Consider the following 57671-nt stretch of genomic DNA (forward strand, 5'->3'; position numbering starts at 1 on the left):
GCTGTTGGTCGATGTCGCGTGGTCGTGGCTCGTCGACGCGCTTCGCGCCCGCGGCGCGGAATTCGATGCGGCATCCGGAACCGCCACCAAGACGCTCTCGAAGGGGTTCGGCACGCTCGCGGCGGAGGGTGACGGCGCGCAGATCGAACTCCGCGCATCGTGGTCACCCGCGGGCGACCTGACGGCGCACGTGGATGCGTGGGCCGAACTCGTCTGCATGCTGGCCGGACTCCCCCCGGGGTCCGAGGACATCGCTCTCTTCGCCGCGCGGAAGCCCGCCGGCACGCACAGGAACACACGTGGCTGAATACACCGTCATCTCCGATCAGGCGGGGCTGGGCGACGCCGCCGCGCTGCTCTCCGCCGGGACAGGTCCCGCGGCGGTCGACGTCGAACGCGCGTCGGGCTTCCGCTACTCGCAGCGCGCCTACCTCATCCAGGTCTTCCGTCGGGGCGCGGGGGTCTTCCTCTTCGACCCGCCCGCGATCGGCGACATGTCCCCGCTGCAGGAGGCGATCGGCGGCGTGGAGTGGATTCTGCACGCCGCAAGCCAGGACCTCCCTTCGCTGCGGGAAGCGCATCTCGATCCCCCGTCGATCTTCGACACCGAACTGGCGGCCCGTCTGCTGGGTCATGACCGCGTCGGCCTCGGGGCCGTCGTCGAAGACACGCTCGGCATCACCCTCGCCAAGGCGCACTCCGCGGCTGATTGGTCCACACGTCCGCTTCCCCAGTCGTGGCTCGAATATGCCGCGCTCGATGTCCTCCACCTCGTCGACGTCTACGACGTACTGCTGGAGGAGCTGCATGAGCAAGACAAACTCGAGATCGCCGATCAGGAGTTCGAGACCGTCCGCACGCGCCCGCTCAAGCCGCCACGGGAAGACCCGTGGCGGCGCCTCAGCGGATTGCACACCGTGCGCGGCCGCCGCGCGCTCGCCGTGGCGCGGGCCCTGTGGACCGCGCGCGAGGAGTTCGCGCGCGAAGAGGATGTGTCTCCTGGACGGCTCGTCCCCGACCGGGCACTCGTTGCGGCAATAGCGGCAGATCCGGCATCCAAGGGAGACCTTGCGCGCCTGAAGGAGTTCAACGGCCGCGCCAGCCGCACCCAGCTCGACCGGTGGTGGGCGGCGATCGAGGCGGGCCGTGCCGACCCGGTTCTGCCCCCCGAACGCGTTCCCGGCGACGGGATGCCGCCACCCCGTGCCTGGATCGATCGCAATCCCGCGGCGGACGCGCGCCTGAAAGCCGCGCGCCCGCGCGTCGAGGCGATCGCGGAAGAACTCCACATGCCGACGGAGAACCTCCTCACCCCCGACACACTTCGTCGCATCGCGTGGACCCCGCCCGAGACGGTGGATGCGGCATCCATCGCCGACGCCCTGGCCGCGCACGGCGCCCGTCCCTGGCAGATCACCCACACGGCGGCCGAGATCGCTGCGGCGTTTGTCGAATCCGTGCAGGCCCCCGCGGAGGACACCGCACCCATGTCGTAGAGACTCCCCAACCGACTCCGCGGGACTCAGTCCCACGGTAGGCTGGACTCAATCCCAAACTTTGGAGGCAGTGTGGCCGAGATGTCGGACGTCTGGTTCGTCGATGGAGTGCGTACCCCCTTCGGGCGCGCCGGCGAAAAGGGCATGTACTGGAACACCCGTGCCGATGACCTCGCCGTGAAGGCGACCATCGGTCTCATGGAACGCAACGGCGGTCTTCCCGCCGACCGCGTCGACGACGTCGCGATCGCCGCGACCAGCCAGACCGGCGAACAGGGCCTGACCCTGGGCCGATCCGTGGCGATCCTTGCGGGCCTCCCCCAGACGGTGCCCGGCTTCGCGATCGACCGCATGTGCGCGGGCGCGATGACGAGTGTCGCCATGATGGGCGGCGCAATCGGCTCCGGTATGTACGACGTCGCCCTCGCCGGCGGCGTCGAGCACATGGGTCACTACCCCATTGGCGGCAATGCCGACCCCAACCCTCGCTTCGTCGCGGAGAAGATGGTCGACCCGGGCGCCCTCAACATGGGTGTGACCGCCGAGCGCATCTTCGACCGCTTTCCGCAGTTGACGAAGGAGCGCAGCGACCGATTCGGCATGCTGAGCCAGCACAAGGCGCAGGCCGCCTACGACGCAGGCAAGTTCCAACCTGACCTCGTCTCGGTGGCCATCAAGGGCGCTGACGGCGCCTGGGGCCTGGCGACCGAAGACGAAGGGCGTCGCCCGCAGACCACGATGGACGACCTCGCGGCGTTGAAGACCCCGTTCCGTCCGCACGGCCGGGTCACGGCCGGTACCTCATCCCCCCTCACCGATGGCGCGACGATGTCGCTGCTGGCCGGCGGCGGCGCGGTGAAGGAACTGGGCCTGAAGCCCAAGATGCGAATGGTCTCGTTCGCGTTCGCCGGGGTCCAGCCCGAAATCATGGGCATCGGGCCGATCCCGTCGACCGAGAAGGCGTTGCGGAAGGCCGGCCTGTCGATTTCCGACATCGGCCTATTCGAGCTCAACGAGGCGTTCGCGGTGCAGGTCATCTCGCTGCTCGATCATTTCGGCATCGCCGATGACGACCCCCGCGTCAACCAGTGGGGCGGTGCCATCGCGCTCGGCCATCCGCTCGCCGCCAGTGGTGTGCGCCTCATGATCCAGCTCGCAGCGCAGTTCGCCGAACGGCCCGATGTCCGGTACGGCCTCACGGCGATGTGCGTCGGCCTGGGCCAGGGTGGCTCGGTCATCTGGGAGAACCCGCACTACAACGGAAAGAAGCGGTGACCGCGATGACGAACTACGACGACATCGACTTCGCGCCCATTCAGGCACTCACCGAGGGAGAGGTGATCACGCACTCGCTCGTGCGCGACATCACCCTGCCCAGCGGCAAGGTTCTCGCGCTCATCACCCTCGACAACGGCCGGGACCACACCCGTCCGAACACCCTGGGCCCGGCGACCCTCACCGAGCTCGGTGAGACGCTCGCGACGCTGCGGGCGCGCGCCGCCGCCGGCGAGATCCACGCCGTCGCGATCACCGGCAAGCAGTACATCATGGCCGCCGGCGCCGACCTCTCCGACATCACCAAGGTCGGGTCCCGGGACAACGCCAAGCTCATCGCCCAACTCGGACACAAGGTCCTCGGCACACTCGGCGAGCTCGGCGTGCCCTCCTTCGCGTTCGTCAACGGGCTCGCCCTCGGCGGCGGGCTCGAAATCGCGCTGAACTCGACCTATCGCACCGTGGATGCGTCCGCAGCGGCGATCGCGCTCCCCGAGGTCTTCCTCGGCATCATCCCCGGCTGGGGCGGCGCGTACCTGCTGCCGAACCTCATCGGCATCGAGAATGCCCTCGAGGTCGTCATCTCCAACCCGCTCAAGCAGAACCGGATGCTGAAGCCCCAGCAGGCGTTCGACTACGGCATCTTCGACGCCATCTTCCCCACCGCGACCTACCTGGAAAGCTCCCTCGCGTGGGCTGATCGCGTCCTCACCGGAGCGGTCAAGGTCGACCGGAAGAACGAGCCCGGCAAGATCGAACGCGCCGTCAAGTGGCCCGTCGCGATCAAGATGGCGCGCGGCATGCTCGAATCCAAGATCGGAACTGTCCCCCGCTCGCCTTATGTCGCCCTCGACCTGCTCGAGAAGGCAAAGAGCGGCACCAAAGCGGAAGGCTTCGCCCGCGAAGACGACGCGCTTGCGGATCTCGTCACGGGTGACCAGTTCGCGGCATCCATGTACGCGTTCGACCTCGTGCAGAGGCGCGCGAAGCGACCCGTCGGCGCACCGGACAAGGCCCTGGCCAAGAAGGTCACCAAGGTCGGCATCATCGGCGCCGGCCTGATGGCGAGCCAGTTCGCACTGCTGTTCGTGCGGAAGCTTCAGGTGCCCGTCCTGATCACCGACCTCGACCAGGCACGCGTCGACAAGGGTGTCGCCTACATCCACGACGAGATCGGGAAGCTCGAGGCCAAGGGCCGGCTCGACGGCGACGCCGCGAACCGCCTGCGCGCGCTCGTGACCGGAACGACCGACAAGAGCCTGTTCGCCGACTGCGATTTCGTCATCGAAGCCGTCTTCGAAGAGGTCGGCGTGAAGCAGGCCGTGTTCGGCGAGATCGAGAAGATCGTCGCCGAGGACGCCGTGCTCGCCACCAACACCTCGTCGCTGTCGGTCGAGGAGATCGGGGCCAAGCTCGCGCACCCCGAGCGCCTTGTCGGCTTCCACTTCTTCAACCCGGTGGCGGTCATGCCCTTGATCGAGATCGTGAAGACACCGCAGACGACGGATGCGGCACTCTCGACGGCGTTCGTCGTTGCTCGCGGGCTCGGCAAGAACGCCGTGCTCACCGCCGATGCGCCCGGCTTCGTCGTCAACCGTCTGCTGGCCAAGGTCATGGGCGAGGCCGCGCGTGCCGTGTACGAGGGCACCCCGGTCGCCGAGGTCGAGAAGGCCTTCGGCCCGCTCGGCCTGCCGATGGGACCGTTCCAGTTGATCGACCTCGTGGGCTGGAAGGTCGCCGCGCACGTGCAGGACACCATGGTGCGCGCGTTCCCGGATCGTTTCTACGCGAACGAGAATTTCCACGTGTTGGCCGAACTTCCCGAGGTCGTCGAAAAGGACAAGGGTGGGCGCGTCACCGGCTTCACCAAAGCCGCGCAGAAGGCTCTCGCCGGCGTCGGATCATCACCGGCGTCCGCCGAGACGATTCTGCGTCGCGTGCAGGACGGTCTCGCGCACGAGATCAAGCTCATGCTCGACGAGGGGGTCGTCCCCGAGGTCGAAGACATCGACCTGTGCCTGATCCTCGGCGCCGGCTGGCCGTTCATCGACGGTGGGGCGTCGCCCTACCTCGACCGCGAGGGAGCGTCCGAACGCACCTTCGGCGCAACGTTCCACACCCCGCCGATCCGCGGCATCCACTAACCCGAAGAACGGTTCGCAGAAACGGATCGGGACACCAGAATCGGATGCCGCGGCTCGCCGGCATCCGATTCTGCGTACGGGAGACGAATCCGCTCCCCGTGGGCGAACACTCGATGACGACTCGGGGAAGGATCGGTGCGCCGGGCCGGATGTGTACGGATGAGGGCGGCGCGCGCGGCATCCTGGCTCTGTGATCGAAACCATCACCTCTGTGTTCGGTACCGGCAGCATGAACTCGCTGATCAAGACCGGTGGGGCGGTGCTGACGGTGCTACTCGTCGTGCCGGCCCTGTTCAAGCTGCTGATCGTGACGATCGACGAGGGCGAAGCCGCCATCCGCACGCGCAACGGACGCCCGATCGTTCGCAAACGCGCCCGTGCGGGTCATGCCGCCGGTGAAGTGGTGGTGCTGCGCCCGGGGTCCCACGCGGTCTTTCCCATCCTCGCGTGGTACCGCCGAGTCGACACGCGCGTGCGCTCCACCGATCTGCCCGCTCGCCAGCTCACCGGCAGCGCCGGGCAACAACACCTGGTCCACGCCTCCTTCGATTGGCGTCCGTTCGTCACCGGTACCGATCTGCGCGTGTTCGAACTCGAGGTCGTCCATGTGACCGAACGCACGGGAAACATCGTCGGCGCCGCCCTGCGCGATCTCGTCCGCAGTGATGGGCGCCTTGAATTGCCGATGAACGCCGAGCTATCCGCGTCGCTCGTGGAGGCATGCGCGACGAAGGTGCGCGCGGCCTGCGGTATCGAGCTGTTGTCCGTTGTGATCACGGGCGACGCCCTGACCGACGGCTACCTCCTCTCGACCGCCCTGTCGGCCGCACCCGCCGCTGACGATCTCAGCGCCGCACGCGCCGCCGCCGTCCTGTCGGCGCACCTCACGCGCACCGCGTGACCCCGCGCTAGCGTGGACGCATGATTTCGCCCGCGCCCGCCGCGCCACGGATGGGCGTGCACCTCGCTGCCTTCACCGCGTTCGGCGCCGTCGTGGGAGCCGCGACGACCGCCGCGGTCCAGGTCCTCTTGAGCGGCATGAATCCGTTCGACGGCCCCCTACTACTGGCCACACTCGTCAACGCCGTGGCATCCGCCGCTGCCGTCGCCCTGGGGTCGCGCAGCACCGCGCGACGTGCTCTCGGGCTCGGACCCGCGCGCACACACGATCCCGACGCGGTCGCCGAAGACGCGAACGTGCGCTCGGCGAGCCGACACGCGAGCGATCACCCCGCGGACTGAGCCGACCGCACGCGGAGCGCGCGGACGAGCCCGTCGCGCTGCTCGATGACCAAGCGGCGCAGCGACGCGGGCGCGTCGGCGTTCGCCGCGAGCCAGGCGTCCACATCCACAAGCGAATCGGATGCCGGGAACAAGCCGACGACGAGCCTCCGCGCGATCTCGATACTCCGCTCCGACCACACCGGACGGATCCGCGCGAAATAGTCAGGGTCATGAGCGGCGATGAGATCGCGACGACCGCCCGCACGCACACCGGCGATCGTCGCATCGAGGTGATCGTTCGAGAGCGACTCATCGGTCCATGCTGCCTGCCACGCAGCGGCGCGGATGCCGGCATCCGGCCGCGCCGCGAGCACGGTGCGGTGGCGAGAGTGCCCACTGGCCGACGGATCACGGGCGAGCTCGGCGTCGGCTTCGACGGGACCGGCATGTCCTGTTGCGGCCAGGGCGATGAGCCAACTCCACCGCAGGTCGGGGTCCAGGGCCAGGCCGGCAGGCCCCGCGGTCTCGCCCCGCATGATGGCACCGATGTCCGCGGCACGCTCGCCCGTCATGCTCGCCGCTGCGCCGACGCCGCGCGCCCACGCGAGTTGCGCATCGCTTCCTGGCGCGGCCGCGTGGAGAGCACTCCAGGCGACCTCGAGCCAGCCGCGGGCGAGACCCGCGCGATCGTCCTCCCGCGCGTAGCGCGAGATCGCGAAGCCGGTGTGCACGATCGCGTCTGCGAGGAGGGCGACATTCGGCTCCGACCGCGCGTGCCGGCTCACGATCTCGACGTAGCGGCGCACCGGAAGCTCGCCATCACGAACCGCGTTCCACAGCGCCGCCCAGATGACGGCGCGGGTGACGGCGTCATCAATCGACGACAGACCGCGGGCCACGGCATCCGTCGACCGCTCGTCGAGTCGCACCTTCGCGTAGGTGCGGTCATCGTCGTTCGGGACGATCAGATCCGCGTCCGGCAGCACCGGCGCCGACAGCGGCGTGCGGGGCGCATCGATGTCGAGCTCGACCCGCGCGCGGCGGAGGAGACGGTCGCCCTCGAAGGCGTAGAGACCGACCGTCAGCCGGTGCGGACGCGGAGCGGTCTGCACGAGTGTCCGTGTGTCGCCGCGTTCGACACGGATCTCCGACATCCCTGTCGTCTGCAACCACGCGTCGCTCCACGCGGTCAAGTCGCGGCCGGATGACGCCTCCAGCGCGGTGAGAAGGTCGGCGAGGGTCGTATTGCCGAACGCGTGATCGGCGAAGTACCGCTGGGCGCCCCGGAAGAACGCCTCTTCGCCGACGAACGCGACCAGCTGTTTCAGCACCGACGCTCCCTTCGCGTACGTGATGCCGTCGAAGTTCAGCTTCGCCGCTTCGAGGTCGGTGATGTCCGCGACGATCGGATGCGTCGTCGGCAGCTGATCCTGCTCATACGCCCAGCCTTTGCGCCGGCTCGCGAAGCTGACCCAGGCATCCGGAAACGCTCCGGTCGCGACATTCGCGTGCGCACCCATGAAGTCGGCGAACGACTCCTTGAGCCAGAGGTCGTCCCACCAGCGCATCGTGACGAGATCGCCGAACCACATGTGCGCCATCTCGTGCAAAATCGTGTTCGCGCGGGCCTCGCGTTGCGCGGCGGTTGCCTTACCGCGGAAGACGTAGCTCTCGGTGAAGGTCACGAGACCCGGATTCTCCATGGCGCCGAGGTTGTACTCGGGGACGAAGATCTGGTCATACTTCCCCCACGGATACGCGTAGGCGAACGCGGTGCCGTAGTAGTCCAAGCCCCGTCGCGTGACGTCGAGGATCTCCTGGGCATCGAGGTGTGGTGCGAGCGATGCACGGCAGAGCACGCCGAGCGCGACCGAGTGTCCGGCGCCCTCCCACGCCCCGTCGACGCGGTGATACGGTCCCGCGGCGACAGCGGTGATGTAGCTCGACAGCGGCAGCGTCTCGGCGAAGGCGACGCGCACTCCCCCGTCGACCGGGGTGCGCGCCGATTCCGGCCCGTTCGAGAGCACCTCCCACCCTTCCGGCGCGGTGACGGTGAAGCGCCACCGTGCCTTCAGGTCCGGCTGCTCCATGCACGGGTATACGCGGCGACAGTCCGCGGGCTCGTACTGCGTGTAGAGGTAGACCTCATCGTCGACGGGGTCGCGGAACCTGTGCAGGCCCTCTCCCGAGGAGCTGTAGCGGCCGCGGCCGCGGACGATCACCGTGTTGTGTGCCGCAAGCCCGGAGATCCGGACCCGGGCCCCGTCCCAGTCGACCGCCTGCGGCACCCCATTGATCACGACGTCATCGACTGACGCGCCGATGAAGTCGATCCAGGTCTCGGCGACGGTCGCCGCGAAGACGAGGGTGGATGCTGCAGGGAAGGTCGCGGCATCCGTCTTCGGCGCATCGCGCAGATCGAGGTCGACGTCGACGGTCTCGAGGTGGATGCCGGCGGCACGCGCCGCGGTCTCCTCGCGGGTCAGATTGGCGGAGCTCATCCTTCCATGCTGTCACGCAGAGCCCGCGCTACCGACGACACGGCAGATCCCCGCCGAGGCGCCCCGCGTCGCGTCGCGTCTCAACGGGGAACTCGCGTCTCACGGGGTGACAGCGCGTCAGCGCTCCTGCGGCTCGGTCACCGTCCATACCGCGCCGGTGTCGGCGGACGGGCGAGCGACGGGGATGCGGGTGCCGAGTACCTGAGCGACGACGTCCTGCGCGATCTTCGCTGCGGAAAGCCCGGCATCCGCGAGAATCTGCTCCCGCGTGGCGTGGTCGATGAACTCGTCCGGCAGTCCGAGTTCGTCGACCGCGGTGTCGACGCCCGCTTCACGCAGCACCTGGCGCACGCGAGTGCCCACACCGCCGACGCGGATGCCGTCCTCAATCGTGATCACGAGCCGATGAGAGCGCGCGAGCTCGACGATCGACGGTTGTACCGGAATCGCCCAGCGCGGATCGACGACCGTCGCGCCGATTCCCTGTGCGCGCAGCCGAGACGCGACATCCATCGCGAGGTGGGCCATCGGCCCGATCCCCACCAGGAGCACGTCCTCGCCCCCGTCCCGGTAAAGCACATCGGTCCCGTCAGCGCGGCGCTCGATCGCCGGCAGCTCCGCGCCCACCGTGCCCTTCGGGAACCGCACGACCGTGGGCCCGTCCGACACCTCGATTGCCTCGTCGAACTCTTCGCGCAGACGCACGGCATCTCTCGGCACGGCGATGCGGATGCCGGGAACCAGTTGCAGCATCGCGAGATCCCAGATGCCGTGGTGACTGGGCCCATCGGGACCCGTCACGCCAGCCCGGTCGAGCACGAACGTGACGCCGGCCTTGTGCAGCGCGACATCCATCATGACCTGATCGAACGCGCGGTTCATGAAGGTCGCGTAGATCGCCACGACCGGGTGCAGTCCGCCGAACGCCATGCCCGCGGCGGAGGCGGCAGCGTGCTGCTCAGCGATCCCGACATCGTAGACACGCTCCGGGAACTGCTGGGCGAAGGGCTGCAGTCCGGTGGGCCGGAGCATGGCCGCGGTGATCGCGATGACATCCTCACGGCGCTCCCCGGCATCCACAAGCGCGTCGGAGAAGACATCCGTCCACGCGACCGAGGAGGACCCGCCGAGCGGCGCACCCGTGCGCGGATCGATCTTGCCGACCGCGTGGAACTGGTCGGCTTCGTCGTTGCGGGCGGGCTCGTAGCCGCGCCCCTTCTCGGTGATGACGTGCACGATCACCGGCGCCCCGTGCTCTTTTGCGAGCGTGAGCGTTTCGGTCAACGCCTCGAGATCGTGCCCGTCGATCGGGCCGAGGTACTTGATGTCGAGATTGGAATACAGGGCTTCGTTGTTCGTGAAGCGGGAGAGGAATCCGTGCGTGCCGCCGCGCACACCGCGGTAGACGGCACGCCCGGCTGGTCCGAGGCGGCGGAAGAACGTGGCCGATCCGCGGCGGAGGCTCTCATACCCGTCGGTCGTGCGGACGCGGTTGAGATAGCGCGCCATGCCGCCGATCGTCGGTGCGTACGAACGGCCGTTGTCGTTGACGACGATGACGAGGTTGCGCTCGTTGTCGTCGGAGATGTTGTTGAGCGCCTCCCACGTCATTCCGCCCGTGAGAGCGCCGTCGCCGACGACGGCCACGACGTGGCGGTCTTTGCGGCCCGTGCGGGTGAAGGCGCGCGAGATGCCGTCCGCCCAGCTCAGCGAACTCGAGGCGTGCGAGGACTCGACGACGTCGTGTCCGCTTTCGGAACGCTGCGGGTAGCCGGCAAGGCCGCCGCGGGAACGGAGATCGGTGAAGTCCTGTCGCCCCGTGAGGAGCTTGTGCACGTAAGACTGGTGACCCGTGTCGAACACGATCGGGTCGTTCGGCGAATCGAAGACGCGGTGCAGGGCGATCGTCAGTTCGACCACGCCGAGGTTCGGACCGAGGTGTCCCCCCGTGCGTGACACGTTCTCGACGAGGAAGTCCCGGACCTCCTGTGCGAGCTGGCCCAACTGCTCAGAGGAGAGGCCGTCGAGGTCGCGGGGACCGGTGATCGATGCGAGCACACTCATTCTCCGATTGTATGTGGCGGGTATGCGAAACGCCCCGGCATCCACACCCCCTTGCGGGAGCGGGTACCGGGGCGTTATGCGCGTCAGACGAGCGAGCGCAGCACGTACTGCAGGATGCCGCCGTTGCGGTAGTAGTCGGCTTCACCGGGCGTGTCGATGCGGACCTTCGCGTCGAACACGACGGTCTCCTTCCCCTCGGCCGAGAACTCGCTCGGCGCCGCGGTGACGGTCACGGTCTTCGGCGTGACACCGTCGTTGAGCTGCTCGAGACCCTCGATCGAGACGATCTCGGTGCCGTCGAGGCCCAGCGACTTCCACGACTGACCGTCGGGGAACTGCAGCGGGACCACGCCCATACCGATCAGGTTGGAACGGTGGATGCGCTCGAAGCTCTCGGTGATGACCGCCTTGACCCCGAGGAGGGACGTGCCCTTGGCCGCCCAGTCACGCGACGATCCCGAACCGTACTCCTTACCACCGAAGACGACGAGCGGAGTGCCCTGCGCCTGGTAGTTCTCGCACGCGTCGTAGATGTACGCCTGCGGCCCGTCGGGCTGCGTGAAGTCGCGGGTGTAGCCCCCCTCGACGATCTGCCCGTCGTTGACCGCCGCGACCAGCTCGTTCTTCAGGCGGATGTTCGCGAACGTGCCGCGGATCATGATCTCGTGGTTGCCACGGCGCGAGCCGTACGAGTTGAAGTCCTTCTGGCGAACACCGTGCTCTTCGAGATACTTCGCGGCCGGCGTGCCGATCTTGATGTTGCCGGCCGGCGAGATGTGGTCGGTGGTGACCGAGTCGCCAAGCGTCGCCATGACGCGGGCACCGGAGATGTCCGTGACCGGAGTCAAGTCCATCGACATGCCGTCGAAGTACGGCGCCTTGCGCACGTAGGTCGAGTCGGCATCCCATTCGAAGACGGGGCCGGTGGGCGTCGGCAGACTCGTCCACCGCTCGTCACCGTCGAAGACCGTGGCGTACTGCTTGATGAACTGCTCACGGGAGATCGACGAGTCGATGACCTCCTGCACCTCATCCGGCGTCGGCCAGATGTCCCGGAGAAACACATCGTTGCCGTCGTGGTCCTTGCCCAGCGCATCGGTCTCGAAGTCGAAGTGCATCGACCCGGCGAGGGCGTAGGCGACCACGAGCGGCGGCGACGCCAGGTAGTTCATCTTGACGTCGGGGCTGATGCGACCCTCGAAGTTGCGGTTTCCGGAGAGCACCGCGGTCACGGCGAGGTCGTTCTGGTTGATCGCCGCCGAGACCTCTTCGATGAGCGGTCCGGAGTTTCCGATGCAGATCGTGCAGCCATACCCGACCGTGAAGAAGCCGAGGTCCTCGAGAGACTTGTCCAGGCCCGACTTCTCGTAGTAGTCGGTGACGACCTTCGAACCCGGGCCGAGCGTGGTCTTGACCCAGGGCTTCTGCTTCAGACCCTTGTCGACGGCTTTCTTCGCGAGCAGACCCGCGGCCAACATCACCGACGGGTTCGACGTGTTCGTGCACGACGTGATCGCCGCGAGGGTGACCGCGCCGTTGTCGAGGAGGTACGTGGTGCCGTCGGGTGTCGTCACATTCACCGGGTTGGATGCCGCGGCCGGCGACCCGCTGGAGATGTGCACCTCGCGCGTCTCGGGCTCTTCGTCGCCGGGCGCGGAGCCGGGGTCGGAAGCCGGGAACGAGTGCTTCGACTCGAGGTCGACGATGTCGTTCGAGACCGACGCACTCGCGTAGTTGAGGATGTCCTTCTCGAACTGGGCCTTCGACTCCGAGAGCAGAATGCGGTCCTGCGGGCGCTTCGGGCCGGCGATGGAGGGAACGACGGTGGAGAGGTCGAGCTCCATGTACTCGCTGAACGTCGGCTCGAGCGACGGATCGTGCCAGAGCTTCTGCTCCTTGGCGTAGGCCTCGACGAGGGCGACGGCCTGCTCATCGCGACCGGTCAGACGCAGGTAGTCGAGCGTGACATCGTCGATCGGGAACATCGCGGCCGTCGAGCCGAACTCGGGGCTCATGTTGCCGATCGTCGCGCGGTTCGCAAGGGGCACGGAGCCGACCCCGGCGCCGTAGAACTCGACGAACTTACCCACCACGCCGTGCTCTCGCAGCATGTCGGTGATCGTCAGGACGACGTCGGTCGCGGTGACCCCGGCGGGGATCTCCCCCGTCAACTTGAAGCCGACGACGCGCGGAATCAGCATGGAAACGGGCTGGCCGAGCATCGCCGCCTCGGCCTCGATGCCTCCCACGCCCCACCCGAGCACGCCGAGGCCGTTGACCATAGTGGTGTGCGAGTCGGTGCCGACGCACGTGTCGGGGTAGGCGCGCAGCACGCCGTCACGGCCCGTGCGGTCGTAGATAACCTTCGCCAGGTGCTCGATGTTGACCTGGTGGACGATGCCGGTGCCCGGCGGAACCACCTTGAAGTCGTCGAATGCCGTCTGACCCCAGCGGAGGAACTGGTAACGCTCGCCGTTGCGCTCGTACTCGATCTCGACGTTGCGCTCGAGCGCGTTCTCGGAGCCGAACAGGTCGGCGATGACCGAGTGGTCGATGACCATCTCGGCGGGCGAGAGCGGGTTGATCTTGTTCGGGTCGCCGCCGAGGGCTGTGACGGCCTCGCGCATCGTGGCGAGGTCGACGATGCAGGGGACGCCGGTGAAGTCCTGCATCACGACGCGCGCGGGCGTGAACTGGATCTCGGTGTCGGGTTCCGCGTCGGCGTCCCAGCTGCCCAGCGCTTCGATCTGCGCCTTCGTGACGTTGGCGCCGTCTTCTGTGCGCAACAGGTTTTCGAGCAGGACCTTGAGGCTGAACGGAAGCCGCTCGTATCCGGCGACGGTGTCGACCCGATAGATCTCGTAGTCGGTCCCCCCGACGGTGAGGGTGCTCTTGGCTCCGAAGCTGTCAACAGTGGACACGTCTGTTCTCCTTCGTCGGCGGATGCAGCAGCGCGCGGCCCTGCTCTCCCATCTTCCCCGCCCTCGTCAGGATGGGCTAGTGAGGCGTGCCTAACCGCGTCGGGAAGGAAGATTTATCTTGATGTCAAGATAAAACTATCACTCCGCGGTCGGTTTGTAGAGCGCACGCGCGGTGAGCCACGTCACCGCGAGAAGCGGTGCGAACAGGGGCAGCCCCATCACCAGCTTCAGCGTGCCGAGGGTCGCGACATCGCCGGCGAAGTAGAGCGGCAATTGCACAGCGAGTCGGAGGAAGAACAGTGCGGCCCACGCGATGCCCAACCAGAAGAAGACGCGGCGCTTGCGCGCGTCGGCGCGCCAGGCGGTGCCCTCGTTCATGAGGAATCCGACGGCGAGCCCGATCAGCGACCACCCGATGAGCGCCGAGACGAGCAATCCCGTGCCGTACAGCGCGTTGGTGATCAGGCCCGGGACGAAGTTGTCCTCCCCGCGACCGGTGAAGAGGGCGAGCGCGGCCGCGAGCCCCGTCGCGATCAGACCGCCCAGAGCCGCACTCACGGGCGAGCGCTGCGCCAGTCGCACGACGGTGAACACGGCGGCGATGCCGACCGAGACGGCCAGCGCGAGCGGAAGCTCCGACGTCGTCGTGTAGAGGAGCAGGAACGCGAGGCTCGGGAGGACCGACTCGGCCACGCCGCGCCAGCCTCCCATCGCATGCCAGACCACGTGGCCGGTGGATGCTTCTTTCGCCGGGTCGAGGCCCGCTTTGCGCGCCGCCGACCCGAGGGCCTGCCCGATGAGCTCAGAGGCCGTCGGTTGTGCCGCGTCTCCCGGGTCGGGGGGCGTCAGACCGGGAGAGGTCATGCCGTTCCGGGGGCTGCGGGCATCTTCAGCGGGATGAGGTCGCGCGGGGGCATCGGAGACCCGCCGCGGACCACGACGATCGAACGGAAAAGGTCCTCGACGGCGGCCGCGGCATCCACATCACTCGTGGCCGCACCACCCATGACGCCGCGCAAGAACCAGCGGGGGCCGTCGACACCGACGAAACGCGCGAGGCGCTTGCCCGCGGCTCCGTCGGCACCCGCGACGGGAACCTCGGCGAGGAGCTCGGGGCCCAGCGGCCCTTCCCGCTCTTCGACCCGACCGCCCTGCCCGCGGATCTGCTCGCGGATCTGCTGGCGCGTCTCGTCCCAGAGGCCGCTCGTGCGCGGAGCGGCGAACGGCTGCACCTGGAGGGTCGAGTCGGCGAAGTCCAGACCGACGGCGACGATGCGCTTGGTCTGCTCTTCCACCTCGAGTCGGAGATTCAAGCCTTCGCGCGGCAGCACTTTGATCCCGCCGAGATCGATGTACGGCCGGACGGGGTTCGCTTCGGACTCGTCGAACGGCCCTGTCGTCGCGCGATCGGTCCGCGCGGCGGAACTCTCGAGTGCGTCACTCATGAGGTGGCTCCTGTCTGATAACCGGTGGATCCGAATCCGGCCTCGCCGCGCGTGCTGTCGGGCAGCTCATCCACCGGGATGAAGCGGACGCGCGGAACCGGCATGATGATCACCTGTGCGATTCGGTCGCCTACCGCGACATCGTAGGCCTCTGAGATGTCCGTATTCAGAAGGGCGACCTTGATCTCGCCCCGATAGCCCGCATCGATCGTGCCCGGGGCGTTGACGATCGTGATGCCGTGCCTGGCGGCGAGACCGCTGCGCGGCACGACGAAGGCCACGTAGCCGTCCGGAAGCGCGAGCCGCACGCCCGTTCCGACGAGTGCGCGGTGCCCGGGCTCGAGGCGCACCGCTTCCGCTGCGACGAGATCGGCTCCCGCGTCTCCCGGGTGGGCGTAGACGGGGACATGCGAAGCGATAATGGGTACGTCCACGGAATCGATCACTCCACGAGGGTAATGCACAACTCGACTGCCACCGCCGCCCGTTCGCACGCCCCGTCCGGCACCTACCGCGAGCGGTTGAGCCCATCGCTGTGGGCACTGCTCAGCGCCGCCGTGGCCGCGCCGATGATCGCCCTGGTCTTCGTGCCGTTGGATGCCACAGTCGCCCTGCTGAGCGGTCTCGGCGTCGCCGCGGCGTTGACGTTCACGCTCGTCGCCTCGGCCCCGGTGGTGAGCGTCCGCAACGGCGAACTCCGGGTCGGACGCGCACACATCCCGGTCGCGCTCCTCGGAGACCCGATCGCACTGACCGGCGACGACGCTCGAACCGCGCGCGGACCCGGGCTGCATCGTGACGCCTGGCACCTTCTGCGGCCGGGAATCGACGGCATCGTGCGCGTCGACATCCGCGACGACCGAGATCCGGCATCCGAGTGGGTCTTCTCCACGCGGACGCCGGACCGGGTCGTGGCGGCCATTCGTCGGGCTCAGCGAGCCTGACGCGGTCAGTCGCCGATCAGGCCGCGCACTCGATGCAGACGGCGCCGTGCGCTGAGTCGTGATCGATCTGCGTGCGGTGCTTCACGAGGAAGCACTCGCTGCAGGTGAATTCGTCCTCCTGGGGCGGAAGGACGACGACATCCAGCTCGAGGTCAGACAAGTCTGCCCCGGGCAGTTCGAATCCCGAGGGGTTGTCGGCGTCTTCATCGCCAACCGTGCCGGAGAGCTTGTCCGGCACGCGCTCCTTCAGGGCCTCGATCGACTCGCTGTCGTCGTCGGTCTTGCGGGGGGCGTCGTAATCGGTAGCCATGCTCGAAACGTCTCAACTTCCAGAAAGGTGCCTGTTGCCGGTCCACTGAGTCCAGACTCGATGAGAGTTCTCGACCCAGTCGGGCGGCGATAGTTTGCACGACCTCCCGGTATTTCGCAAATGCCGGGTGGTGACCGCCACATTCCGGCGGGTGCGACGGGAGGAACTCGCGGCGCGCCCGCGATATTCCCGGATGCGGCGGAGCGCTGTGACACCATGGGCCCACACGCACGGAACTGGAGGTGTGTTTCGCATGGAGCAGCTCAAACTCATCGGAACCGAAGAGGGCGTCCTCGTTCTCGCGACCGAGTCGGGCGAACGGTTCTCGTTGCCTGCCGACGAGACGCTACGCGCGCACTTGCGCCGTCTGCAGCGTGACTCGGAGCCGCGCGCTGCCCGCGCGAACCCCCGCGAGATCCAAGCTCACATCCGCTCGGGACTGTCGGCCGAAGAGGTCGCCGAACTTCTCGGCGCACGTCTGGACGACGTCCAGCGCTACGAGCGTCCGGTGCTGGCCGAGCGCGAGCACATCATCGGTCAGGCGCTCGCGGTCCCCGTGCTGATCGGGGGCGAACTCGACCCCGATGCGCAGCCCACGTTCGGAGCGGCCGTGCGCGCCAAACTGGCCGAAGCCGGCGCGGTCGGTGAACGGTGGACGAGCTGGCGCGAGGAGACGGGCTGGATCGTCAAACTCGAGTTCACCTCCAACGAGGTCGGCCACGATGCCCGCTGGAGCTTTGATCCCCGCCGCAGCGCGCTCGCTCCGTTGAACGCCGATGCGACGCAGCTGTCACGCCAAGGGTCGCTGCCGGAGGGCTTGATTCCGCGTTTGCGCGCACTCGATTCATCGCCTCTGAAAGATGCCTCCCGCTTCGACAGCGGGGCATTCGGCCCCCGGCGCATCGAGCCGGAGGCCGACATCACGTCGCCCGACGTGCGAGTGCCCGTGGCCGCGGCCGTTCAGGAAGCGGCGATCAAGCGCGCCCCCGACGGCGCCGTGACCTCCGCCGAGACCGCCGATCTCCTCGAGGCTCTGCGCCGACGTCGCGGTCAGCGCGAGTCGATGCCCGGCGATCAGCCGGACGCACGGCCGACGCAGCAGAGCCCCGTCGCACTGTTCGATGCTCTCGAGCCCGGCTACGACCAGGCGACGCCCGGCACCGACGACAGCGCCGCAACAGACATCGATGACACGGTCATCAGCGACAGCTCGCGCCGCAAGGGCCGCACCTCGATGCCCTCGTGGGATGAGATCGTCTTCGGTGCGCGCACGGAAGACGGATCCTGACACGTCGCCCGTCGTCGTCGCTGAGGTCCCTCAGCGCGCGAACGCACCGAGGCGGATGAGCGGCGCGATGCGCTCCTGATCCGTCAGGGATCCGTGTTGACCGATCATCCGTTGCGCCTTCTTGTCCGTCAGCCGGTCGTCGTAGTAGGCGATTCCGGCACGAGCGGCGACCAGGACGTCACCGATCCTCGATGCAACCTCCGGGTGCACACCCGGACCGAACAGCCCCGCCTCGATGGCCTCACCGCGAGAGAGCACCCAGGAGCGCTCCCCCTCCGCCGCACGCCATCGCTCGAGCACCGCAGGAGCGTCGCCGTCGGCATACAGGTGAAGCATGCGCGGTTCTCCCGCCATGACCGAGACATCGGCCAGCAACGGATCACCCGCACCGAGGCGGACCTGACGGTGAGCCGGCACATCGACCATGCCGTGGTCGGCGGTGAGCACGGCGCCCACTCCGGGGTCCAGAACTTCCTCGAAGCGCTGGACATCGGCATCCACCGTCTCGAGCCGCGACAGCCAACGGTCACTTTCCCACCCGTGTGCGTGGCCGGTGGCATCCAACTCGGACAGATACACGTAGATCAGCGCACCCGGATGTCGGGCGGCCAACCGCGCGGCCTCGGTGAGGCGATCGGCCGCCGCCGCGACACCGACGAAAGTCGCCCCCCGCTGGATCGCGCGCGTGAATCCGGTTGCCGCGTACGCGGGTTTGGAGACGACGAAGCACGGCCGGCCGGCGGCAGCTTCCCGTGCCAAGAGGGGCTCACTGCGTTGCCACCGCTCGGGGTCGAGACCGTCGGTCTCCCATCCCTGCAGTTGGTTGACGGCGCGCCCGGTCTCCGGCACACGCACGCTATATCCGACGATCCCATGGATGCCGGGGCTCTCCCCGGTCAGCAGACTCGTCAGCGCCGCTGCCGTGGTCGACGGGAAGACGGTACGCGCGGCATCCTTCTTCGCCATGCGCGCGGTGAGGAATCGTGCGTGACCGGCGCGCGCCGTCAGGTTTCCCCGACCCAGGCCGTCGACCATGACGACGATCGCCGACCGCGCCGGGGGAAACCAGTCGGGCGTACCGGTGAGCGAGCCCAGCAACTGCGGCAGGACACCGGTGAGGCTCCGGGCTGACGGCGGGTCCGCGGGTAGGCTGAGAGACATCGGGGCCAGTCTCGCACACGGCGGATGGCCCCCTTCCCGTCACCGGAGGACCCCGAAGATCCATGGCAGCGTCGCGCACCCCACCGATCCCCGCAGACCACGGCCGCATCGAGGATGTCGACGTCTCCGCGGAGATGGAAGCGTCGTTCCTCGAGTACGCGTATTCGGTGATCTACTCGCGGGCCCTCCCTGACGCGCGTGACGGCCTCAAACCCGTCCAACGCCGAATTCTTTACCAGATGGCCGATATGGGCCTCCGGCCCGATCGAGGGCACGTCAAAAGCGCCCGCGTCGTCGGTGAGGTGATGGGAAAGCTGCATCCGCACGGCGACACCGCCATCTACGACACCCTCGTCCGGCTTGCGCAAGACTTCGCACTGCGGGTTCCCCTCGTCGACGGCCACGGCAACTTCGGCTCGCTCGACGACGGGCCTGCGGCGGCGCGCTACACCGAAGCACGGCTGGCGCCCGCGGCAATGGCGCTCACCGAGAATCTCGATGAAGACGTCGTCGACTTCGTTCCGAACTACGACGGCCAGTTCCAGCAGCCCGACGTGCTGCCGGCGGCGTTTCCCAATCTCCTCGTCAACGGCGCAACCGGCATCGCCGTCGGCATGGCGACCAACATGGCGCCGCACAACCTGATCGAGGTCGTCGCCGCCGCCATCCACCTGCTCGAACACCCGGGTGCGACGCTCCCCGAATTGATGGAGTTCGTCCCCGGTCCCGATCTTCCCGGCGGCGGCGTGATCGTGGGGCTCGACGGGATCAAGGATGCCTACGCATCGGGACGCGGCACGTTCCGCACCCGCGGGAAGGTCTCGATCGAGTCGCTCGGACCGCGACGCACCGGACTCGTGGTCACCGAATTGCCGTACATGGTCGGCCCCGAGCGCGTGATCGAGAAGATCAAGGATGCCGTCACCGCGAAGAAGCTGACCGGCATCGCCGACGTCGTCGACCTGACAGACCGCAATCACGGCCTCCGACTCGTCATCGGCATCAAAACCGGATTCGATCCGAACGCTGTGCTCGAGCAGCTGTACCGATTGACGCCCCTCGAGGACTCCTTCGGCATCAACAACGTCGCCCTCGTCGACGGACAACCCCAGACGCTCGGCCTGAAGGACATGCTGCGCGTCTACCTCGACCACCGCCTGCAGGTCGTGACGCGCCGCAGCCGATATCGGCTGGCGCGGCGCCAGGAGCGGCTCCACCTCGTCGAAGGTCTCCTGATCGCGATCCTCGACATCGACGAGGTCATCCAGGTCATCCGCGGCTCGGACGATGGGGAGCAGGCCCGGACGCGCCTGATCGATGTGTTCGAGCTGACCCAGCTCCAGGCCGAGTACATCCTCGAACTCCGTCTGCGGCGTCTGACGAAGTTCTCCCGGATCGAGCTCGAGAGCGAACGCGCCACCCTCCTCGCCGAGATCGCCCAGTTGGAAGAGCTGCTCGGCAGCGACTCGCTGCTGCGCGCCCAGGTGGCCCGTGAGCTGGATGCCGCCGCTGAGGCGTACGGCACACCTCGTCGCACGCTGTTGCTCAACGGCGGTCCCGTCGCCCCCCGCTCCCGCGCGGCGGCACCCGCCGACCTCCAGATCGCCGACGCACCCTGCCGCGTCTTCCTGTCCGCGACCGGACGGATGGTCCGGGCCGAGACCGCGGTCGACATTCTGGGTGGCGGCATCGTGCCGCCGGCGCGTCGCTCGAAGCATGATGCGATCCGCGCCGCGGTCGACTCGACCACGCGCGGTTCCCTCGGCGCCGTGACGAGCGCCGGGCGCCTCGTCCGATTCTCCCCCGTCGATCTGCCGTCGGTGCCGGGCAACTCGGTTCAGGTGGCCGCCGGTACAAAGGCCGATCACTACCTCAGCCTGAGTGGGTCCGAGCATGTCGTGACGATCGTGGCTCTCGACGCACCGACTCCCATCGCGCTGGGGACGCTCCAGGGGGTCGTCAAGCGCGTGTCGACCACTGAGCTGCCCCCCGGCAAGGCGGAGGTCGAGATCATCGCTCTCAAGCCCGGAGACCGTGTGGTCGGGGCCGCGCCCGCCGGCGATGCAGCGGAGCTGGTGTTCGTCTCCAGCGACGCCCAACTCCTCCGCTTCGCGGCCGATGCGGTACGCCCTCAGGGCAAGTCCGCGGGCGGCATGGCCGGAATCAGGCTGACACCCGGCGAGCGGGTCGTCTCGTTCAGCGTCGTCGACGACCCCGCCGACGCCGTTGTCATCACGATCGCCGGCGCGACCGGCGCTCTGGCCGGAACCGACGCGGGAAGCGGCAAAGTGTCGACGTTCGATGAGTTTCCGGCGAAGGGCCGCGCGACCGGCGGCGTGCGCGCGCAACGCTTCCTGAAGGGCGAGGACACGCTGACCCTCGCCTGGGTGGGCACCACTGCGCGCGCCGTGGGAACTGATGGAGTCGTGCGTCAGCTGCCCGATGCCGGCGCGAAGCGCGACGCCTCCGGCACACCGTTGGAGGCCGTTGTCGGCGCGATCGGGTCCGCGATCTCCTGACGACGCGCAGTCGCGCTCAGGTGAGGGTGACCAGCCGCAGCTGGGCCGCCCGGATGAGGACCTGGATGCGGTCGCGCACGCCCCATTTGGTCGTGATGCGGCCGAGGTGAGACTTCACCGTCGCCTCCGAGACGAAGAGCTCTTGGGCGATCTCGGCGTTGGACATGCCTTTCGCGAGCAGCGCGACGACCTCGAGTTCACGATCCGTGAGCGCCTCATCCCGGCCGAGTTGACGAGGTGCCGGTGGTTCGTTCGCCTGGATCGAGTTCACGAGATTCTCCGCGACGCGCGGCGAGAGCACGTATCCCCCGTCGAACGCCAGGCGTGCGGCATCCAGGATCCGCTCCGGCGACGTGTCCTTCACGAGAAACCCCGACGCACCGGCGCTCAACATGGGGACGACGACACGTTCGGTGGAGAACGTCGTGAGGGCCACGATCTTGATTCCGGGGAATTCGCGCGTCAGGCGGCGGGTGGCTTCGATACCGTCCATTGTCGGCATCTGCACGTCCATCAGCACGACGTCCGGTTGCACGGCACGCACGAGCGAAATCGCATCGGCGCCGTTGGCCGCCTCACCGGCGACCTCGAAGCCGTCGGCGGACTCGAGGAAAACGCGGAGTGCAGCGCGCACCAGGGACTCGTCGTCCACGACAATCACTCGAATCACATCAGTCACGTGGCCATCCTACGAAAGCTTCGAGCCGACGCTGACGAGCGGAACTACGACGAAAGTCGCAACGGATCTAGCCATTGGTCGGTCGTACCCGAGGACGTCTGTTTGAAGAATCGATTCGAGACATTGCAGGAGGTGAATCTCATGGGTATCTTCTACGTTTTTGGAAAGATGATCGGCATTTTCCGCTGATCCCGCGACACGGGATAATCGGAGGGTGACCGCTCTCCGATCAACACGATGGATGCGCCGACGCGCTCCATTTTGGACCTTTCAGCCCCTCCGCGCAGGCGCGCGCCGGGTGTTGCTGGTCGTCATCGCCGTCGTTTTGATCGTTGACTCCCTCATCCGGGCCACGAGCACATCGCCGGCAACGCTTCTCGGCGCGATCGTAGGAACCGCGCTGGTCATCCTGATCGCGCTGTTCGCTTGGCGTCCTCCGATCGCGACGGCAGCTCTCATCGCCGTCATGATCATCGCCGCCGTCTTCGGTGTCTCCACGGAGTACCTGATCGGTATGGCACTGGTCGTCGGACTCGTTTCGGCCACGTGCAGTCCCGCTCTGACGGCGCTCTATTCCTCAGCGGTCGCCGCGTGGGCGATCGCGGAAGCAGTCCGTCCGACACGAGTTTTCGAGCCGGCCGGCGTCTTCATCATCGTGTTGCTCGGTGTGGTGAGTTTCTTCATCGGGTTATCCATCCGTCAGCAGTACAGCCGGTGGCTCCGACTGTCCCAACAGGTTGAAGAGAACGAGCGTGAACTCGCCGAACAACTCCGCCGCGAGCGTGACCTGATCGCGGACGAACTGCACGACATCGTGGCGCACGAGATCACGATCGTCGCTCTCCATGCCGCGGTGCTGGAGCGTACCCACGACGAGGGCACCCGCAACCTCTCCCAGACCGCGATCCGGGAAGCCGCCGTCCAGGCACTGACCGATATCCGTCGCGTGCTCGGCATGGTGCGCGGCGAAGAGAACCTGACCCCCGAGCGCGTGCCATCGCCGGACACCCTCGATGCGACGATCGGGGCTGTGGTGAAGGAACTCGAAATGGCAGGGATCGCGGTCAGCGTCGAGGTCCCGGATGAGATTCGCCTTCCCAACGCGTCGCTGTTGGCCCTGATCCGCGTCATCCGAGAAAGCTCCACCAATGTCCTCAAGCACGCGACCGGAGCGCGCCACGTGCGCATCGCCGTGACGGTTCAGCACGGCTGGGTGCACCTGGAGTTCTCCGACGATTCCCCCGCTGCCAGCACCGCCGGCCTCCCCTCTTCGGGCTACGGGATCATGCGTCTCCGTGAGCGTTTCCGTGTCTTCGGTGGCACATTCGAGGCCGCGCGTCGCCGCCAGGGGTGGGTCGTCAGCGCTTCGCTCCCGCTCGCGGCGTGACCAGAACATAGACAAAAGTCGTAGGACGGTTAGGCGAAGGTCGACGGTTCTGGTGCGGCCCGGTCCGTAACCTGGGTTCAGCCGAAGTACCGCTCCCGCAGCGGTTTTTCACTTGCGAACGGCACTTGTTGTACCGGTCATTCGGGGATGAAGAGTCGCTCAGCGCCTTCGTCGATCGGAGACGGGTGCCCAGACGCACGGCACAGCCCGGGATCGACCCCCAGATCGATCCCGGGCCCTCCGTGGGTCCGGCGCAGGTCGCGGCGATCAGGCGTCGATCGACTCGCGGGACAACCGGTCGCTTGAGCCGATGATGAAGTCGCGGCGAGGCGCGACGTCGCTCCCCATGAGAAGCTCGAACACGCGCGACGCGGCTTCGGCATCCTCGACGCGGACCCTGCGCAGCGTCCGGCCCGCCCGATCCATCGTCGTGGTGGCGAGTTGGTCGGCATCCATCTCGCCGAGGCCCTTGTACCGCTGTACCGGTTCTTGCCAACGCTTGCCTGACTTTTGCAGCGACGCGAGAAGAGTGTGGAGCTCCTTCTCGGAGTACGTGTAGACCATGTCGTTGGGCTTCGCGCCGGGGTTCGGGACGATGACGCGGTGAAGCGGCGGGACGGCGGCATAGACCCGTCCGTCCTCGATCAGCGGCCTCATGTACCGGAAGAAGAGCGTCAGCAGCAGGGTGCGGATGTGCGCGCCGTCGACGTCGGCGTCGCTCATCAGGATCACCTTGCCGTAGCGGGCGGATGCGAGGTCGAAGGACCGCCCCGATCCCGCTCCGATCACTTGGATGATCGCCGCGCACTCGGCGTTGGACAGCATGTCGCTGATCGACGCCTTCTGCACGTTCAGGATCTTTCCCCGAATCGGGAGGAGCGCCTGATATTCGCTGTTGCGCGCGTTTTTCGCCGTTCCGAGGGCCGAGTCACCCTCGACGATGAACAGCTCCGACTCGGCGACGTCATTCGTGCGGCAGTCCGCGAGCTTCACGGGCAGAGAAGAGCTCTCGAGCGCATTCTTGCGCCGCTGGGTCTCCTTGTGGGTGCGCGCGGAGATGCGCGCCTTCATCTCGGAGACGACCTTGTCGAGCAACAGCGAAGTCTGGGCCTTGTCATCGCGCTTGGGTGAGGAGAAGCGCGCCGCCAACTCACGGGTCACGACATTCGTGACGATGTTGCGGACGGCCGGCGTGCCGAGGATTTCCTTCGTCTGTCCCTCGAACTGGGGCTCGGGCAGGCGTACGGTCAGCACCGAGGTGAGACCGGCGAGGATGTCGTCCTTCTCGATCTTCTCGCCCGTGCCGACCTTGAGTCGTCGGGCGTTCTGCGCGATCTGATCACGGACGACTTTCATCAATCCCTGTTCGAATCCGGCCTGGTGTGTGCCGCCCTTGGGTGTCGCGATGATGTTCACGAACGAGCGGCCGACCGTCTCGTACCCGGTCCCCCACCGCAACGCGAGGTCGACCTGACACGTGCGCTCCACCTCGGTCGGCACCATCGCGCCGGATGGCTGCAGCACCGGGACCGTCTCGGTGAAGGTGCCTTCGCCAGTCAGTCGCCACGTGTCGGTGATGGGGGTGTCGGGGGCGAGAAAGTCGGCGAACTCCGAGATGCCGCCGTCGAACCGATAGCTCGTCGAACTGGGCTCGGTCCCCGACCGGGATTGCGGCCGCTCGTCGTCGATGACGATTTCCAAACCGGGAACCAGGAAGGCGGTCTGGCGTGCGCGCTGCTCGAGTTCGTCGAGGTGGAAGGCCGCATCCTTCGTGAAGATCTGCCGGTCGGCCCAGTAGCGGATGCGGGTACCCGTCACACCCTTGGCGACCTTGCCCACCACGCGCAGCTCGGACGACCGCTCGAACGGGGTGAAGGGCGAGTCCGGCGCCGGTCCCGCGAACTGGCCGGGTTCGCCGCGGTGGAAGGACATCGCATAGGTCTTGCCACCGCGGTCGACTTCCACGTCGAGACGTTCGGAGAGCGCATTGACCACCGACGCGCCCACGCCGTGCAACCCGCCGGAGGCCGCGTAGGACCCGCCACCGAACTTGCCGCCGGCATGGAGCTTGGTGAACACCACCTCGACACCGGTGAGACCCGTGCGCGGTTCGACATCGACGGGGATCCCGCGTGCCTGGTCGCGCACTTCGACACTCCCGTCCGGATGCAGCCGGATGTCGATGCGCGTGCCGAACCCGCCGAGAGCTTCATCGACGGAGTTGTCGATGATCTCCCACACGCAGTGCATGAGCCCCCGAGAGTCGGTGGACCCGATGTACATGCCGGGGCGTTTGCGGACGGCCTCGAGTCCTTCGAGCACCTGAAGGTGATGGGCGGAATACTCGGCGGTCACAATCCTCAAGCGTATCCAGCCCCGACGACACGCGGCGCAGGACACACTCAGGACCCGCGGCCGCCATAGATCCTGTGGCATTCCCCCGTACGCGCACAGCGAAATGTGACCGGATCACGGCATGAATGCTGCGTTCGCGTGGTTGTATGTGAGGCATCCGCACCGACGGGGATGCGTCATCCCCACCGATCGAGGAGGCCCCGAAATGAGCATGACTGATACCGCTGAGAACACCGCCGTCCTCGACTACCGCCTGACCGCGGGAGACCGCTGCGATTCGTGCGGCGCTCAGGCGTACATCGCCGCCGAGGTCAATGGCAGCGAACTGTTGTTCTGCGCCCACCACGGCCGGAAATACGAAGAGAAGCTCCGTGCCATCGCGACAAGCTGGCACGACGAGACCGCCCGCCTGATCGACGCTCGCTGAGCGCTCCCTCGTAGACTGGGGAGACACCGTCTCCACAGTCCGGGAGGACGCCCCCATGCCTTCGAGCGCCCTCGCTCCCCTCGACCGTCTGCGTTTCCTCTGGCAGCGCGCCCGCGGTTTCGACGTGCGATCTGTGACAGATCGTGCCCGCAAGACCGCTCGCATCCATGGCAAGAACTACCCGGCCGTGCTGGTCGACATGCTCTGGTCTGCGGGAGTCAAGCGCGTGGGCTTCAACGACTACATCGAGTTCGATTTCGCGATCCTGAACCGCGCAGAGCGCGCAACCTGGGTGACCAGCCCGCTCGCGCTCGAACTGTCGAAGACGTTCGACGACCCGGCCTTCGTCCATCACTTCCATCACAAGATCGAGTTCAACACGCTCTTCGACCGGTTCCTCGGTCGTGAGTGGCTCGATCTGGAGACAGCGGATGCCGAGGAACTCCGCGCGTTCGCACAGCGGCATCCCGTTGTGATCGGCAAGATGCCGGTGAGCAAATCCGGGTTCGGCGTCAGCCGATATGACACCACGACCGTCACCGACTGGGCCGCCTTCCATGCCGAATTGGTGGCGAAGGGCGAAGTTCTCGTGGAGGAACGGATCACCCAGCACGCGGCGCTCGAGGCCATCGCCCCGGGAACGGCCAACACGACGCGGGTCACGACGTTCGTGAAGGACGACGGCACCGTCGAGATCATCAACATGGCCCAGAAGTTCGGACGCGGCAAGGTGAGCGATCAGGGTGCGTTCGGTGGCTTCTACACCGCTCTCCACGAAGACGGACGCGCGATGGGCATGGGCTACGACATCCACGGCGAACTCTACGAAACGCACCCCGACTCCGGCGAACGGATCGCTGATTTCCAGCTACCGATGATGGACGAGGTCCGCACACTCATCACCGAGGTCGCCTTGGTCGTGCCGCAGGTGCGTTACGTCGGCTGGGACATCGTCGCGACCGAATCCGGGCCGGTCCTGGTCGAGGGCAACTGGGGTGCCGGAGTGTTCGAAAACAAGCCGTCTGCGACCGGCATCCGCCGCGGCCACCTGCCCCGCTACCGGGCGGCCATGGGCTTCTGACCGGCTGAGGACCGCGCACGCCGCTCCCCGCCCCATTCGCCCGACCCGTATTCAGTCTGGCGAGCGCAGAAAGCACCGATTCCCCGGAAATGAGCCCTCTGCAACCGCGGGCAGACTGAATACGGTCGGGGCGCGGCCGCACAGGGCGAGGTCCCCCCGCGCGGGCTGCCGAGACGCGTGTGTCAGGCGGGACGGATGATGCCGAGCGGTGTCGACTGGTGTCCCTGGCCGAGCGGGTTGTCGCCGAGGATGCGCACAAGGCGCTGTTCAGCGGCCTTATCGAGCGTTGAGCCAAGGATGTTGCCACCGATGTCGTTGATGTCGACGACCGCAACGTCGGCCACGTCGCCCAGGAGCGACTTCAGGTGCGCGGCGACGGCGTCGGGCCGAGTCGGCCCGAGCACGACGGCCTTGTTGTACGGGGGGATCGTGCCGCTCGTGGGGCCATCGATCGCGCGGGCCTTGTCACCGGCGATGCGGTAGAAGTCCCCACGCCGCCCGAAAAGCTTCGTCACCGCGCTGACGGCGGCGGCGAACAGGATGCGGGGCGTTCCGCACTCGCGGAGCGCCATCTCCATCGTCTCGGGCATGCCGAGGCCGATCCCGTACGACGTGCGGGTGACGTACTTCGAGAGGAATCGGGCGAGCGGACGCGGGGTGATCTCGTCGAGGGTGAACGAACGGCCCTGCGTGATGGCGACGATCTTCTCGGTCACGAAGAGGAGATCGCCCGCGCGAACCGTGCCCGTGGCGTACTCCGTGATGAACGCATCCAGGTCGTCGCCCGGCATGACCACGCGGGTTCGGATCGGGATGCGCGCGAACGCGGTGCCGTCGACCGTGACCGTGAGGGCCTTGCCGTCGTTGGGGACGTCCGCGCTCATTCGAGGTAGTCCCGCAGCGACTGCGAGCGGGACGGATGCCGGAGCTTGGCCATGGTCTTCGACTCGATCTGACGGATGCGCTCGCGCGTGACACCGAACGTGTCGCCGATCTGGTCGAGCGTCTTGGGCTGACCGTCGCCGAGGCCGAAGCGCATGCGGATCACTCCGGCTTCGCGCTCGGACAGCGAGTCCAACAGCGACTCGAGCTGGCGCTGAAGCATGGTGAAGCCGACAGCATCGGCCGGAACAACGGCCTCGGTGTCCTCGATCAGGTCACCGAACTCGCTGTCGCCGTCCTCGCCGAGCGGGGTGTGCAACGAAATGGGCTCGCGGCCGTACTTCTGCACCTCGATGACCTTCTCGGGGGTCATGTCGAGTTCGCGGCTCAGCTCTTCCGGGGTGGGCTCCCGACCGAGGTCCTGCAACATCTGCCGCTGGACACGAGCGAGCTTGTTGATGACCTCGACCATGTGCACGGGGATGCGGATCGTGCGCGCCTGGTCAGCCATGGCTCGGGTGATCGCCTGGCGGATCCACCACGTCGCGTAGGTGGAGAATTTGAAGCCCTTGGTGTAGTCGAACTTCTCGACGGCACGGATGAGGCCGAGGTTTCCCTCTTGGATGAGGTCGAGGAACTGCATGCCGCGACCGGTGTAGCGCTTGGCGAGCGAGACGACCAGGCGCAGGTTCGCGCCGAGCAGGTGGCTCTTCGCACGCTGACCGTCACGGGCGACCCACTGGAGGTCGAGTCCCAGCTGCTTGGACTTCTCCGCCGCCGACATGTGCGACAGCTTCTCTTCGGCGAACAGACCCGCCTCGATGCGCATCGCGAGCTCGACCTCTTCAGCCGCGTTCAACAGCGGCACTTTACCGATCTGCTTGAGGTAGTCCTTGACCGGGTCTGCCGTGGCACCCGTGATCATCGTGGAATAGACGGGCGCGTCGTCCTCATCGCTGGAGGAAATGACGATCGCGCCGGTCGGGAGCGGCTCGCTGAAGGCCGGCTTGGTCGACTCTTCCTCGTCGTCCTCGTCGTCCTCGTCGTCTCCGGTGGATGCCTTCTTGGCGTCCTCGGGGGTGACGGCGGCCGTCGCGGTCTCTTCGACATCATCCACGACGATGTCCGCGTCGCCGTCGACCTCGTCGTCGATGTCGTCGTCGTCGGATGTGGCCTTCGCGCGGCTCTTCGCCGGCGCTGCCTTGGCCGTTGCGGTCTTCGCGGGTGCCTTCGTTGCGGCCGTCTTGGCGGGCGCCTTCTTCGCGGGGGCCTTGGCCTTCGTCGCGGCCTTCACCGGAGCCTCGGCTGCATCGGTGTCGTCGGCCGTGGGGGTGCGGGGGGTCTTCGTGCTCGAGGTCACGTCTCGCCTTTCACCGACGGGGTCTCGCCGGGCTTTCGGACACTAGTAAGACCCTTGTCAAGTCCTCGGGACGTTCCGCACGCGGAGCATCACCACTGGTGACAACGGGTCAAGTCTCTATTGTCGCATACATCATCGCGGGGACGACGCCGATCGGCGCATGCCGACCCTCGCCCCCGGGAGAGACAACAGCGCGGTGGCGTCGGACATTCCGTCAGCGACGTCCGCGCTTGTCATCGTCGCTGCGCCGGTCGGCCAGGAATCGTTCGAGTTCGGCCGCCAACTCGTCCGCGCTCGGCAGATCGCCGGCGTGGATGATGGGCTGGCCGAGCGTCGACCCCGCCATGTACGAGTCGTACCGCTCCTCGAGGGTGCGCACCATCGAGGTGAGCTCGTCGCTGCCCGAGACCTGATCTTCGACCCGCGTGAGGTACTCCCGATTCTCCTCTCGTACGGCATCGGCGTCGAAGACCAATCCTGTCGCGACCGACAGACTGTCGAGCCCGGCCAGCGCCGCGGCCGGATACTCGGTCTCAGCGAGGTAATGCGGCACGAGCAGAACGAAACCGGACACCGCAGCCCCGGCAACGGCGAAACGGTGCTCGAGCAGGTGCCCGACGGTCGCGGGCACCTGCGTGTGCGGCTTCCACACCGAATGCGCCTGCGTGAGATCGGTCCGCGTCCCGCTGACCGTCGTGCCGAGCGGACGCGTGTGCGGCACCGGCATCGGGATCGCGTGCACCCACGTGACGTGGGCGACCTCCAGGCCTTCAGCGAGTCCGACCACCGTTTCGGTGAACGCATCCCAGGCGAAATCCGGCTCGAACCCAGATAGCAGAACAAAGGGTTGTCCGACAGCATCGTGAGCCAGCGACAGTTCCAGGCGCGGCGGACGGTAGTCGACGAGGTGATCCTCGTCGAAGGTGATCGTCGGGCGACGCGCGCGATAGTCCAGCAGGACATCGGCGGAGAAGGACACGACCGGCGTCGGCTCGAGATCGTCACGGAAGAGTTCGATCATGCGCCCGATGGCACCACCGGCATCTGTGAAGCCGGTCAGCGCGATCACGAGCGGAAGGCCCGACGGCACGGGCGGTGCCGACGCGACGCGCTCGTACAAGGGTCCGGACAATGGCATGGTTCCACTGTACGAGCACCTCCGGACCTCGGCGCCGCGTGCATCCCGCTCACAGCGAACACGGTGATCCGCCCGCGATCCCACCCCGGCGCCGCGCGCAAACCTAGGATGGGACCTATGCCGTTTCCGGAGCTGACGCTGTCCACCGCTTCCCTTCCCCCCACGGATCCCGCCTCGCCGCTCGAGGCCGACGCGATCGTGCTGGCTCTTCCCCCGCTCTCGGCCGTGTCGAGCGACGCGGGCGAACTCGTCGGCTGGCCGGGCCTCGCGGACACCCTTTCGGCACTGGGCTTCACCGGCGCCGCAGGGTCGATCCTGCGGGTTCACGTCCCCGAGGCGACGCCGCTGCCGGTGTTCGTCGTCGGCACCGGCAGCGATATGGATGCCGCCACGGTTCGCGACGCGATCGGCGCCGCCGTCCGCACGACCACCGGGTTCGCAACCCTCGCGATCGCGGCACCGCTGGCGCCCGCCGAACTCTGGCGTGCTGAGGCGGAAGGCGCCCTGATCGGCGGCTACCGCTTCGCCGCGTACAAGAGCGTCACCGGACCGGAACGCGCGGCCCACGTCGTCGTGCACACGGCCGTCGAGATCGCACCCGCCGACCACACCGCCGTCCGCGCGACGGGCGCCGCCGCCGCACTGGTGAGAGACCTCGTGCACACCCCCGCCGAATGGCTCGGCCCCCAAGATTTCGCCGAACGTGCCGTGGAGGCGGTCGTCGACCTCCCGGTCGACGTGGAGGTCTACGACGAGCAGCGTCTGGCCGCGGAGGGCTTCGGCGGCATCCTGGGTGTCGGACAGGGATCCGACCGCCCCCCGCGCCTGATCCGACTGGACTATGCGCCGACGGGCGCACAACGTCATGTCGCTCTCGTCGGCAAGGGCATCACCTTCGACACCGGCGGACTTTCCTTGAAGCCACCGGCCGGCATGGTGGGGATGAAGTACGACATGGCCGGCGCGGCGACCGTTCTCGCGGTGGTGCGTGCCGCGGCCGAAATGCAGCTGCCCGTCCACGTCTCCGGGTGGCTGTGCGTCGCCGACAACATGCCGTCCGGCCGCGCCATCCGCCCGGGCGATGTCCTGCGGACACTCAACGGCACGACGGTCGAAGTCCTCAACACCGATGCCGAGGGTCGCCTCGTCCTCGCCGACGGTCTCGCCGCGGCGAGCCGTGAGCACCCCGACGTCATCGTCGACGTCGCGACCCTGACCGGCGCGATCACCGTGGCGCTCGGCAACCGTCATACCGGCGTGATGGGTACCGACGAGGCGGTCGCCGCCTACCTTGCTGCCGCGACCCGTGCAGCCGAGCCGGCGTGGCACATGCCTCTCCCGGCACACATGGAGGACGAGCTGGACTCCCCCATCGCCGACCTGCAGAACGCGAAGATCGGCGATCCGTCCGGCGGCGCACTGTTCGCGGGACTTTTCCTGCAGCGGTTCATCGGGCGCGTCTCCGACGACGTGGATGCTCGGCGCATTCCCTGGGTGCACCTCGACATCGCCGGTGCCGGCTCCACCAAGACCGCGTTCGGGGCGATCGACAAGGGCCCGACCGCGGCAACCGTGCGCAGCCTCATTGATTTCCTGACCCACATCGATCTCCTCGAGGAGGCCGCACGATGACCGGCCACACCGCAGATCTTGTCGTTCTCGGTGGCGGCTCCGGCGGCTATGCAGCGGCGCTTCGCGCCGCCGAGCTCGGCCGCTCGGTCATCGTCATCGAGAAGGAGAAGGTCGGCGGAACGTGCCTCCACCGCGGATGCGTCCCGACGAAGGCACTGCTGCACTCGGCAGAAGTCGCCGATCATGTGCGCGAATCCGCATCCGTCGGCGTGACGGCCACGTTGCAGGGCATCGACATGGCCGGGGTCACCGCGTACCGCGAGAACATCGTGGCGAAGAAGTACAAGGGCCTCGAGGGGCTCCTCGCTGCACGGGGCATCACGGTCGTCACCGGGGTGGGCCGCCTCGTCGAAGGTCCTGCCGTGAGCGTGGGCGACGACCTCTATCGGGGCACCGACATCGTGCTCGCGACCGGCTCCTACAGTCGCCTGCTCCCCGGCCTCGAGGCCGGCGGACGCGTGCTGCGTAGCGAGGAGGCGCTCGCGCTGAGCGAAGTCCCGAGTCGGGTCATCATCCTCGGAGGCGGCGTCATCGGTGTCGAGTTCGCGAGCGTCTGGCGCTCGTTCGGCGCCGAGGTCACGATCGTCGAGGCGCTTGACCACCTCGTCCCGAACGAGGACGTGACCCTCAGTAAGGCGCTCGAACGTGCGTACCGCAAGCGCGGCATCAGCGCCCGACTGGGAACGCGGTTCGCATCGGTGAGCCAGACCGATGACGACGTCACGGTGACCCTCGAGGATGGTTCCACGCTCGTCGCCGACTATCTGCTGGTCGCGGTCGGGCGCGGCCCGGCGACCGCCGATCTCGGTCTCGAGGGTGCGGGTGTGACGCTGGAGCGCGGCTTCGTCACGGTCGACGAACACCTGCGCACGAGCGTTCCGCACGTGTGGGCCGTCGGGGACATCGTCCCGGGGCTGCAGCTGGCGCACCGCGGATTCCAGCAGGGCATTTTCGTCGCCGAGCACATCGCCGGCCTCGCGCCCGTTGCCGTGCCGGAGCACACGATCCCTCGCGTCACCTACAGCCGCCCGGAGGTCGCGTCCGTCGGGTTGACCGAAGCACAGGCGCGCGCAGAGCACGGCGACCGTGTCGCGACCTACGAGTACAACCTGGCCGGGAACGCCAAGAGCGAGATCATCGGGACCGCGGGCATCGTCAAGGTCGTCCGCGCGATCGACGGACCGGTCCTCGGCGTGCACCTCGTCGGCGAACGCGTCGGGGAACTCATCACCGAGGGTCAACTCGCCGTCGCGTGGGAAGCACATCCCGAAGACCTTGCGCCGCTGATCCACGCGCATCCGACGCAGAGTGAAGCGCTCGGCGAAGCATTCCTAGCCCTCGCGGGCAAGCCGTTGCACGCGCTCTGACATCCCGGCGGCGCGCGGTTCACTAAGCTAGACACGACATCGACTTTCTGAAGGAGACACAGTCATGAGCACATCCGTGGTCCTCCCCGCGCTCGGCGAGAGCGTTACCGAGGGAACGGTCACCCGCTGGCTCAAGAAGGTCGGAGACTCGATCCAGGCCGACGAAGGCCTGCTCGAGATCTCGACCGACAAGGTGGATACCGAAATCCCCTCCCCGGTGAGCGGTGTGATCGAAGAGATCTTCTTCCAGGAAGATGAGACCGTTGAGGTCGGCGCGGTCCTCGCGACGATCGGAGACGGGTCTGGTTCTTCCGACGCACCCGCCGCGGAGGAAGCCGCTCCCGCTGTCGAGGCACCCGCTGAGCCGGCACCCGCCGCTGAGCAGCCCGCGGCTGAGCCTGCGCCCGCCACGGAGCACTCCGCGACGCCTGCGTCCGGGGACGACGCGAAGGACGTGGTCCTTCCCGAACTCGGCGAGAGCGTCACCGAGGGCACCGTCACGCGCTGGCTGAAGCAGGTCGGCGACGACGTTGCGGTCGACGAGCCGCTCCTGGAGATCTCGACCGACAAGGTCGACACGGAGATTCCGTCGCCGGTTGCCGGCACGCTCCTGGAGGTGCTGGTCTCCGAAGACGAGACCGTCGCCGTCGGTGCGACGCTGGCCCGGATCGGGTCGGGCGCGCCTACCGCGGCTCCTGCTCCCGAAGCAGAGACACCGGCACCCGCCCAGGCTCCGGCTCCCGCGGCGCCTGCGCCTGCTCCTGCTCCGGCAGCCCCGACTGCAGCTCCCGCGCCGGCTCCGGCCGCCGCACCGGCACCCGCGGCTGAGCCGCCGGCACCGACCATGCCCTCACTGTCCGCAGACGACGACGTGGCCACCTACGTGACCCCGCTCGTACGTCGTCTGGCGCAGCAGCAGGGTGTCGACCTCGCTACCGTCACCGGCACCGGAGTGGGCGGACGCATCCGCAAGGAAGATGTCCTCGCCGCCGCCGAGGCCGCGAAGACCGCTCCCGCAACCCCGGCGCCCGCCACGCCGAGCGCACCCGCTCCGGTCGAGGTGTCGCCGCTGCGCGGCACGACCCAGCCGATGTCGCGCCTGCGCAAGGTGCTCGCCGAGCGTGCCGTCGCCTCGATGCAGCAGACGGCTCAGCTCACGACCGTCGTCAAGGTCGACGTCACCAAGGTGGCCTCGTTCCGCACCGCCGTTCAGAGCGACTTCGTCGCCAAGACCGGTGGCAAGCTGTCGTTCCTGCCGTTCTTCGTGCTGGCCGCCGCCGAGGCGCTCCGCGCCTACCCCGTGGTCAACGCCACGGTCGACGGCACCGACATCGTCTACCCGGCCACCGAGAACCTCTCGATCGCGGTCGACACCGAGCGCGGACTGCTCACGCCGGTCGTGCGCGACGCCGGCGACAAGTCGCTGGCCGAGATCTCCCAGGAGATCGCGGACCTCGCCGCTCGCACCCGCGACAACAAGCTCAAGCCCGACGAGCTCGCCGGCGGCACCTTCACGGTGACCAACACCGGCTCGCGCGGCGCGCTGTTCGACACGCCCGTGGTGTTCCTGCCGCAGTCGGCGATCCTCGGCACCGGAGCGGTCGTCAAGGAGCCCGGCGTCGTGAAGGTGGACGGCGTGGAGGCCATCGGCATCCGCTCATACGTCTACCTGGCGCTCTCCTACGATCACCGCATCGTCGACGGTGCGGATGCCGCGCGTTTCCTCGGCGCGGTGAAGACCCGCCTGGAGACGGCGGACTTCCAGCCGCAGCTGGGGATCTGACCCACCCGAGATGGTTCATGGCTGGTCCGCGAGGTCGTAGACGTCGCGGACCAGCCATCTTTCGTCTACCTGGACGAGAACGACTGCTTGAGACGTAAATCCCGCACCATCTGCACGAACGACGGCGACGCCGCCGTACTCGTCGAGCACAGCGATGGTGGTCGGTTCCCGCCCCGAGACGACAAGTCCTTCGGGCAATGGCTGGGTGGGATCCTCCCGCACCGCAGCGCACGCCTCCGCGTCGCCGGCACTGCACTGAGCCAACAGACCGATCGCCGCGCGGGCGCCGCTCTCGAGCGCGGACATCTCGGGCGGTGGAGCCGAGGTCGTGTCTGAGGGCACCGGGGTCATGACCACGGGGGGAGCGCTGGCGACCGGCGCCGCCGCATCCGACGCGGTGTCCGGGTCGGGCCAGACGAGGCCGAGTGTCACCACGACACCGATCACCGCGATGGCGGCGAGGAGCGGGCCGCGCCGGCGCCGCGGACCGTCGACCTCCTCCGGTTCCCGCCGCGGCGTCCGGCGGCGGGACCCGAGCACCGCTTCGCAGGCCTTGCTGACCGCCTCGGTCGTGCGCCGCGCAATGTCGGCGTCGACGAGGCGCGCGAGCATGGCGCCCACCGTCGACACTGCCGGGGATACGGTGTGCTCGCGCCGCACCGCGGTCGCCCGGCGCGGCGCGGTGTCGGTCGTGGCGCTCTCGCCCGGGGGAAGGTCTGCCAACGGCTCCGGCTCCGCCGCAGCGAAGAGGGCGTCCTCCCACTCGTCCGCGTGTCGGCGCACAAGCGACGCGTCTGCGATGCCGGCCGCGATCCGCGTCAGTACGCGCTCGAGTGCTCCGGGGTGGGTCTCCGCCATGCCGGCGAGGATCTCCGCCGCATCCTCGCGCCACCCGATTCCGGATCCGAGCGCCAGCACCGGGCGTCCACCGGCATCCACCCACCAGGTACCGGCATCGTGGCCGAGCGGGCCCGCTTCGTGAACCGCACGGACGATGCTGATCGCGACGGTGATCGCGCGCCCGGGCGTCGTCGCCGCGCCGCTGTCGAGGCGGGCCCGGCACGCGGGGATGAGAGCGGCAGTGCCGTCAGCGGTGCGTACCGCGTCGACGGGGGCCAGGAGGTGGCCGTCTGCCGCGACATTCCAGAGCACAGCCGGGAGGTCGTCATCGTCGACGCAGATGACGGGCGGCTCCCCCGCGCACAGGACGCCGGGATACGGTGACTCCTCCGCCCGGAGGCGCCGCAACGGGACGGGAGATCCCGGCAGGACGAGCGCATCCGATGCTGTCATGTCTTCGAGTGTGCGCGCCGACACGTGTCGGTGGGTGTTCATCGCGCCCATCTGTGGAGAGAGCCCGCGAGCAGCGGAATGTGAAGAGTTCGGCGCGCCCCGGCGGTAGGCTGTCACCATGTCCTCCCGCAGTACCGCGCCCGAGAAGCGCCCCGGTTTCTTCGCGCAGCTTCGCTCCCTGTACACGTTCACCAAGGCCGAGTTCGGTTGGCTGCCGTGGGCACTCATCGCCGTCCTGTTGCTCGGCATCGGCGCGGGTGTCTTGGTCGGCTTCCTCGTGCCGCCGGTGGCGGTGTGGAGTGTCATTCTCTGGGGCATCACCGGTGTGATGTTCGGCCTTCTGGGCGCCATGATCCTGATGACGCGCCTGTCGACGCACGCGATGTATCGCAAGCTCGACGGCGTTCCCGGGGGCGCCGGACACGTGCTGTCCACGTCGCTCGGACGCAAGTGGGTCGCCTCCGACATGCCCGTCGGGGTCAACCCGAAAACGCAGGATGCCGTTTACCGCGTCATCGGACGCGGTGGTGTCGTCATCGTGGCCGAAGGCGCTCGCGGCCGCCTCACACGACTCGTCAACGACGAGAAGATGAAGGTGCAGCGCGTCGCTTCCGGTGTGCCGATCACCGTCATCTACCTCGGCCACGGCGAGGGTGATGTCGCCATCGCCAAACTCTCCTCGACCATCAAGTCGCTCCCGAAATCGGTGGACCGATCGACCATGGCGGCTGTCGTCAAGCGCGTCGACTCGGTGTCGCAGTCGGTGACGTCGCTACCGATCCCCAAGGGAGTCGACCCGGCCAAGGCTCGCGCGCAACGCCCGCGCTGAGCGCTTCTCGTCGGCGACTCATCGACGGACGAGGACCGTACCGACGGCTTTGTCGTGCAGACCCCGCTGGTCGGCATCCCAGACGACGGCGGGAATGACCAGCACGAGAAGAAGCGTGCGGACGATCGGGCGCCAGAGCCCGACCCATCCCCCGCCGAGCATCTGCAGACGCAATCCGAGCAGTCGGTGTCCCGGACTCCCTCCCAGGGTGGGGAGGAAAACGATCTGGACGATCGCGAAGATCGCGAGCGTGGCCAGCGAGTCGTACGAGAAGAACGCGATCGAGATCAGGACGGCACTCGCCCAGTCGATCGCGAGAGCCGCAAGCCTGCGGCCGGGGCGCGCCACACTTCCGGTCCCGAACTCCGGCATCCCGAGACGCTCACCCGGATACATGTTCGCACTGAGTTCCGTTGCCACGCGTCCAGCCTATCCGCGGCCTCGTAACAAGTCTGAAACACTGGGGATACTACCGAGCAACCGGCCCCGACTACGGTCGAGGCGAGCCTGATTCCGTCAGGCGTGTTCCACACCCGATCTTGGAGACTCCATGTTCAAAGATTCATCCGAGGTGCTCGCGTACATCAAGGACGAGGACGTCAAGTTCCTCGACATCCGTTTCACGGATCTCCCTGGTGTGCAGCAGCACTTCAACATTCCCGCCTCGACCGTCGACGAGGAGTTCTTCACGGTCGGTCAGCTGTTCGACGGCTCGTCGATTCGCGGCTTCGCGAACATCCACGAGTCGGACATGCAGCTGATCCCGGATGTGTCGACCGCGTACCTCGACCAGTTCCGCGAAGCCAAGACGCTCGTCATGATCTTCGACATCTACAACCCGCGTAACGGTGAGATCTACCACAAGGACCCGCGTCAGGTCGCCAAGAAGGCCGAGAAGTACCTCGCGTCCACCGGCATCGCCGACACGGCCTTCTTCGCACCCGAGGCGGAGTTCTACATCTTCGACGACGTGCGCTACTCCGTCACGCAGAACCAGAGCTTCTACAGCGTCGACTCGGAAGAGGGCGCCTGGAACACCGGCCGCGAGGAAGAGGGCGGAAACCTCGCCAACAAGACCCCGTACAAGGGGGGCTACTTCCCCGTCAGCCCCGTCGACAAGACGGCTGACCTGCGCGACGACATGACGCTCAAGCTGATCGAAGCGGGTTTCGTCCTCGAGCGCTCGCACCACGAAGTGGGCACCGGCGGCCAGCAGGAGATCAACTACCGCTTCGACACGATGGTCCACTCCGCGGACGACATCCTGAAGTTCAAGTACATCATCAAGAACACCGCAGAGCAGTGGGGCAAGGTCGCGACCTTCATGCCGAAGCCGCTCTTCGGCGACAACGGCTCGGGTATGCACACCCACCAGTCGCTGTGGCTCGACGGCAAGCCCCTCTTCTACGACGAGAAGGGCTACGGCGGACTCTCCGACACCGCACGCTGGTACATCGGCGGCCTGTTGGCCCACGCACCTGCGGTGCTTGCGTTCACGAACCCGACGATCAACTCCTACAAACGTCTGGTCAAGGGCTACGAAGCTCCGGTCAACCTGGTCTACTCGGCCGGCAACCGTTCGGCAGCCATCCGCATCCCGATCACGGGGTCCAACCCGAAGGCGAAGCGCATCGAGTTCCGCGCGCCGGATGCCTCGGGTAACCCTTATCTCGCGTTCGCCGCGCAGCTGATGGCCGGCCTCGATGGCATCATCAACCGCATCGAGCCGCACGAGCCCGTCGACAAGGACCTGTACGAGCTTCCCCCCGAGGAGGCGAAGAACATTCCCCAGGTTCCGAACTCGCTGCTGGACTCGCTCGAGGCGCTGCGTGCCGACTCCGAGTTCCTGACGCGCGGCAACGTGTTCACCCCCGAGCTCATCGAGACGTGGATCGAATACAAGATCGAGAACGAGATCAAGCCGATCGCGGCGCGCCCGCACCCGTTCGAGTTCGAGCTGTACTTCGGAGTCTGATTCCGAGGGGTCCTAGAGACCGCACTCCCGGTTTCGAGGCCAGCAATTTACTGAGCCCCAGGCGGCAGATGCCGTCTGGGGCTCAGTCTATCTCTGGACGTTTACGGACGGCTACGGGGAGTAAACGGACAGGTTCTCGGACAGTGCGGACGACCGCTTCCGCTCACGCGCAGCGACGGCAAGAGACACAGGCGGCGGGCCTGGTGACTCACCGAGACCAACCGATGGGCTCGGCGCCCGTACCGTGTCTGACGAGTGAGTTGGCGGCGCAGTTGAGAAGTCCCAATCCTCGACGGGACCAGCGGAATCATGCAGGAAATCAGGTCAGCGAGCAGCGCGTGCCTGCTGCCTGCCACTCGGCTGGCCCTCGAGCGGGCTGGGCTTCCCGGAGCCGACCCTCGAACTCGAACCGAGACCAACTGAAGGTCGTCTGGGCCTCGACTCCCCCACCCTGCATGGGCAGGAAACCGCGTGTTTCGCGGTTCTCATGGGTTCAGTGAACCGGTGGGCACGGGGGTGCGCGGGCCGAATCTGGGACTCCCCCGGGGGTTATCGGTCCCAATCTGGTCCCGCCGACTCGGCCCAGCACGGTGGTTCGGATCGAGGGCTGGCTGTCTCTCAGCCGTGGCCAGTTCGACAGACAAGGCCTCGAGGTATGGGGTCAGCGCTGGAACCGCTTCGGTCACCGACCGGTGCGCGATTGCGGGATTCATGACGGGGGTGGCTACGTGACCCGTGCCAATCGGCGGCTGCTTCCAGAGCCCCTCTGAGGAGCGGCCATCCGGCGCGCGCGCAACCGGGAGTGTGGGTTTCAACATCGGCGCAACGGACTTCGGCTGCACCGTGCCGTTGCCGACGGCGGCGAACGAAGAGCGCAGCACCGAGACGAGACGCAAGTCGCCCGCGACGACGATCCCACCCTCAGGCTCTGGCGATGCGCGATCAGCCCCCAGGGCGCATCGCGCGGGGGGCGCCGCACATCTGGATCCACGCGCGGAACGCCGCGCTCGGCTCCACGCCCAGTTCGCGCCGCGCGAGGTCGCGGTACCGCATGTAGGTGCGACGCGCCTCGATCACGTTGCCCTCGGCCACATGTGCCTCGGCGAGCACGCGATGAGCGCTCTCGCGCAGCGGCTCGACCGCGACGGCATCCACCGCCGCGTCAATCGCCTCGCCGTAGCGCCCTGCGCGGCGGAGCGTGCAGCTGAGCACCTCGAGGGCGTGCAGCATCCGCTGTCGAATTCTCTCGCGCTCGAAGATGACCCACTCGTCGTACCAGCCGGGCAGCAGCTCGGCGATCGTCGACGTCCAGTTCGGCACGTGCAGGTCGTCCTCGTCGAACGAACCCGCGATCAGCCGGTCGGCCCACTCGCACAGCTCGTCGAGGTCGGTCGTCGTGTGCTCGCGCAGGAAGACGCTGATCTTGTCGGACTCGATCACGTCGATGCCGGCACCCCGCAGCCGCCAGAGCGCCGATCGCAGATTGCCCGATGCCCGATCGTCCGACCCGTCGGGCCACAGCGACCCCGCCGCATGTCGGCGGTCGACCCTTCCATGCTGCAACGCGACGAACGCGAGCACGCGTTTGCACCCCTCCGGCACCGCACGCAATCGGCCGTCCTGCATGACCGTGGGAGTCCCCAGCAGATAGACCACATCGGATGACGCGGAACGCGGCGCTGCGTACGCTACGGTCATGGCCAGACCCCCTGCTCGACCGAATGCCTAGACTTCAACGGTAGGGGTACCGCGTCACCGACGCGTCACAGTCCATCCGGCCGATCGGGTGTGTGCGATCATGACGCGCTCTGGACAGGCTGACCCGACGGCTCCTCCTCGTCATCGTGGTGGTACCTGTGCTTGCCACAGCCGCAGTCGTCGGGGTGATCTTCCTCCGACTCCTGGGGCTTGTCGCTGCCGCACGGCTTGTCGGAGCCGCAGAGCCGATCGTACACCGCGAGAATCTCGGTGAGGGGGTCGGCCTTGAGAGCCGTGCACCAGGCATCCTCGGCCTCTTGCGCACAGGTGCGCACCGCCTGTTCGCCCTTGAGGAGCGCGACCGCTTCAACACCGTTCGACCACGTCGTGACGGCTTTGCAGAGGCAGTCGACGTACTCGGTGACGTCGGCGAACCCGTTCCAGATGCGGCTCAGCTTGCGCTTGGCGAGCAGCGCGTTCGCGTACTGCTTCTTCAGGTCCACCTTCGCCGCGTCGTCGGCGAGCGCCGCGAGGATCGCGTCGACGTCGGCCTTCACGGCGGCGACCCGGGCCTCGATCGCTGCCGGCTCGCCCGACAGCGTCGTGAAGCAGTCCTTCGCCTTGGCGATCTCGGACTCGTAGCGGTCGATCAGGTGCGCGAGCTTGCGATCGCCCTTCTGGTCGTCCGGCGGCATCGGTCGGTCGAAGTCGACATCGTCGACACAGCACCTGAGTGGGCCCTCGCAGCAGTCGAGCTGCGTGCAGACGTCCTCGAACGCGTCGTCGAGGCAGCGCACCACCCGGTCCTGCTCGATGAGGCACTTGATCCGCTCGATGAGGTGCTTGACCTGATGCTTCATGTCCTGCACTTTGAGCGCGGCGTCGTGCCGCTTCTCGCGGTAGTCGGCTCGCGCGGTGTTGTAGGTGGTCTCGGCCGCCTCGAGGTCTTGCGCGTGCGAGTTCGAGTAGTCGAGCTGAGCGGTGAGTCCCTTGTCGCGACACTTGCGGTCGTCGATCGTCGATGACGGCGGGCACCCGCCCTCGGGCGTCGGACGACACCGCTTTCTGCCCGACCCGGTCTCAGCAGGCTCTTCCGTGGTCATGGGGCGCTCCTTTCGGCTGACGGCACGCCGAGTCTCGGGGTGCGCGTGTCACCGAGGCGTTGCGCACGACGCTCTCTGCGACGCCGCGGTGACGCGCGGACGCCGACGATGACCGCATGGCCGGATTCCAGGCGCTCGAGGCAGCAGGGGTGAGCATCGTCGCGCTGCTCAACCGGCGCTTCGCCGAGCTTGACGGCGGCGCCGGCCTCGCCGCGATGCTCGCGAACACCCGCCAGCTCAAGACGCTGGCGCTGGGCAACGGGCAGCTCATCCAGCAGCCGTCGATCTCGGTCTTCCCGTACAGGGTGAGCGTCGATCGCGAGACGCGGCCCGGATGGTCGGCCGTCGCCAGCGGCGACGGCATCCCGCGCATCCCGCTGCGCCTGCACTTTCTGATCGGCGCGTTCGCGGCGACGGTCGAAGAGGAACTGCTGTGGCTCGGTCTCGCAGCACGGATCCTCGAAGGCGAGAGCAACCTCTCGGGGCCGTTGCTGCTGCCGGTCACCATGCCAAACGGCTCGACCGAGAACCCCTGGCGCCCGGGCGACGCCATCCAGGTCGTGACCGACGACCTGGCGCTCGACTCGATGAGCGAGGCGTTCCAGTCCCTCAACACCGACTATCGTCTGCAGCTGCCCTACCTCGCGCGCGTGATCTGCATCGACGGCACGCCCGAGTCCGTCGGCACGCCCGTCGGCACGGTGGCGTCACGACTCGATCGGATGCCGGCATGAGCACCGACGTCATCGAGACGAGCATCGGCCGCGTGCCGGTGCTGCATCGCCTCGCCCTCGGCCTGGTGCTGCGGGATGCCGTGACCAACCGCGTCGCCGTGGGACCGTTCCGCGTCGGCTGGGAGGCGACGCAGAACCAGCTGCCGCCCGGATCTCGACCGGACTGGCCGTGCGTGGACTTCGAATCCGCCGGCCAGGGGCGGTTCCGGCTGCGGGTGGGGCCGCGCGGCTCGGCCCCGCTGAGCCGGTTCGTGCAGCCCGTGACCTCGCTGACCGTGCGAATCGACGACCCGAGCCGTCGCTACGTGCCGCGGCGCCTCAGCATCCCCCTCTGGTCGTACCCCGAGGTCATCGAGCGACCGCCGAGCGGCCCGCTCGCCGTCGGCTCGCGCACCGTGGACGTCTGGCTCTGGCCGGGCGCCGCCTCGCCGGTTCCGCGCGGACTGACGGCGATCCGGGGCCGCGTCGTCCGGCAGAGCCTGCCGGTGCCGTGGACGCGCATCACCGCGACCGGCCCCACCGGCGCCGTGATCGGGCGCGCTCACGGCGACGATCGCGGCGAGTTCGTGCTGCGGCTGACGAGCACGTCCCAGAACCCGGTGCAGAGCACCGTCACCGTGCGCGCCCTGGTGCGCGGACCTGTCGCCCTCCCGAAGCCGCCGGGCGAGCCCCCGGACCCGCCGCCCATCGAGACCGTGACGCGCCCGGCCAACCCGCCCGTGACCGGCGGCCCCGGCGATCCCGTCCTCCTCGGGGACGAACCGCCCCCGGGCCACTTGCTCCACCTCCCCCCGTCACCGCCGTTCGCCATCCCCGTCGGCAGGGTCTTCGTGCCCGACGCCGACTTTCCTTTCGCGCCGTAAGGAGTCCGCCATGCCCGAGTACCTCACCCCCGGTGTCTACGTCGAAGAGACGAGCTTCCGCTCGCGTCCGATCGAGGGCGTCGCGACCTCGACCTTCGGCATGGCGGGACTGACCCGCTACGGCCCCGTGCCCTACACGATCACCCTCGCGAGCGGGACGGTCACGACCACCCCGTCGCCGCAGCTGGTGACGAGCTTCACCGAGTTCGAGCGTGCCTTCGGCGGCCTCGGCGAGGTGGGGGCGGATGCCGATCGGCTGAACTACCTGGCCTACGCGGCCCGCGCGTTCTTCGCCAACGGCGGGCAGCGCCTGTACGTGTCGCGCGTCTTCCCGTTCGTGAAGACGCCCGGACCGAACCCGCCGCCCGACATCGACGTCGACAAGAACTTCGCGTCGCTCGCCCTCGGGCAGGCCGGCACGATCCGCGCCCGCTGGCCGGGGCTCGCGGCGAAGGAGTTCGCGGTGTGGGTCTCGTTCACCCGCGGCAAGAACTCGTTCAGCGGGGGCTCGCTCAAGGGCCTGTCGGCGGGCGCCGTCGTCGAGGTCTTCAGCAATGGGACCGAGCCGAAGGACGACGCCGCCCCGGCGACCGCCCAGCTTCGCGTCGTGGGCAACCTCACCCCGACGACCCTCGGCCTGTACAGGGACGACGGCACCGTCGAGGCCGTTCCCGCGGCGACCACGGGGGCGTTCCACTTGACGCTCACCCTCAACGTGCGCTGGGGAGGGCGGGTCGACGCGTACACCGGGCTCGAACTCGACACGAAGGGGCTCAGCAGCCGCTCGATCGCCAAGGCGATGCGCGCCGCCGACCCGGCCGACGACCTCGCGCTCGTGTGGTTCGACCCCGGCCCGAATCCCGCGACCGCCGCGGCCCTCGTCACGGCGCTCCTGCCCCTGCGCGACCCGAAGAAGCCCTCGTTCCTCGGTCTGCCCGCAGACGCGTCGGACGGAGCGCCGCTCGCGGCATCCGACCTCGACGGCATGGAGGCCGACCCCGACGATCCGTCGAAGGCCGCGACCGGGCTGCACGCCCTCGCCGAGGTCGAAGACATCGCGATCGTGGCGCTCCCCGACGCGGTGCGGTTCGACGACCCCGCCGAGGCCACCGAGTACCTCATTCAGCACTGCGAGGCGCCCCACGCGTACCGCATCGGCATCGTCGACCCGCCGAAGGAGAGCTCGATCTCGGACGTGCGGCAGTTCCGCGCGCGGTTCGACACCGAGTACGCCGCGCTCTACTACCCCTGGATCGAAGTGCTCGACCCGACCGCCCGGCCGGTGCCCGGAGCACCGCCGGCGATCCTGCAGCTGCCGCCCAGCGGCTTCACCGCCGGAATCTACGCGCGCAGCGACATCGAGCGCGGCGTGCACAAGGCTCCCGCGAACGAGGTCGTCTACGGGGTCCGCTCCTTCACGCAGAACGTGACCTTCGACCGGCAGGCGGTGCTCAACCCCGAGGGGATCAACGCCCTGCGGTTCTTCGAGGGGCGCGCGAACCGCGTGTGGGGCGCACGGACGATGAGCTCGGACCCGGAGTGGAAGTACGTCAACGTCCGGCGCCTGTTCCTGTACCTGGAGCACAGCATCGAGCGCGCCACGCAGTGGGCCGTGTTCGAGCCGAACAACGAGCGGCTGTGGGCATCCATCCGGCAATCGGTCGAGGACTTCCTCGTCACCGTCTGGCGCACCGGGGCCCTCATGGGCACCAAGCCCGAGGCCGCGTTCTTCGTCCGCTGCGACCGCACGACCATGACGCAGAACGACCTCGACAACGGGCGCATGATCTGCCTAATCGGCGTCGCCCCCACCTATCCGGCGGAGTTCGTGATCTTCCGCATCGGGCAATGGACCGCCGACGCGCAGCAGAGCTGACGCGCCGCACATGAAAGGCAGGTGAGTGATGGCAACGCGAGACAACCCCTACGGTGCCTTCAACTTCCTCGTGAAGCTGGGCGACGTCGGAGGCGAAGACCAGATCGTCGGAGGGTTCTCAGACGTCAGCGGCCTCGGCAACGAGATCAAGTACTCGGAGTACCGCAACGGGAACGACGCCGAGAACCACGTGCGCAAGACGCCGAACATCAACAGCACCGACGACGTCACCCTCAAGCGCGGGGTGGTCGGCGACCTTCGCCTGTTCGCGTGGCTCAAGGCGCAGCGCGAGGGCGACCTCGACCCGCGCACCGTCACGATCACCCTCATGGACGAGGGCCGCCGCGGCGTGTGCTCGTGGACGCTGCAGCGCGCGCAGCCGAAGAAGTGGGTGGGCCCGACGCTGGCGGGCAAGGGCGGTGGCGAGGTGGCCATGGAGGAGCTGCATCTCGTCGCCGAACGCATCGACTTCATGTCGCTGTGATACTGACGACCGCGGCCCGCTCGCCGGGACATCCCGGCGTCTTCCTCGCGCCGGCGAGGGAGGCGGCAGCGCTGCGGCCCGAGCGGCTCGACATCGCCGGGTTCGTCGGAGTGGCCCTGCGGGGCCCGGTCGACGAGCCCGTCCGCGTCGAGCGCTGGTCGGAGTACGAGCGGATCTTCGGCGGATTCGAGGCGCCGCCCGGCGGACCACGACGGATGCTGCCGCACGCGGTCGCGACGTTCTTCCGTCAGGGCGGACAGGTCGCCTACGTGGTGCGCATCGCCCCGCGCGGCGACGAGGGGCCGAGCGGTCTGGAGGCCACGACGCAGTTCCGGATGCCGCTGCCGGGCGGTGACGAGGCCCTGCTGAGCGCGGCGGACGAGGGCGAGTGGGGCAACGGGCTGACCGTGTGGCTGCGCTACCGGGTGTCGCAGCGGCTGCGCGCCGACGTCCGCGACGACGACGTGCTGCTGCTGCCGCCGGGCGCCGACGCGCCGGTCGGTTCGCTGCTGCGCGTGAGCGACGCCGCCGGGGGCGACGCGGTGATGCGGTGGGTGACGGCGGTCGACGAGCCGCCGGCACCCGGAGAGCGGCGGCCGGTGCGCCTCGACGCCGCGGGCGCCGTGGGGCCGACGGCGCGGGTCGAGGTCGTCACGGGCGAGCTGGCGATCGACGATCCCGCGACGACGGAGTCTGGCGCAGAGACGCTCACCGGGCTGGGCCTGCGGTGGGGGCATCCGCGCTGGATCCACTCGGTGCTCGCCGAGCGCGGCTCGGCGCGCGGGGGTGCCTCCGAGGCGCCCGCGCACCTCGTCGTGCCGGTCGGAGACTGGTCGGCGCTCGACTTCACACCCGGCACCGATTTGGCGCCGGTCGCCACCGGAATCATCCAGCCCGGCGTGGACCGGTCGCACCTGATCGACGACACGGCCTTCTTCGACCCCGGTCACATCGACTTCCACGCCATCGACGAGGAGCTGCGCCCCGGCGAACCGAATCCCCACGTGGGCATCGACCGCATGGCGCGCGTGCGCGAGATCGGCCTGCTGTGCGTGCCCGACATCGGGTGGGCCACGTACGCGCCCGCCCCCGATCCGCCGGTGCGGCATCCGCTCGCCCCTCTCCCCTGCCGCTGCGCCGCGTGCGCCGCCCCCGAACCCGAACCCGACTCTCACGCGGTGTCGCCGGCGGCCGGTGGGCTCAATGCCACGACTCCCGAGGAGCTCGAGATCCTCGCGTCACGGCAGGAGCGCACGGTCGAGCTCGCCCGGGCATGCGGACGCTTCGTCGCGCTGCTCGATGTTCCCGACGGCGTGCCGCTCACGCGCATCGCCGAGTGGCGGGCGAGGCTCGACACCGGCTATGCCGCCGCGTACCACCCGTGGCTCGCCGTCAGCGCCGACGGCGACGGCGACGGCGTCGGCTCGGCGATCCCCCTGCCGCCGTCGTGTTTCGCCGCCGGCATCATCGCCGAGCGCGAACTGAGGCTCGGCCTGCCGTGGGGTCCCGCGAACGAACTGGCCGCGGGCGCGGTGCGCATGGAGTCGGTGGTGACCGACGCCGTGCACGACACCCTGCACGGTCTCGGGATAAACGTCTACCGCGCGGAGCGCGATGGATTCCGGCTCAGCGCCGCACGCACCCTGTCGACGGATCCCGAGTACCGCCAGCTGTCGGTGCGGCGCCTCATGACGATGCTGCGCCTGACGCTGCAGCGGCAGTGCGCCGACCTGGCGTTCGAGCCGAACACCCCCGAGCTGCGGCAGCGTCTGAAGTACATGATCACGGCTCTGCTCCGCGAACTCGCGCGCAAGGGCGCGTTCGCCGGGCGCACCGAGGCCGAGTCGTTCTTCGTCCGGTGCGGCGACGACATCAACACCGCAGGATCGCAGGCGCTCGGCCGGCTCATCGCCGAGATCGGGGTGGCACCGGCCGTCCCGATCGAGTTCATCCTGGTGCGGATCGCCCGCGATCCCGACGGCTCGCTCACGGTGGTGCGCGATGGCCGATGACTTCCTGCTCCCCGCCTTCACGTTCCGCGTGTCGCTGACCCGCGTGAACGACCGCCCCGATGCGGGCAAGGACGCCAACCCCGACGTGCTCGGCACCACCGGCGGCTTCGCGGAGTGCACCGGCCTCGAACTCGAGGCCGACATCAAGGAGTACCTCGAAGGGGGCCGCAACGACGGCGTCATCCGCCGGGTCGGACGCGTCAAGCTCGCACCGCTGGTGCTGAAGCGCGGGATGTTCTCGGCCGACGCCGACTCGCGCGCCAACCCCGACCTGTGGCTGTGGCTGACGCGCATGGTCAGCGGCACCCAGCCGGTCACGCGCTACAACGGCCGCATCGAGATCCTGGCCCCGAAGAGCCGCACCCCTTTGGCGACGTGGACGTTCGACCGCGGCCTCCCCCAGAAGGTGACCGGCCCCACCCTCAACGCCAAGACCGGCGAGATCGCGATCGAAGAGCTCCACATCGCGCACGAGGGCCTGCGGATGGAGGTGTCGTGATGACCGAACTCGCCGCGGCGACGCTGACGCGACTCAAGGACGGGCCGGCCAAGGGCAAGAAGGGCCCCGCGACCTACGTCGTCGACGGCGACCTCGCGAAGGCGCAGTTCAAGGTGCAGTTCAACCCGACGACCCTCAAGCTCTCGCGCTCGAACAACATCGACAAGGGCGGGTCGACCACCAACACGCAGAAGAGACAGGCGTTCTCGGCGCAGCCCGCGACGCTGTCGTTCGACCTCGAATTCGACACCGCAGAAGAGGCCGACGGCAGCGGCAACCCGAAGGACGTGCGCGACTACACGCGCATCGTGCGCCAGTTCGTCGAGCCGAGGCGCGCCGAACCAAAGAAGCCGCCGCCGGCCGCACGCTTCGAGTGGGGCTCGTTCATGTTCCAGGGGATCGTGACGCAGCTCACCGAGGACCTCGACTATTTCGCCCCCAACGGCACCCCGCTGCGCGCCAAGGTGTCGGTGACGATCACCGAGCAGAACCCCGAATGGGATGCCGGCGACGTCGGCAACGGGGCGCGGGACGCGGCATCCGCTCTTCGGCCCGACAGATCGACCGGCGCGAGCCCCGCAGGCGGCTCGACCACCCCCAGCCCTCCGCCGGGCAACGGCCCCGGATCGACCCCGTCCGCGAACCCCGTCTCGACGGCGCTCGCGCGCGCGGGCGAGAGCGTGCAGCAGCTGCTGACACGTCTGGACGCCGACCCGACCACGTGGCGCTCGGCGATGGCCGGGCTCGACAGTCCGCTGGGGCTCGCGGCGGGGACACAGGTGCAGCTCGGCGCCGCCGCATCGGCGTCGGCGGGCATCGGGGCGGGCGCCGGGGCGGACGCGTCGGCGGGAGTCGCGGCCGGCGGCGGGTTCACGGCATCCGCCGGAGTCGACGCCGCAGCGACCCGGGCCGCGCTCGGACTCGACGGACCCGCTGCGCTCGGCCGCGGCGCGACTGCCGAGGCTGCGGCGGGATTCGTGCTCGCCGAGGTGGGCGGGGTCGCCCGGGCGAGCGCTCGGGTCGACGCCGACAGCACACGGGCTGCTGCGGCGAGCGCACGCGCGTCGTTCTCGGTGCCCGACAGCCCCGTGCGGGTACAGACCGGGGCGTCGGGAACGGCGTCGGCGTCGGCCGAGGCGGACGCCCGGTCGCTGACGTACGGCCGCGGCATACCGCTTCGCGCCCGCGTGTCCGGTGACGCTGCGGCGACGCCCGGGCGGTGAGACTTTAGGCACCACTCCTGGAGAGGTCACCGCGATGGCTGTGCATGTCGGCGAGATCCACACCGAGCTCTCCGGGGCGCGCGGGGCCGTCGCCGAGACGTCGGGCGCCGCGGGCGACGCCGCGTCGCGCTACCCCGGTGTGCGCGAAGACGAGTGGCGCGGCATCCAGGCCCGCATCGTGAGACTGCGCCGACGCGTGTGCGCGGAGGACTTCGATGACTGAGACGCTGCTCGCGCTCGCCTCGCCGGTGTTCACCGTCGCGCGCCAGGCCGTCGGAGCGCTGGCACGCGACTGCGTGCGGCTCGTGATCGACGAGGGCGTCGAGGGGCTTCGCACCATGGAGGCGCAGTTCGTCGCGAGCGCCATCGGGGCGCCCGGCCCCCCGGGCCCCACGCTGCACCTCGACGGCAGCGAGTTCGATTTCGGCACCGACATCGAGGTCGCGATCGGCCCCGAGGGCAACCAGTACGTGGTGTTCGAGGGGTCCGTCTCGGGCCTCGAGATCGTGCTCGGCGACAGCGAGCCGCCGCGCGTCGTGCTGCTCGCCGAAGACAAACTCATGCGGCTGCGGATGACCCGCCGCATGCGCACGTACACTGACGTGACCGACGCCGATGTCGCGCGGCAGATCGCCCAGGAGCACGGGCTCGACGCCGACGTCTCGGCGGACGGACCCCGCTACGACGTGCTGCAGCAGGTGAATCAGAGCGACCTCGCGTTCCTGCGTGACCGCGCGCGCCTGCTGCAGACCGACCTGTGGTGCCGGGGCCGCACGCTGCACATGAGCGACCGCCCGGCCCGGCGGGGCGAGAAGATCAGTCTCGCCCACGGCGCCGACCTGCTCAGCTGCCGCATCTCGGCCGACCTCGCCCACCAGCGCACCGAGGTCACCGTCGGCGGGTACGACGCGCGGGCCAAGGCGGTCATCGACGAGTGGGCCGGCACCGACGCGATCGACGCCGAGGCGTCGCCCGGCCGCACCGGCCCGAAGGTGCTCGAGCGCGCGCTCGGCGCGAGTGCCAGCATCCGCGTTCGCGATGTCCCCAACACCACGGCCGAGGCATCGGCCTGGGCGCGCGCCGAGATGCTGCGGCGAGCGCGACGCTTCGTCACCGCGCGCGGCGTCACCCGGGGTACCCCGCAGCTCTCGGTCGGCAGCCAGCTGAGCCTCGAGTTCGTCGGCGCACCGTTCGAGGGCGACGGCTACTACGTCACCCAGGTGACGCACACGTACGACAATGTGCGCGGGCTGCGCACCTCGTTCGAGGCCGAGCGCGCCACGCTCAACGAGGCGGCGTGATGGGACTCCCCGAGCCTGCTGACGGAGAGGGGCCCCGGTTCTTCGGGGTCTACCCCGCACTGGTGACCAAGATCACCGACGACCCCGCGAACCTCGGTCGCGTGCAGGTGAAGTTCCCCTCGCTCGGCACCGACGGCGACCGCGACATGCGGGGGTGGGCGCGGCTGTGCTCGCCGTACGCCGACAAGGACCAGGGCCTGCAGATCATGCCCGAGGTCGACAGCGAGGTGATCGTCGCGTTCGAGGCCGGCGACTTCCGCCGCGGGTACATCGTGGGGGCGACGTGGAACGGGCAGGCGGGCCAGCCCGAAACCCCGGCGGCGCCGAACAACATCCGCGTGCTGCAGACACGCGAGAAGAGCCGGCTCGAGTTCGACGACACCGCCGGGGCGCCCAAGATCAGCATCACGACCAAGACCGGCCACAAGGTGGTGCTCAACGAAGCGCCGCAGGAGATCACCATCACCCACATCAACGGGTGCACGATCACCCTCAACGCCGCAGGCGGCATCGACATCAGCGCCAACACCGTCGTCAAGGTGACCGCGCCCTCGCTGAAGGTCGACGCGCCGACATCGGTGTTCAGCGGCATGGTCACGTGCCAGACCCTCATCGCGAATGTCGGCGTGATCTCGCCCATGTACAGCCCGGGAGTGGGGAACATCTGGTGAGCGAGATCGGCTTCGTCATGCGCACCCCCTGGTACCAGCGGGCCAGGGACGAGGTCGACCTGCGCTCGCCCCTCGCGCAGCGGCCGCTGCTGCAGATGTACGACCGGCCCGACTTCGTCGATCGGCTGCTCGCCGACCCGGCCGACAGCGTGACGTTCGGCGACGACGACGTGTGGACGTACCCGGTGCCGGTCAAGCCCCACCTCGACGAAGACTCGCGGCTCCGTCTCGCGACCTCGCGGCTCGTGAAGACGAACCTGCGGAAGCTGTACCAGCCGCTGCACGAGCGGTTCTACATCGTGGTCGTCGAGGTCTTCTGCGACGTGCCCGGCCTGCCGCGCGCGGGCTCGCATGACGAGATCAACGTCGGGTTCCGGATGCGGCGGATGCACACGTCCTTGACCGCAAAAGGGCGGCCCGCGCGCCGGGTCGCCGCGAACCTGGTCGCCGACCTCGCCAAAGAGCAGGGGCTCGGCGAATGCGTGCCCACGAGCCCCGACGTTCGCGACGTCTGGTGGGCGAACGAGGCATGGCGCCGCCGGTTCGAAGAGGATCACGCCGACGACCTCGCCGAGATCGACTGCCACACCGACGTGCAGCAGTGGCTCGTCTCGCTCGGAGGCGGCGGCCGCTGGCGGACGATCTGCGACGAAGCCGACCCGATCGGTGCCGGCGAGGTCGAGGAGATCATCCCCATGACGCGGCTGCCGGTCCGCGAGAAGGATGCGGAGTGCGCCGAGGATGCCGGGCCCAAGGGGCCCCGATCGCGCTCGCTGTGGTTCGGGGTGGTCCCGACCTACTCGGGCGAGCATTGGCTCGCACCCCAGCCCGCAGGCCGCGATCCCGTCATCGAGCGCAAGCTCGACGACCACGCGATCTACGAGATCGAGTGCGTCGTCACCGAGCCGCGCGAGGACTGCCCCGACCGCACGTGGGTGAGTGCGCCCAGCGAGCCCTTCCGGCTCGCCGACCCCATGGATCCCGCGGGCACCAAGAACCGCACCGTGACGATCACGCTGCCCGATTTCCGGCGCCTCGCGGCACGTGCCGGCGAGAAGCAGGGTCCCGGCGGCGTGCGGATCCTCACGCCGCCCGACTCGCAGATGAAGTTCAACCCGTTCAGCGGCACCCCGAAATCGGGCTCTGGCCGCATCGGGGCAGGCGCCGCCGTCTGCACGTTCGCGATCGAGCTGTTCTTCATCGTCGCGTTCTTCCTCTTCCTGATGTTCCTGCCGATCGTCGTGCTGCTCTTCCAGCTGTGGTGGCTGCTTGCGCTGAGATTCTGCATCCCGCCGCGGATCGCGTTCACCGCCATGGCGGACTTCCTCGCGACAGCCGACCTCGGCACCGTCAACGCCGCGCAGCGGACCGAGTTCAACATCGCGATGGGCATGGACTTCCGAGACCTCGCACCCGGCGACCGGCATCCGGACTGGGTCGACTCGCTCGACGCGGCGACGAAGCCGGACGGCACGCCGGCGTTCGCCGGAGAGCACGAGATGACGCACGCACTCGTGGTCGGCACGGACCCGACGGATGCGGTGGCGCCGACACCCGCGCCGCACGAGGAGAGCCCGGACGACCCGCTCTGTGCGGCGGCATCCGGCGCGGCTCGCTGAGACGCGGGGGGGTGATCGGACGTGCTCGAGGTGCAGGACAAGGCAGCCGCGCCTGCCCAGGGTGCGACACCGGCGACGAGCGCGCCCGCCGCGCCGGCGACGGCCCCCGCCGCGGGAGGCGGCGCGGTCTCCGGGGGCCTGGCCGGGCAGCTGGCCCGATCGATCCCGCCCGCGCCGGTCATCGACACCCGCACGCCGGCGGTCGTCATCCGCGGCGGTCAGCCCCTCGAGATCCCCGCCGGGCTGGAGCCCGCCGCGGATGAGAAGAAGGTCATCGTCCGTGCCCGGTTCTCTGACATGGCCGCGGGCGAACTGCGCCTGCAGCGCAGGAAGTCGGGGCTCGAGACCGAGGGATCGGGCTTCCAGGGGCTGTCGCTGAACCACCCGCTGCTCAATCCGCTGCGCGCGGTCGGGATCGAGCCGGTGATCGCGGTGAAGGTCCGCGACGGCACGGTCCTCGCGCGAGCCTCCGGAATGAAGGGCAACCGGGTCTGGGCCGACGCCGAGGAGCTCCTCAAGAACGTGCAGCGCCACGCCGAAGCCCTCGGGTGGCACGGGCTCGACGGGCTCAGGCTCACCGGGCTCTCCAACTCGGTCGCGGGCGACACGCTCACTCTGGGCGCGAGCAATCTGCACTTCGGGATCAGCAAGTTCCTCAACGCCAGCGGGTCCATCGCGGCGACCAACCGCACCGTGACGTTCACGGCCACGGCGACCGGCAAAGTCCCGGGCCTCGGCACGGTGACCGTGCCGATCGAACTGGCGCCGGACGGCACGTTGATCGGCAGCGCGAAGATCGACGTCGCGGAACTCAAGGGCTTCAGCGGATCGCTCGATGCGCGCTATGCGCGGGGCCTCATCGACATTCAGGGCACCATCCACTACGCCAACGACAAGTTCGGCGGCTCGGTGACCCTCGCGGTGACGGATGCCGCGAGCGCGAAGCTCCTCACCCAGGCGCATATGCCGCAGGAGGTAGCATCGGTCGCACCTGCGGGGCAGGCGGCGACCGCCGCCCCCACCGCCGCGCCGGCCGCCGCACCCGCGGCCCCCGCGACCGAGGCGCAGGCGCCGAAGCCCGGTCCGCGTGTCGTGTGCGGCTGGGGCACCGTGAACGTCCAGCTCGCCGACTGGCTGAGCGGCGAGGCGATGGTCGTCGTCGACCATCTCGGCGACGTGACGATCGTCGGCAAGATCACCCCGAAGATGACCAAGCCGCTCTTCGAGCAGCGGGACTACATCAAGCAGCTCCCCAAGCTCGAAGTCCGTGCCGCCTACGGGCTGCCCGTCGTGGGGAACATCTTCCTGTTCGCCAACGTCGGGCTCGAGCTGGTCGCCAAGCTCGGGCCCGCGACCCTCGATCGCATGGAGATGACCGGCACCTACTCGACCAAGCCCGAAGTGCTGCAGAGCTTCGGGCTGACGGGCACACTCAACATCTCGGCGTTCGCGGGCGTCCGCCTGTCTGCGGAAGGCGGCGCGGGCCTCGAGATCCTCGACCACGACATCAAGGCAGGCGCCAAGATCAGCGCGCTCGCTGGCATCCGAGGATATGTCGACGCGACCCCGCGGATCGGGTACCGCGAGATCGCCGACCCGCAAGCAGGCAAACGCGGCGAGTTCTTCATCGGCGGCCACCTCGACATCGCCGCGCAGCCGTTCCTGCTGCTCAGCGGCGAGCTGTTCGTCTCGCTCGACAGCCCCTGGTGGTCGCCGGCGCCGAGCAAGCGCTGGCCGTGGCCGCTCGGGCAGCTCGAGTACCCCCTGCCCGGCGAGTTCGGCATCGGCGCCGACGTGGAGCATGTGCTCGGCTCGGGCAAGAGCCCCGAGATCGCGTTCAGCGACGTCGCCTTCGACTCGTCGCGGTTGATGACCGACCTGATGGACGACCACGTCCCCGCGAAGAAGTCCGGCGGAGAGGTCGAGAAGAAGGGCGAGTGGAAGGAGTCCGCCGAGCCGGGCGCCGCAGCGCCTGCTGCTGCCGCTCCTGGCGCGGCGGCGGCTCCTCCCGCGGCGGCGAAGCCCGCGGCGAAGGGCGGCGCGGCCGGCGCTGCGGGCAAGCCGAAGGGCGCCGCCGAGAAGGGTGCGGGCGCGGGTGCGCCGGCGACCGAGCCCGAGCCCGAGCACCAGCGCACCCCCGCGGAGCAGAAGCGCTGGCAGGCCGGGCTCGACGCGCTGAAGCAGCTGGCGACCAAGTCGAAGCGGGACTCGGAGGACTCCACCGAAATCGAGCATGACCTGGCGGCGATCAAGAAGTCCAAGGGCTTCACCGTGCTCACGGCGACGGCCGCCGGGGATCATTGGGACGTCACCGCCGGCATGAGCCCGGCGATCCATTTCACCTCGATCCTGCGCGACGTGAGCGAGGAAGAAATCGACAGCGCGCTCGCCTCGCTCGGAGGCACTTCCGGCAAGGGCGGCAAGAGCAAGAAGACGCCTGATGGTTCGACGAGCGAAGTCAATGTGCAGGGTGCGATCAACGCAGCGCTTCGCGACATGAAGGGGCAATGGTCGGGGAACATGGCAGCGAAGGGCACCAAGTTCCACGCCGCTCTTGCCCGTCGTCTGAAGGAGATGGGCCTGCCCGCGAGCGTGAAGGCTGACGTCGAGCAGAAGCTGACGCATGTCTACGGTCTGCCGGACGACATCGCGCAGATGACCGTTCGCGACTGGTTGGTCTTCGAGGGCAGAGGTGGTGGACGAGCACACGCCTGGCTGTCCGGCGGGTTGCCCAAACAAGTGCTGGACACCCAGGTCGGAGAGTTGAAGGTCGACGCGATCTTCACCGCCGGAGCTCAGACCATCGTCTTCGACCTGACCAGTCGCGAGCGGGACAGCCACGTCGCGAAGACACTCCTCTACACGCTCATCGGCAGCCGGGACGGGCAACTCCATCGTGTTCAGGAGTACTACTGGGCAGCGAAGTACGAGTAGTCGCTGGCTGCCAACCGCGCAACGCCCCCGTGACGCCCCACCCGCGACGATCGTGGCATGGCAGATGTGGTCGATCAGTGGACGGGCACCGGCATCCGGCTTCCCTTCCTTCCTGAGCCCGGCGATCGCACGCTCGCCTGGCTCGGCGGGATGGATCTGATCCGGCAATCCGTCACCACGATCCTCGACACCGAGCCCGGCGAACGCATCATGCTGCCGGGCTTCGGGTGCGGGCTGCGGCGCTACCTCATGGCGCCGAACACGCTGACGACCCGCACCGCCATGGCCACCGACATCCGCTCCGCGCTCGAGACGTGGGAGCCGCGCATCCAGCTGGTCGAGGTCGCCGTCACCGAGGGCGATGACCCGTACCTCGTGTGGGTCGACATCGCGTACGTGCGCCGGGCCGACCTCCGCGCCGACAACCTCGTGTACCCCTTCTATCTGCGATGAGCCGGCGATGGCACTGATCGGACCGATCCTCGACAACCGCACCCAGCAGCAGCTGCGTGACGAACTCGTCCGCCGCATCCCGGCCTATACGCCCGAGTGGACGAACCACAACGAGAGCGACCCCGGCATCGCGCTGCTCGAGCTGTTCGCCCACCTGGGCGAGTCGCTGCTGTACCGTTTCAACCAGATCCCCGAGACCACCCGCATCGAGTTCCTGCGGCTGCTCGGGGTGCAGCCGCGTCCGGCGCAGCCGGCCCACGTGCTGCTATCGGCGACGACCGAGCTGCCCGACGGGGTGCAGGTGCTCAAGGGCTCCGAGGCCTCGGGCGGCAAGGTGTCGTTCGAGACCGACGACGAGATGTACGTCTGGCCGCTCGAGGCGATCGCGGCAGGAAAGACCACGACGACGGATGGCTCCGCCGACAGCCGCGCGGACGCGCTCAGCCGGCTGAACGTGGCCGAGTCCGCCGCGGCGTTCTACCGCACCGTCGTCACCTCGCTCGATCCGAACGATCCCGATGCCGCGACGATCGACGTGAGCGATCAGATCGACCGCTCGATGTGGGTCGCCGTGCTCGGCACCGAGACGACCAAGGTCGAGGCGCTCGCGGGCAGGACGCTGTTCCTCGGCGTCGCGTTCGACGAGCGGCTGGAGCCGCCGCCGGTGCTCGGCAAGATCACACCGGATGAGACCGAGCGCCTGCGCGCCGGCGTGCTCAGT

General features: G+C 68.5%; 48 protein-coding genes (2 of these 48 cut by a window edge). 31 read left to right on the top strand and 17 right to left on the bottom strand.

All coding sequences use genetic code 11. The features are described from left to right. The 6 genes from Q0653_RS03350 to Q0653_RS03375 form a co-directional block, all read left to right on the top strand. On the top strand, positions 1-307 hold the 3' portion of the coding sequence (locus tag Q0653_RS03350; RefSeq protein WP_298742490.1) for a DUF3000 domain-containing protein. It extends 236 nt beyond the left edge of the window; the window shows 307 of its 543 coding nt (coding positions 237-543); its start codon lies off the left edge, out of view; the stop codon is at positions 305-307. Next, positions 300-1496 carry a ribonuclease D gene (locus tag Q0653_RS03355; protein WP_298942550.1) on the top strand — a complete coding sequence of 399 codons (1197 nt, stop codon included), beginning with the start codon at positions 300-302 and terminating at the stop codon, positions 1494-1496. The genes Q0653_RS03350 and Q0653_RS03355 overlap by 8 nt, the downstream gene beginning before the upstream one ends. Positions 1497-1568: 72 nt before the next feature. After that, a complete protein-coding gene (locus Q0653_RS03360; RefSeq protein ID WP_298742344.1) occupies positions 1569-2771 on the top strand; it encodes a thiolase family protein in 1203 nt (400 codons plus the stop codon). Between the two features lie 5 nt (positions 2772-2776). Continuing rightward, entirely contained in the window at positions 2777-4915 is a 2139-nt protein-coding gene (locus Q0653_RS03365) for a 3-hydroxyacyl-CoA dehydrogenase NAD-binding domain-containing protein (protein WP_298943113.1), read from the top strand. A gap of 190 nt (positions 4916-5105) precedes the next feature. Next, the gene (locus tag Q0653_RS03370; protein ID WP_298742343.1) at positions 5106-5816 is read left to right on the top strand and encodes an SPFH domain-containing protein; all 711 of its coding nucleotides are present in this window, start codon (positions 5106-5108) and stop codon (positions 5814-5816) included. Positions 5817-5836: 20 nt separating this feature from the next. Beyond that, the gene (locus tag Q0653_RS03375; RefSeq protein ID WP_298942551.1) at positions 5837-6157 is read left to right on the top strand and encodes a hypothetical protein; all 321 of its coding nucleotides are present in this window, start codon (positions 5837-5839) and stop codon (positions 6155-6157) included. On the opposite strand, the gene pepN is transcribed toward Q0653_RS03375, so the two are convergent. The 6 genes from pepN to dut all read right to left on the bottom strand — a co-directional run bounded on the left by pepN (position 6142) and on the right by dut (position 15516). Next, positions 6142-8640 (bottom strand): aminopeptidase N, encoded by a 2499-nt coding sequence (gene pepN / locus Q0653_RS03380; RefSeq protein WP_298942552.1) that lies wholly within the window; start codon positions 8638-8640, stop codon positions 6142-6144. The two genes, Q0653_RS03375 and pepN, sit on opposite strands and share 16 nt — an antisense overlap. A 117-nt stretch (positions 8641-8757) precedes the next feature. Further along, positions 8758-10704, bottom strand: a complete 1947-nt coding sequence (gene dxs, locus Q0653_RS03385; RefSeq protein WP_298942553.1) for a 1-deoxy-D-xylulose-5-phosphate synthase — start codon at positions 10702-10704, stop codon at positions 8758-8760. Positions 10705-10787: 83 nt separating this feature from the next. Beyond that, positions 10788-13625, bottom strand: a complete 2838-nt coding sequence (locus Q0653_RS03390) for an aconitate hydratase (protein WP_298942554.1) — start codon at positions 13623-13625, stop codon at positions 10788-10790. Between the two features lie 138 nt (positions 13626-13763). Continuing rightward, positions 13764-14489 (bottom strand): DUF3159 domain-containing protein, encoded by a 726-nt coding sequence (locus tag Q0653_RS03395; protein WP_298942556.1) that lies wholly within the window; start codon positions 14487-14489, stop codon positions 13764-13766. Further along, complete coding sequence (locus Q0653_RS03400) at positions 14486-15070, bottom strand: DUF3710 domain-containing protein (RefSeq protein WP_298742337.1); 585 nt, start codon at positions 15068-15070, stop codon at positions 14486-14488. Before Q0653_RS03400 ends, Q0653_RS03395 begins: the two co-directional genes overlap by 4 nt. Further along, positions 15067-15516, bottom strand: coding sequence for a dUTP diphosphatase (dut, locus tag Q0653_RS03405; RefSeq protein WP_298942558.1), 450 nt, complete (start codon positions 15514-15516; stop codon positions 15067-15069). Before dut ends, Q0653_RS03400 begins: the two co-directional genes overlap by 4 nt. Positions 15517-15528: 12 nt before the next feature. On the opposite strand from dut, the gene Q0653_RS03410 reads away from it, so the two are divergent. Then, entirely contained in the window at positions 15529-16014 is a 486-nt protein-coding gene (locus tag Q0653_RS03410; protein WP_298742335.1) for a DUF3093 domain-containing protein, read from the top strand. A gap of 16 nt (positions 16015-16030) precedes the next feature. Here Q0653_RS03410 and Q0653_RS03415 read toward each other — a convergent pair whose 3' ends face one another. After that, positions 16031-16324 carry a DUF4193 domain-containing protein gene (locus Q0653_RS03415; RefSeq protein ID WP_298742334.1) on the bottom strand — a complete coding sequence of 98 codons (294 nt, stop codon included), beginning with the start codon at positions 16322-16324 and terminating at the stop codon, positions 16031-16033. A gap of 253 nt (positions 16325-16577) precedes the next feature. Between Q0653_RS03415 and sepH the strand changes: the two genes are divergently transcribed. Further along, complete coding sequence (gene sepH / locus Q0653_RS03420) at positions 16578-17612, top strand: septation protein SepH (RefSeq protein WP_298942560.1); 1035 nt, start codon at positions 16578-16580, stop codon at positions 17610-17612. 30 nt (positions 17613-17642) lie between these two features. Here the strand turns inward: sepH and Q0653_RS03425 are convergent, their stop codons facing one another. Continuing rightward, the gene (locus Q0653_RS03425) at positions 17643-18773 is read right to left on the bottom strand and encodes a nucleotide pyrophosphatase/phosphodiesterase family protein (RefSeq protein ID WP_298942562.1); all 1131 of its coding nucleotides are present in this window, start codon (positions 18771-18773) and stop codon (positions 17643-17645) included. Between the two features lie 62 nt (positions 18774-18835). Between Q0653_RS03425 and Q0653_RS03430 the strand changes: the two genes are divergently transcribed. Then, positions 18836-21292, top strand: coding sequence for a DNA topoisomerase (ATP-hydrolyzing) (locus Q0653_RS03430; protein ID WP_298942564.1), 2457 nt, complete (start codon positions 18836-18838; stop codon positions 21290-21292). 16 nt (positions 21293-21308) lie between these two features. Here Q0653_RS03430 and Q0653_RS03435 read toward each other — a convergent pair whose 3' ends face one another. Beyond that, positions 21309-21971 (bottom strand): response regulator transcription factor, encoded by a 663-nt coding sequence (locus Q0653_RS03435; protein WP_298942566.1) that lies wholly within the window; start codon positions 21969-21971, stop codon positions 21309-21311. A 214-nt stretch (positions 21972-22185) separates the two neighbouring features. On the opposite strand from Q0653_RS03435, the gene Q0653_RS03440 reads away from it, so the two are divergent. After that, on the top strand, positions 22186-23358 hold the full coding sequence (locus Q0653_RS03440; RefSeq protein WP_298942568.1) for a histidine kinase: 1173 nt from the start codon (positions 22186-22188) through the stop codon (positions 23356-23358). Between the two features lie 267 nt (positions 23359-23625). On the opposite strand, the gene Q0653_RS03445 is transcribed toward Q0653_RS03440, so the two are convergent. Then, positions 23626-25716, bottom strand: a complete 2091-nt coding sequence (locus Q0653_RS03445) for a DNA topoisomerase IV subunit B (RefSeq protein ID WP_298943115.1) — start codon at positions 25714-25716, stop codon at positions 23626-23628. A 202-nt stretch (positions 25717-25918) separates the two neighbouring features. Between Q0653_RS03445 and Q0653_RS03450 the strand changes: the two genes are divergently transcribed. Then, positions 25919-26140, top strand: coding sequence for a hypothetical protein (locus Q0653_RS03450; RefSeq protein ID WP_298742328.1), 222 nt, complete (start codon positions 25919-25921; stop codon positions 26138-26140). A 55-nt stretch (positions 26141-26195) separates the two neighbouring features. Then, positions 26196-27221 carry a sugar-transfer associated ATP-grasp domain-containing protein gene (locus tag Q0653_RS03455; RefSeq protein WP_298942571.1) on the top strand — a complete coding sequence of 342 codons (1026 nt, stop codon included), beginning with the start codon at positions 26196-26198 and terminating at the stop codon, positions 27219-27221. A 182-nt stretch (positions 27222-27403) separates the two neighbouring features. Here Q0653_RS03455 and Q0653_RS03460 read toward each other — a convergent pair whose 3' ends face one another. From Q0653_RS03460 to Q0653_RS03470, 3 genes are all read right to left on the bottom strand, one after another. After that, the gene (locus Q0653_RS03460; RefSeq protein ID WP_298742326.1) at positions 27404-28105 is read right to left on the bottom strand and encodes a coenzyme F420-0:L-glutamate ligase; all 702 of its coding nucleotides are present in this window, start codon (positions 28103-28105) and stop codon (positions 27404-27406) included. Then, positions 28102-29463: an RNA polymerase sigma factor gene (locus Q0653_RS03465; RefSeq protein ID WP_298942573.1), complete on the bottom strand. Its 1362-nt coding sequence runs from the start codon at positions 29461-29463 to the stop codon at positions 28102-28104. The genes Q0653_RS03460 and Q0653_RS03465 overlap by 4 nt, the downstream gene beginning before the upstream one ends. Positions 29464-29677: 214 nt before the next feature. Next, positions 29678-30601, bottom strand: coding sequence for a PAC2 family protein (locus Q0653_RS03470; RefSeq protein ID WP_298942575.1), 924 nt, complete (start codon positions 30599-30601; stop codon positions 29678-29680). 117 nt (positions 30602-30718) lie between these two features. Between Q0653_RS03470 and Q0653_RS03475 the strand changes: the two genes are divergently transcribed. From Q0653_RS03475 to sucB, 3 genes are all read left to right on the top strand, one after another. Beyond that, positions 30719-32233 (top strand): leucyl aminopeptidase, encoded by a 1515-nt coding sequence (locus Q0653_RS03475; RefSeq protein ID WP_298942577.1) that lies wholly within the window; start codon positions 30719-30721, stop codon positions 32231-32233. Next, positions 32230-33600, top strand: coding sequence for a dihydrolipoyl dehydrogenase (lpdA, locus tag Q0653_RS03480; protein ID WP_298942579.1), 1371 nt, complete (start codon positions 32230-32232; stop codon positions 33598-33600). Before Q0653_RS03475 ends, lpdA begins: the two co-directional genes overlap by 4 nt. A gap of 64 nt (positions 33601-33664) precedes the next feature. Continuing rightward, positions 33665-35383 (top strand): 2-oxoglutarate dehydrogenase, E2 component, dihydrolipoamide succinyltransferase, encoded by a 1719-nt coding sequence (sucB, locus tag Q0653_RS03485; RefSeq protein ID WP_298742321.1) that lies wholly within the window; start codon positions 33665-33667, stop codon positions 35381-35383. Between the two features lie 15 nt (positions 35384-35398). Here the strand turns inward: sucB and Q0653_RS03490 are convergent, their stop codons facing one another. Continuing rightward, positions 35399-36676 carry a hypothetical protein gene (locus tag Q0653_RS03490; RefSeq protein ID WP_298942582.1) on the bottom strand — a complete coding sequence of 426 codons (1278 nt, stop codon included), beginning with the start codon at positions 36674-36676 and terminating at the stop codon, positions 35399-35401. Between the two features lie 118 nt (positions 36677-36794). Between Q0653_RS03490 and Q0653_RS03495 the strand changes: the two genes are divergently transcribed. Continuing rightward, positions 36795-37505: a DUF4191 domain-containing protein gene (locus Q0653_RS03495; protein ID WP_298942585.1), complete on the top strand. Its 711-nt coding sequence runs from the start codon at positions 36795-36797 to the stop codon at positions 37503-37505. An 18-nt stretch (positions 37506-37523) separates the two neighbouring features. On the opposite strand, the gene Q0653_RS03500 is transcribed toward Q0653_RS03495, so the two are convergent. After that, positions 37524-37901: an RDD family protein gene (locus tag Q0653_RS03500; protein WP_298943116.1), complete on the bottom strand. Its 378-nt coding sequence runs from the start codon at positions 37899-37901 to the stop codon at positions 37524-37526. Positions 37902-38055: 154 nt separating this feature from the next. Here Q0653_RS03500 and glnA point away from each other — a divergent pair, with 154 nt between their 5' ends. After that, positions 38056-39480 (top strand): type I glutamate--ammonia ligase, encoded by a 1425-nt coding sequence (gene glnA / locus Q0653_RS03505; RefSeq protein ID WP_298742318.1) that lies wholly within the window; start codon positions 38056-38058, stop codon positions 39478-39480. A 942-nt stretch (positions 39481-40422) separates the two neighbouring features. On the opposite strand, the gene Q0653_RS03510 is transcribed toward glnA, so the two are convergent. After that, a complete protein-coding gene (locus Q0653_RS03510) occupies positions 40423-41178 on the bottom strand; it encodes a BTAD domain-containing putative transcriptional regulator (RefSeq protein ID WP_298942587.1) in 756 nt (251 codons plus the stop codon). A 98-nt stretch (positions 41179-41276) separates the two neighbouring features. Further along, positions 41277-42281, bottom strand: coding sequence for a hypothetical protein (locus Q0653_RS03515; protein ID WP_298942589.1), 1005 nt, complete (start codon positions 42279-42281; stop codon positions 41277-41279). Positions 42282-42397: 116 nt separating this feature from the next. On the opposite strand from Q0653_RS03515, the gene Q0653_RS03520 reads away from it, so the two are divergent. The 14 genes in view from Q0653_RS03520 to Q0653_RS03585 are tightly spaced (at most 57 nt apart) and all read left to right on the top strand, a layout consistent with a single transcriptional unit that may run on beyond the window. Beyond that, entirely contained in the window at positions 42398-43015 is a 618-nt protein-coding gene (locus Q0653_RS03520; RefSeq protein ID WP_298942591.1) for a Pvc16 family protein, read from the top strand. Continuing rightward, on the top strand, positions 43012-43878 hold the full coding sequence (locus tag Q0653_RS03525) for a hypothetical protein (protein ID WP_298942593.1): 867 nt from the start codon (positions 43012-43014) through the stop codon (positions 43876-43878). The genes Q0653_RS03520 and Q0653_RS03525 overlap by 4 nt, the downstream gene beginning before the upstream one ends. Before the next feature lie 10 nt (positions 43879-43888). Next, positions 43889-45754: a phage tail sheath subtilisin-like domain-containing protein gene (locus Q0653_RS03530; protein WP_298942595.1), complete on the top strand. Its 1866-nt coding sequence runs from the start codon at positions 43889-43891 to the stop codon at positions 45752-45754. Between the two features lie 28 nt (positions 45755-45782). Next, positions 45783-46238, top strand: coding sequence for a phage tail protein (locus Q0653_RS03535; protein WP_298942597.1), 456 nt, complete (start codon positions 45783-45785; stop codon positions 46236-46238). Next, on the top strand, positions 46235-48250 hold the full coding sequence (locus tag Q0653_RS03540; RefSeq protein ID WP_298942599.1) for a phage tail sheath C-terminal domain-containing protein: 2016 nt from the start codon (positions 46235-46237) through the stop codon (positions 48248-48250). The genes Q0653_RS03535 and Q0653_RS03540 overlap by 4 nt, the downstream gene beginning before the upstream one ends. Further along, entirely contained in the window at positions 48240-48749 is a 510-nt protein-coding gene (locus Q0653_RS03545) for a phage tail protein (RefSeq protein WP_298942601.1), read from the top strand. Before Q0653_RS03540 ends, Q0653_RS03545 begins: the two co-directional genes overlap by 11 nt. Then, positions 48749-49972: a hypothetical protein gene (locus tag Q0653_RS03550; protein WP_298942603.1), complete on the top strand. Its 1224-nt coding sequence runs from the start codon at positions 48749-48751 to the stop codon at positions 49970-49972. The genes Q0653_RS03545 and Q0653_RS03550 overlap by 1 nt, the downstream gene beginning before the upstream one ends. Before the next feature lie 34 nt (positions 49973-50006). Further along, positions 50007-50195: a hypothetical protein gene (locus Q0653_RS03555; RefSeq protein WP_298942605.1), complete on the top strand. Its 189-nt coding sequence runs from the start codon at positions 50007-50009 to the stop codon at positions 50193-50195. Then, on the top strand, positions 50188-51273 hold the full coding sequence (locus Q0653_RS03560) for a contractile injection system protein, VgrG/Pvc8 family (RefSeq protein ID WP_298942607.1): 1086 nt from the start codon (positions 50188-50190) through the stop codon (positions 51271-51273). The genes Q0653_RS03555 and Q0653_RS03560 overlap by 8 nt, the downstream gene beginning before the upstream one ends. Further along, the gene (locus Q0653_RS03565; RefSeq protein ID WP_298942609.1) at positions 51273-51944 is read left to right on the top strand and encodes a phage baseplate assembly protein V; all 672 of its coding nucleotides are present in this window, start codon (positions 51273-51275) and stop codon (positions 51942-51944) included. Before Q0653_RS03560 ends, Q0653_RS03565 begins: the two co-directional genes overlap by 1 nt. Further along, positions 51941-53563, top strand: coding sequence for a hypothetical protein (locus tag Q0653_RS03570; RefSeq protein WP_298942611.1), 1623 nt, complete (start codon positions 51941-51943; stop codon positions 53561-53563). Before Q0653_RS03565 ends, Q0653_RS03570 begins: the two co-directional genes overlap by 4 nt. Positions 53564-53584: 21 nt before the next feature. Then, a complete protein-coding gene (locus Q0653_RS03575; protein WP_298942613.1) occupies positions 53585-56497 on the top strand; it encodes a hypothetical protein in 2913 nt (970 codons plus the stop codon). Between the two features lie 57 nt (positions 56498-56554). Continuing rightward, positions 56555-56950: a GPW/gp25 family protein gene (locus Q0653_RS03580; RefSeq protein WP_298942615.1), complete on the top strand. Its 396-nt coding sequence runs from the start codon at positions 56555-56557 to the stop codon at positions 56948-56950. A gap of 7 nt (positions 56951-56957) precedes the next feature. Beyond that, positions 56958-57671 carry the start of a putative baseplate assembly protein gene (locus Q0653_RS03585; RefSeq protein WP_298942617.1) on the top strand. 1437 nt of this gene lie beyond the right edge of the window, so the window shows 714 of its 2151 coding nt (coding positions 1-714); its start codon is at positions 56958-56960; its stop codon lies off the right edge, out of view.

This window comes from uncultured Microbacterium sp., assembly GCF_947488465.1.
Taxonomy (GTDB): Bacteria; Actinomycetota; Actinomycetes; order Actinomycetales; family Microbacteriaceae; genus Microbacterium.

Excerpts from the sequence above, each read along its gene's own strand:
- Q0653_RS03555 (WP_298942605.1), top strand. The coding sequence starts at position 50,007 with ATGGCTGTGCATGTCGGCGAGATCCACACCGAGCTCTCCGGGGCGCGC.
- Q0653_RS03530 (WP_298942595.1), top strand. The coding sequence starts at position 43,889 with ATGCCCGAGTACCTCACCCCCGGTGTCTACGTCGAAGAGACGAGCTTC.
- lpdA (WP_298942579.1), top strand. The coding sequence starts at position 32,230 with ATGACCGGCCACACCGCAGATCTTGTCGTTCTCGGTGGCGGCTCCGGC.
- Q0653_RS03490 (WP_298942582.1), bottom strand. The coding sequence starts at position 36,676 with ATGACAGCATCGGATGCGCTCGTCCTGCCGGGATCTCCCGTCCCGTTG.
- Q0653_RS03565 (WP_298942609.1), top strand. The coding sequence starts at position 51,273 with ATGGGACTCCCCGAGCCTGCTGACGGAGAGGGGCCCCGGTTCTTCGGG.
- Q0653_RS03550 (WP_298942603.1), top strand. The coding sequence starts at position 48,749 with ATGACCGAACTCGCCGCGGCGACGCTGACGCGACTCAAGGACGGGCCG.
- Q0653_RS03560 (WP_298942607.1), top strand. The coding sequence starts at position 50,188 with ATGACTGAGACGCTGCTCGCGCTCGCCTCGCCGGTGTTCACCGTCGCG.
- dxs (WP_298942553.1), bottom strand. The coding sequence starts at position 10,704 with ATGAGTGTGCTCGCATCGATCACCGGTCCCCGCGACCTCGACGGCCTC.
- Q0653_RS03410 (WP_298742335.1), top strand. The coding sequence starts at position 15,529 with ATGCACAACTCGACTGCCACCGCCGCCCGTTCGCACGCCCCGTCCGGC.
- glnA (WP_298742318.1), top strand. The coding sequence starts at position 38,056 with ATGTTCAAAGATTCATCCGAGGTGCTCGCGTACATCAAGGACGAGGAC.
- Q0653_RS03500 (WP_298943116.1), bottom strand. The coding sequence starts at position 37,901 with ATGTATCCGGGTGAGCGTCTCGGGATGCCGGAGTTCGGGACCGGAAGT.
- Q0653_RS03450 (WP_298742328.1), top strand. The coding sequence starts at position 25,919 with ATGAGCATGACTGATACCGCTGAGAACACCGCCGTCCTCGACTACCGC.
- sucB (WP_298742321.1), top strand. The coding sequence starts at position 33,665 with ATGAGCACATCCGTGGTCCTCCCCGCGCTCGGCGAGAGCGTTACCGAG.
- Q0653_RS03495 (WP_298942585.1), top strand. The coding sequence starts at position 36,795 with ATGTCCTCCCGCAGTACCGCGCCCGAGAAGCGCCCCGGTTTCTTCGCG.
- Q0653_RS03460 (WP_298742326.1), bottom strand. The coding sequence starts at position 28,105 with ATGAGCGCGGACGTCCCCAACGACGGCAAGGCCCTCACGGTCACGGTC.
- Q0653_RS03375 (WP_298942551.1), top strand. The coding sequence starts at position 5,837 with ATGATTTCGCCCGCGCCCGCCGCGCCACGGATGGGCGTGCACCTCGCT.
- Q0653_RS03525 (WP_298942593.1), top strand. The coding sequence starts at position 43,012 with ATGAGCACCGACGTCATCGAGACGAGCATCGGCCGCGTGCCGGTGCTG.
- Q0653_RS03475 (WP_298942577.1), top strand. The coding sequence starts at position 30,719 with ATGCCGTTTCCGGAGCTGACGCTGTCCACCGCTTCCCTTCCCCCCACG.
- sepH (WP_298942560.1), top strand. The coding sequence starts at position 16,578 with ATGGAGCAGCTCAAACTCATCGGAACCGAAGAGGGCGTCCTCGTTCTC.
- Q0653_RS03515 (WP_298942589.1), bottom strand. The coding sequence starts at position 42,281 with ATGACCACGGAAGAGCCTGCTGAGACCGGGTCGGGCAGAAAGCGGTGT.
- Q0653_RS03425 (WP_298942562.1), bottom strand. The coding sequence starts at position 18,773 with ATGTCTCTCAGCCTACCCGCGGACCCGCCGTCAGCCCGGAGCCTCACC.
- Q0653_RS03510 (WP_298942587.1), bottom strand. The coding sequence starts at position 41,178 with ATGACCGTAGCGTACGCAGCGCCGCGTTCCGCGTCATCCGATGTGGTC.
- Q0653_RS03395 (WP_298942556.1), bottom strand. The coding sequence starts at position 14,489 with ATGACCTCTCCCGGTCTGACGCCCCCCGACCCGGGAGACGCGGCACAA.
- pepN (WP_298942552.1), bottom strand. The coding sequence starts at position 8,640 with ATGAGCTCCGCCAATCTGACCCGCGAGGAGACCGCGGCGCGTGCCGCC.
- Q0653_RS03365 (WP_298943113.1), top strand. The coding sequence starts at position 2,777 with ATGACGAACTACGACGACATCGACTTCGCGCCCATTCAGGCACTCACC.
- Q0653_RS03470 (WP_298942575.1), bottom strand. The coding sequence starts at position 30,601 with ATGCCATTGTCCGGACCCTTGTACGAGCGCGTCGCGTCGGCACCGCCC.
- Q0653_RS03400 (WP_298742337.1), bottom strand. The coding sequence starts at position 15,070 with ATGAGTGACGCACTCGAGAGTTCCGCCGCGCGGACCGATCGCGCGACG.
- Q0653_RS03455 (WP_298942571.1), top strand. The coding sequence starts at position 26,196 with ATGCCTTCGAGCGCCCTCGCTCCCCTCGACCGTCTGCGTTTCCTCTGG.
- Q0653_RS03545 (WP_298942601.1), top strand. The coding sequence starts at position 48,240 with ATGGCCGATGACTTCCTGCTCCCCGCCTTCACGTTCCGCGTGTCGCTG.
- Q0653_RS03415 (WP_298742334.1), bottom strand. The coding sequence starts at position 16,324 with ATGGCTACCGATTACGACGCCCCCCGCAAGACCGACGACGACAGCGAG.
- Q0653_RS03580 (WP_298942615.1), top strand. The coding sequence starts at position 56,555 with ATGGCAGATGTGGTCGATCAGTGGACGGGCACCGGCATCCGGCTTCCC.
- Q0653_RS03535 (WP_298942597.1), top strand. The coding sequence starts at position 45,783 with ATGGCAACGCGAGACAACCCCTACGGTGCCTTCAACTTCCTCGTGAAG.
- Q0653_RS03430 (WP_298942564.1), top strand. The coding sequence starts at position 18,836 with ATGGCAGCGTCGCGCACCCCACCGATCCCCGCAGACCACGGCCGCATC.
- Q0653_RS03520 (WP_298942591.1), top strand. The coding sequence starts at position 42,398 with ATGGCCGGATTCCAGGCGCTCGAGGCAGCAGGGGTGAGCATCGTCGCG.